General features: G+C 39.9%; 48 protein-coding genes and 2 pseudogenes (1 of these 50 running past the window's edge). 12 read left to right on the top strand and 38 right to left on the bottom strand.

Annotated features, from left to right (window positions below; genetic code table 11):
• Positions 1–2,064 carry the 5' portion of a PQQ-binding-like beta-propeller repeat protein gene (locus ASU02_RS01655; protein ID WP_157684471.1) on the bottom strand. Its footprint begins 36 nt before the window's first position, so 2,064 of the gene's 2,100 nt are visible here — the first part of the coding sequence; the start codon lies at positions 2,062–2,064; its stop codon lies beyond the left edge, outside the window.
• 232 nt (positions 2,065–2,296) lie between these two features.
• Here ASU02_RS01655 and ASU02_RS01650 point away from each other — a divergent pair, with 232 nt between their 5' ends.
• A complete protein-coding gene (locus ASU02_RS01650) occupies positions 2,297–4,852 on the top strand; it encodes an Ig-like domain-containing protein (RefSeq protein ID WP_057760288.1) in 2,556 nt (851 codons plus the stop codon).
• 385 nt (positions 4,853–5,237) lie between these two features.
• Here ASU02_RS01650 and ASU02_RS01645 read toward each other — a convergent pair whose 3' ends face one another.
• Positions 5,238–7,526: a hypothetical protein gene (locus tag ASU02_RS01645; protein WP_057760286.1), complete on the bottom strand. Its 2,289-nt coding sequence runs from the start codon at positions 7,524–7,526 to the stop codon at positions 5,238–5,240.
• A 589-nt stretch (positions 7,527–8,115) separates the two neighbouring features.
• Here ASU02_RS01645 and ASU02_RS01640 point away from each other — a divergent pair.
• Genes ASU02_RS01640 through ASU02_RS01630 form a run of 3 tightly spaced genes read left to right on the top strand, consistent with a single transcriptional unit; the run spans position 8,116 to position 10,130 of the window.
• A complete protein-coding gene (locus ASU02_RS01640; RefSeq protein WP_057760284.1) occupies positions 8,116–9,096 on the top strand; it encodes an Ig-like domain-containing protein in 981 nt (326 codons plus the stop codon).
• The gene (locus ASU02_RS01635; RefSeq protein WP_057760282.1) at positions 9,097–9,855 is read left to right on the top strand and encodes an Ig-like domain-containing protein; all 759 of its coding nucleotides are present in this window, start codon (positions 9,097–9,099) and stop codon (positions 9,853–9,855) included. It abuts the gene before it with no gap.
• Positions 9,855–10,130, top strand: a complete 276-nt coding sequence (locus ASU02_RS01630; RefSeq protein ID WP_057760280.1) for a hypothetical protein — start codon at positions 9,855–9,857, stop codon at positions 10,128–10,130. The genes ASU02_RS01635 and ASU02_RS01630 overlap by 1 nt, the downstream gene beginning before the upstream one ends.
• 245 nt (positions 10,131–10,375) lie before the next feature.
• On the opposite strand, the gene ASU02_RS26195 is transcribed toward ASU02_RS01630, so the two are convergent.
• Together ASU02_RS26195 and ASU02_RS01620 are read right to left on the bottom strand one after the other, a co-directional pair.
• A complete protein-coding gene (locus ASU02_RS26195) occupies positions 10,376–12,364 on the bottom strand; it encodes a coiled-coil domain-containing protein (protein WP_157684470.1) in 1,989 nt (662 codons plus the stop codon).
• Positions 12,365–12,630: 266 nt separating this feature from the next.
• The gene (locus ASU02_RS01620) at positions 12,631–14,007 is read right to left on the bottom strand and encodes a S41 family peptidase (protein ID WP_057760276.1); all 1,377 of its coding nucleotides are present in this window, start codon (positions 14,005–14,007) and stop codon (positions 12,631–12,633) included.
• A gap of 533 nt (positions 14,008–14,540) precedes the next feature.
• On the opposite strand from ASU02_RS01620, the gene ASU02_RS01615 reads away from it, so the two are divergent.
• A complete protein-coding gene (locus ASU02_RS01615; RefSeq protein WP_057760274.1) occupies positions 14,541–15,695 on the top strand; it encodes a L,D-transpeptidase family protein in 1,155 nt (384 codons plus the stop codon).
• 63 nt (positions 15,696–15,758) lie between these two features.
• Here ASU02_RS01615 and ASU02_RS01610 read toward each other — a convergent pair whose 3' ends face one another.
• From ASU02_RS01610 to ASU02_RS01565, 11 genes and pseudogenes are all read right to left on the bottom strand, one after another.
• Positions 15,759–16,511: an NUDIX hydrolase gene (locus tag ASU02_RS01610; RefSeq protein WP_057760272.1), complete on the bottom strand. Its 753-nt coding sequence runs from the start codon at positions 16,509–16,511 to the stop codon at positions 15,759–15,761.
• A gap of 48 nt (positions 16,512–16,559) precedes the next feature.
• Positions 16,560–16,868, bottom strand: coding sequence for a hypothetical protein (locus tag ASU02_RS01605; RefSeq protein ID WP_057760270.1), 309 nt, complete (start codon positions 16,866–16,868; stop codon positions 16,560–16,562).
• A 95-nt stretch (positions 16,869–16,963) separates the two neighbouring features.
• Positions 16,964–17,917 (bottom strand): SMI1/KNR4 family protein, encoded by a 954-nt coding sequence (locus ASU02_RS01600; RefSeq protein WP_057760269.1) that lies wholly within the window; start codon positions 17,915–17,917, stop codon positions 16,964–16,966.
• A gap of 87 nt (positions 17,918–18,004) precedes the next feature.
• A complete protein-coding gene (locus ASU02_RS01595) occupies positions 18,005–18,952 on the bottom strand; it encodes a hypothetical protein (RefSeq protein ID WP_057760267.1) in 948 nt (315 codons plus the stop codon).
• 47 nt (positions 18,953–18,999) lie between these two features.
• A complete protein-coding gene (locus ASU02_RS26605) occupies positions 19,000–19,146 on the bottom strand; it encodes a hypothetical protein (RefSeq protein ID WP_165571478.1) in 147 nt (48 codons plus the stop codon).
• 164 nt (positions 19,147–19,310) lie between these two features.
• Positions 19,311–19,886 (bottom strand): cupin domain-containing protein, encoded by a 576-nt coding sequence (locus ASU02_RS01590; protein ID WP_057760264.1) that lies wholly within the window; start codon positions 19,884–19,886, stop codon positions 19,311–19,313.
• 75 nt (positions 19,887–19,961) lie between these two features.
• Positions 19,962–20,036, bottom strand: a pseudogene (locus ASU02_RS25600) (DUF1963 domain-containing protein); the annotation flags it as partial.
• A gap of 928 nt (positions 20,037–20,964) precedes the next feature.
• The gene (locus ASU02_RS27160; RefSeq protein WP_057760260.1) at positions 20,965–22,323 is read right to left on the bottom strand and encodes a M28 family peptidase; all 1,359 of its coding nucleotides are present in this window, start codon (positions 22,321–22,323) and stop codon (positions 20,965–20,967) included.
• Positions 22,324–22,750: 427 nt separating this feature from the next.
• Entirely contained in the window at positions 22,751–23,203 is a 453-nt protein-coding gene (locus ASU02_RS01575) for a DinB family protein (protein WP_232426117.1), read from the bottom strand.
• Between the two features lie 194 nt (positions 23,204–23,397).
• Entirely contained in the window at positions 23,398–24,144 is a 747-nt protein-coding gene (locus tag ASU02_RS01570) for an effector binding domain-containing protein (RefSeq protein WP_057760256.1), read from the bottom strand.
• A gap of 67 nt (positions 24,145–24,211) precedes the next feature.
• On the bottom strand, positions 24,212–25,126 hold the full coding sequence (locus ASU02_RS01565; RefSeq protein ID WP_057760254.1) for a helix-turn-helix transcriptional regulator: 915 nt from the start codon (positions 25,124–25,126) through the stop codon (positions 24,212–24,214).
• A 922-nt stretch (positions 25,127–26,048) separates the two neighbouring features.
• On the opposite strand from ASU02_RS01565, the gene ASU02_RS01560 reads away from it, so the two are divergent.
• Both ASU02_RS01560 and ASU02_RS01555 read left to right on the top strand, forming a co-directional pair.
• Positions 26,049–27,665, top strand: a complete 1,617-nt coding sequence (locus ASU02_RS01560; RefSeq protein ID WP_057760252.1) for an SWIM zinc finger family protein — start codon at positions 26,049–26,051, stop codon at positions 27,663–27,665.
• Entirely contained in the window at positions 27,658–30,477 is a 2,820-nt protein-coding gene (locus tag ASU02_RS01555) for a DEAD/DEAH box helicase (RefSeq protein ID WP_057760457.1), read from the top strand. Before ASU02_RS01560 ends, ASU02_RS01555 begins: the two co-directional genes overlap by 8 nt.
• A gap of 602 nt (positions 30,478–31,079) precedes the next feature.
• Here ASU02_RS01555 and ASU02_RS01545 read toward each other — a convergent pair.
• Both ASU02_RS01545 and ssb read right to left on the bottom strand, forming a co-directional pair.
• Positions 31,080–31,259: a hypothetical protein gene (locus ASU02_RS01545; RefSeq protein WP_057760248.1), complete on the bottom strand. Its 180-nt coding sequence runs from the start codon at positions 31,257–31,259 to the stop codon at positions 31,080–31,082.
• 5 nt (positions 31,260–31,264) lie between these two features.
• Positions 31,265–31,624 carry a single-stranded DNA-binding protein gene (ssb, locus tag ASU02_RS01540; protein ID WP_057760246.1) on the bottom strand — a complete coding sequence of 120 codons (360 nt, stop codon included), beginning with the start codon at positions 31,622–31,624 and terminating at the stop codon, positions 31,265–31,267.
• Positions 31,625–31,912: 288 nt separating this feature from the next.
• Between ssb and ASU02_RS01535 the strand changes: the two genes are divergently transcribed.
• Complete coding sequence (locus tag ASU02_RS01535) at positions 31,913–32,347, top strand: YwpF family protein (RefSeq protein WP_057760244.1); 435 nt, start codon at positions 31,913–31,915, stop codon at positions 32,345–32,347.
• Between the two features lie 40 nt (positions 32,348–32,387).
• Here ASU02_RS01535 and ASU02_RS01530 read toward each other — a convergent pair whose 3' ends face one another.
• The 7 genes from ASU02_RS01530 to spoIIID all read right to left on the bottom strand — a co-directional run bounded on the left by ASU02_RS01530 (position 32,388) and on the right by spoIIID (position 37,318).
• On the bottom strand, positions 32,388–32,702 hold the full coding sequence (locus tag ASU02_RS01530; RefSeq protein ID WP_057760242.1) for a hypothetical protein: 315 nt from the start codon (positions 32,700–32,702) through the stop codon (positions 32,388–32,390).
• Between the two features lie 160 nt (positions 32,703–32,862).
• On the bottom strand, positions 32,863–33,285 hold the full coding sequence (gene fabZ / locus ASU02_RS01525; RefSeq protein WP_057760239.1) for a 3-hydroxyacyl-ACP dehydratase FabZ: 423 nt from the start codon (positions 33,283–33,285) through the stop codon (positions 32,863–32,865).
• 140 nt (positions 33,286–33,425) lie between these two features.
• A complete protein-coding gene (locus tag ASU02_RS01520; RefSeq protein ID WP_057760237.1) occupies positions 33,426–33,698 on the bottom strand; it encodes a DNA-directed RNA polymerase subunit beta in 273 nt (90 codons plus the stop codon).
• 13 nt (positions 33,699–33,711) lie between these two features.
• A complete protein-coding gene (locus ASU02_RS01515) occupies positions 33,712–34,554 on the bottom strand; it encodes a flagellar hook-basal body protein (RefSeq protein WP_057760235.1) in 843 nt (280 codons plus the stop codon).
• Between the two features lie 18 nt (positions 34,555–34,572).
• The gene (locus ASU02_RS01510; RefSeq protein ID WP_057760233.1) at positions 34,573–35,397 is read right to left on the bottom strand and encodes a flagellar hook-basal body protein; all 825 of its coding nucleotides are present in this window, start codon (positions 35,395–35,397) and stop codon (positions 34,573–34,575) included.
• Positions 35,398–35,641: 244 nt separating this feature from the next.
• Entirely contained in the window at positions 35,642–36,643 is a 1,002-nt protein-coding gene (gene mreB / locus ASU02_RS01505; RefSeq protein WP_053478575.1) for a rod shape-determining protein, read from the bottom strand.
• A 402-nt stretch (positions 36,644–37,045) separates the two neighbouring features.
• Positions 37,046–37,318 (bottom strand): sporulation transcriptional regulator SpoIIID, encoded by a 273-nt coding sequence (gene spoIIID, locus ASU02_RS01495; protein WP_057760455.1) that lies wholly within the window; start codon positions 37,316–37,318, stop codon positions 37,046–37,048.
• A 627-nt stretch (positions 37,319–37,945) separates the two neighbouring features.
• Between spoIIID and ASU02_RS01490 the strand changes: the two genes are divergently transcribed.
• Positions 37,946–39,649 (top strand): methyl-accepting chemotaxis protein, encoded by a 1,704-nt coding sequence (locus tag ASU02_RS01490; RefSeq protein ID WP_057760228.1) that lies wholly within the window; start codon positions 37,946–37,948, stop codon positions 39,647–39,649.
• Positions 39,650–39,681: 32 nt separating this feature from the next.
• Here ASU02_RS01490 and ASU02_RS01485 read toward each other — a convergent pair whose 3' ends face one another.
• Positions 39,682–40,620, bottom strand: coding sequence for a M23 family metallopeptidase (locus tag ASU02_RS01485; protein WP_057760226.1), 939 nt, complete (start codon positions 40,618–40,620; stop codon positions 39,682–39,684).
• A 141-nt stretch (positions 40,621–40,761) separates the two neighbouring features.
• Here ASU02_RS01485 and ASU02_RS01480 point away from each other — a divergent pair, with 141 nt between their 5' ends.
• Positions 40,762–41,181 (top strand): VanZ family protein, encoded by a 420-nt coding sequence (locus tag ASU02_RS01480; RefSeq protein WP_057760224.1) that lies wholly within the window; start codon positions 40,762–40,764, stop codon positions 41,179–41,181.
• Between the two features lie 54 nt (positions 41,182–41,235).
• Here ASU02_RS01480 and spoIID read toward each other — a convergent pair whose 3' ends face one another.
• The 4 genes from spoIID to ASU02_RS01450 form a co-directional block, all read right to left on the bottom strand.
• Positions 41,236–42,273, bottom strand: a complete 1,038-nt coding sequence (gene spoIID / locus ASU02_RS01475) for a stage II sporulation protein D (protein ID WP_057760222.1) — start codon at positions 42,271–42,273, stop codon at positions 41,236–41,238.
• A gap of 801 nt (positions 42,274–43,074) precedes the next feature.
• The gene (gene murA / locus ASU02_RS01460) at positions 43,075–44,388 is read right to left on the bottom strand and encodes a UDP-N-acetylglucosamine 1-carboxyvinyltransferase (protein WP_057760216.1); all 1,314 of its coding nucleotides are present in this window, start codon (positions 44,386–44,388) and stop codon (positions 43,075–43,077) included.
• Between the two features lie 33 nt (positions 44,389–44,421).
• Positions 44,422–45,162, bottom strand: a complete 741-nt coding sequence (locus ASU02_RS01455; protein WP_232426112.1) for a YwmB family TATA-box binding protein — start codon at positions 45,160–45,162, stop codon at positions 44,422–44,424.
• 343 nt (positions 45,163–45,505) lie between these two features.
• Positions 45,506–45,751: a DUF1146 family protein gene (locus ASU02_RS01450; RefSeq protein ID WP_053478567.1), complete on the bottom strand. Its 246-nt coding sequence runs from the start codon at positions 45,749–45,751 to the stop codon at positions 45,506–45,508.
• A gap of 419 nt (positions 45,752–46,170) precedes the next feature.
• Here ASU02_RS01450 and ASU02_RS01445 point away from each other — a divergent pair, with 419 nt between their 5' ends.
• Together ASU02_RS01445 and ASU02_RS01440 are read left to right on the top strand one after the other, a co-directional pair.
• Entirely contained in the window at positions 46,171–46,809 is a 639-nt protein-coding gene (locus ASU02_RS01445) for a TetR/AcrR family transcriptional regulator (protein ID WP_057760214.1), read from the top strand.
• A gap of 93 nt (positions 46,810–46,902) precedes the next feature.
• The gene (locus ASU02_RS01440; protein ID WP_057760212.1) at positions 46,903–48,165 is read left to right on the top strand and encodes an MFS transporter; all 1,263 of its coding nucleotides are present in this window, start codon (positions 46,903–46,905) and stop codon (positions 48,163–48,165) included.
• A gap of 124 nt (positions 48,166–48,289) precedes the next feature.
• Here ASU02_RS01440 and nuoN read toward each other — a convergent pair whose 3' ends face one another.
• The 9 genes and pseudogenes from nuoN to ASU02_RS01395 form a co-directional block, all read right to left on the bottom strand.
• Positions 48,290–49,807: an NADH-quinone oxidoreductase subunit NuoN gene (gene nuoN, locus ASU02_RS01435; RefSeq protein WP_057760210.1), complete on the bottom strand. Its 1,518-nt coding sequence runs from the start codon at positions 49,805–49,807 to the stop codon at positions 48,290–48,292.
• A gap of 6 nt (positions 49,808–49,813) precedes the next feature.
• Positions 49,814–51,322 (bottom strand): NADH-quinone oxidoreductase subunit M, encoded by a 1,509-nt coding sequence (locus ASU02_RS01430; protein WP_057760208.1) that lies wholly within the window; start codon positions 51,320–51,322, stop codon positions 49,814–49,816.
• Positions 51,319–53,181 (bottom strand): NADH-quinone oxidoreductase subunit L, encoded by a 1,863-nt coding sequence (nuoL, locus tag ASU02_RS01425; RefSeq protein ID WP_057760206.1) that lies wholly within the window; start codon positions 53,179–53,181, stop codon positions 51,319–51,321. Before nuoL ends, ASU02_RS01430 begins: the two co-directional genes overlap by 4 nt.
• A 159-nt stretch (positions 53,182–53,340) precedes the next feature.
• The gene (gene nuoK, locus ASU02_RS01420) at positions 53,341–53,655 is read right to left on the bottom strand and encodes an NADH-quinone oxidoreductase subunit NuoK (protein WP_057760204.1); all 315 of its coding nucleotides are present in this window, start codon (positions 53,653–53,655) and stop codon (positions 53,341–53,343) included.
• Positions 53,652–54,173, bottom strand: coding sequence for an NADH-quinone oxidoreductase subunit J (locus ASU02_RS01415; RefSeq protein WP_057760202.1), 522 nt, complete (start codon positions 54,171–54,173; stop codon positions 53,652–53,654). Before ASU02_RS01415 ends, nuoK begins: the two co-directional genes overlap by 4 nt.
• The gene (gene nuoI, locus ASU02_RS01410) at positions 54,170–54,595 is read right to left on the bottom strand and encodes an NADH-quinone oxidoreductase subunit NuoI (RefSeq protein ID WP_053478559.1); all 426 of its coding nucleotides are present in this window, start codon (positions 54,593–54,595) and stop codon (positions 54,170–54,172) included. Before nuoI ends, ASU02_RS01415 begins: the two co-directional genes overlap by 4 nt.
• 34 nt (positions 54,596–54,629) lie before the next feature.
• Complete coding sequence (gene nuoH, locus ASU02_RS01405; RefSeq protein ID WP_057760200.1) at positions 54,630–55,640, bottom strand: NADH-quinone oxidoreductase subunit NuoH; 1,011 nt, start codon at positions 55,638–55,640, stop codon at positions 54,630–54,632.
• Complete coding sequence (locus tag ASU02_RS01400) at positions 55,640–56,740, bottom strand: NADH-quinone oxidoreductase subunit D (RefSeq protein ID WP_057760197.1); 1,101 nt, start codon at positions 56,738–56,740, stop codon at positions 55,640–55,642. Before ASU02_RS01400 ends, nuoH begins: the two co-directional genes overlap by 1 nt.
• A 3-nt stretch (positions 56,741–56,743) precedes the next feature.
• Positions 56,744–57,671: pseudogene (locus ASU02_RS01395) on the bottom strand (NADH-quinone oxidoreductase subunit C); the annotation flags it as partial.

Below are 57,671 nucleotides of genomic sequence, written 5' to 3'. Positions count from 1 at the left end.
CTTCCACAAATCTGCTTGATTTCTGTAATACAGATTTCCTTCAGCATCCTGAGCAATTTCGTTTGCCCCTTCTTTTACAAGAATTTCAATATCTAAGGTTTTCGGATCTGCTTTAAATAATCTTCCTTCTACTGTTCCATAGATATTTCCGTCAATGCCTTCGATAATCTTCGCGTTACGGAAGCGGCCTGAGATTAAATCTAGAATTTGCTTCGTTTTAATCTCTTTTGTTTCTGGATTATAGGAAACAAGCGTTCCATCAGCCATTGCCCAAATCGTACCACTCTTATCTGCAATAATACTAGTGATCATACTCGCTTCTATCGGCAAGTGAATGTATTCCTTCTCTTCTGGCCAATCTGGACGGAAACGGAAGAATCTTGCGCCACGCTCATTTACTTGATAGTTCGCATGGATCGATGTTCCGCCATAAATATATTCCTTATGATGCAGGAATGACACAAGGCTCTGATTATAGATGTAATTTTCATAGACTTCTTGTTTGTTTTCTTTTAAATCATAGATTGCTAGTGCTCCGCCGCCAATGCTTGTTTCTGGATAAGTTCCTACAAATACTTTACCCAGTTTTGGTACAGCAGTAATGGCAGTAGATCTTTCTTGTCCAAACTCTCCAAGTCGCATAATTTCTCTTGGATTCATTGGACCCCAAGGCTTTGTTAGATCCAATTCAAGTACTCTTGCTCTCGGGTAAGCTCCAATATATAGCTTATCGCCCATAATTGTCATCGACTCAATTTGGCTAATATCTTTATGAAGTGTAGATTGATTCGTCTTAGGATTATAGATGGCTAAGCCGCCAGACATATATCCATTAATAAAGATATTTTCCCGTTTTTCATCTTGAATCATTGTGTATAAAGTAACTGGCTGAGCTGGAAGTTCCATCTTTGTAATCTCACTATAGCCTGTTTCTAAATTATACTTAAAAACGTTCCCCGCATTATCAATAAGACCTACTAACGTCGTTCCAGGATAGTTCGGTTCATTTAATTCAGCAAAATCTAGATTAAGCAATTCTGTTCCTTTGAGTAAAGAAATATTCAGATTTACATGCTCTTTCGTATTTAGATCATACTTGTAAAGACTATTTTCTTTCGAATAATAAATAGACTCTTCTGTTGGAGAAACCAATGAAATGGTTCTCGAGTTTAATTCGATTTCATCCGTCACTTCTAACGTTTCTTTATCAAAGGCTACTAAACGATTGGATGGGTCCATTCGTGCAAAAATCTTACCTCCAATGAATTTGATATCACGAACATATTTATCATCTTTATATTCATTCGGAAGAAATGCTGTTTTCTTCTTTGTTTTTAAGTCGATTTTCACCAAGTCAGCTTTTGAACCAACACCTACGTATAAAACGTCTGCCTCTTGATCATAGGCAATGGACTTAGCAAATTCCTTCTTATATAAAGCCTGTCCAAAATTCTCTAATTCTCCTGTGGAAGAATCGTATTTAAATACAGAACCGCCATATGCTGTTGAACCATAAATAATTCCGTCTACAGCATCAATATCTTGAATCGCTGTATCCTTAGGCAATGTCAGCATATTCCCATGATCATGAAAATCATCCGTATTTGGGTTATAGCTATATACATTGCCATCCGTTGTTCCACCAACCCAAACGGTTCCATCCTCATCCACGTCTAATCCCCAAGCACTTGTCGACTTAGACAGTGTATATGTATGCTTCAATTCATTCGTATTCATATCGACAACTGCCAATGCAGATGGAGTACCATGCATAACAAAATACATATACGAATTTCCAAGTTCATCCGAACCTGCAGCTGCAGTTAAAGCAGATGTCTGAAACACCTGCGGACCAACTAAGCTGATGTTCTTATTGATCTCTTCGATTACTTCTACCTCATCTTCATTAATCTCTGTTTCTGGTGTCTCTTGATCCTCAATATTCTCAATATCCTCTTGCTCTACTGGCGTTCCAGCATCAATCTCCTCCGCAAAAACACTCGGTTGTCCAAGCGATAAGAAAAGCGGGAAAATAGTGACTAACGTTAGTATCTTTCTCTTCATCCAATCTTCTCCCTTCGTTTCCATTATAACAAATATTGCGTGAATAGGTATGTTTTTCCTCCCCTTAAAAAAGTATAAGTAACGCTAATTATCTGACATTGAAGGATAGATGATAAAAATATATTTTTCATACGAAACTACTATACTCAGAAGATGACAGCATCCGTATAATCTCTTACAATAGGAATATGTTGGATTTATTACTACAAATTTCATGTTAGGGGATCGTTATATGAGTAAAAAAAGAACGTTGAAGGTTTTAAGTGCTTCCGCTATCGCTGCTTCTGCCTTCGTTACAGCACCATCCATTGAAGCCGCTTCTGTCAGCCAAGCAGAAAAGCTAGTAAAAACTGCAAAGGATGCGGGGACTGTACTGAAATGGGCTATATCTATTGAGGGAACGGCTGATGGCAAGACTCGTCCGTGGGCTGCTTATAATGCAGCAAAGTCTGCGTATGACAAAGCTTTAAAAGCGGTAAATACTTTACCAGCTGCCCAGAAGAACAGATACTTAGCAGAACTGGATCAAGAGGTAAAATTGCATATTACACGAACGATGTTCTATATCGATGCGATTACCGCTGGTGAGAAAATTAAGGAAAAGCAACAAACTTTAGCTTATCAGCAGGATCTTGATATCATTAATGATCAGACTGAGAGGGCATACCATGAGCTTTCCAATGAGATCCGCAAGCAGGCCATTCTGCTTGATCGTGTATACGGACAAACGACACGCGATCTCATACGCTCTCATTATAAGCAATCAGCTGAAAAGGTTCGGGACGCATCCAAATATCCTGTAACCGTAAAAATGGAGCTCGATTTAGCACAAAAAGCTTTAGCAGATAAGGACTCCGTTAAAGCCAACAAGCATATTCAAGAGGCAAAAAGCTATTTGAAATATATCGACAATACAGTTATTAAAAAATACTTAACAGATCGCTTAAATACTTTAGAAACCTCTTACGTTCCTAAAGTAGTAAACGTTAGTGCAGCAGAGCCCAAACGTATAAGAGTTGAATTTAACAAAGCCATGCTATCTGGCTCCGGAACAAATGGAGCAGAAAATACATCGAATTACTCTGTTTCAGGCAGAACAATTAAAAATGTAACACTTACAAATGACAAAAAGACAGCAGTCATTGAACTATATGATGCGCTTTATACAAGTACGTCCTATACTGTAACTGTAAAGAGGAATATTCAATCAGCGAACTATGAGACATTAAGCACAGCTGATTACACTTCATCTTTCACTTTTTCAGATAAGCAAAAGCCAACCGTCTCAACAATAACTACGCAAGCAAATGGCAATGTGGAAATTAAGTTCTCGGAAATCATTGATTCGGGGTCGTCCCTAAGCATCACTGTTGATGGAAAATCGGTTACAGCAAACTCTGTATATAGTGACACAGATACAGTCATCGTGTCTAAAGCAGAGCTTGATCGAATTGGCCTTCGAAAAGGAAGATCCTATTCTATTGTTATTTCAGGTGCAAAGGATGTAGTTGTCTACACGCCGAATACAATGGACACGTATCGCAGCAACTTCATGTATAATCCAACAGCCGATTCGGTTGCGCCAGGAGTCAGAACTCTACAAGTGAAGGACGAAAAAACAATTACTGTAGAATTTACGGAAACATTAGATGCATTCACTGCTTCTAACCTTGTCATTATGAAAGGCAACACAACCATCAGACCAACGACTGTAAAGGATGTCTCTAACGGGCAAAAAACAAAGTTTGACATTGAGCTTCCTGCAAGTGTTTATGGTACGAACGAAAACTCAGTTTGGTTAAATGTACAAGTCAAAGCATATAAGGATCTTGACAATAATACCGGTTCAACGGTTGATCGATCTGTCAGTCTTACAAAAGATCTAAATCCGCCGCAATTTGTTAGTTCCTTATTTGATGCCAATAAAAATGAAATTCATTTAACTTTTAATAAGCCTTTAAAAGCTGGTACACCTGATGTAAACAATATTACTCTTTATGACTCTAATGATAAATCGATCAAACCTACAGTGAAAACAAATGTAGACAACAAATTGATTATTGATGCCAAAAGTTTACCGGATGGCGTTTACCTTATTACTGTAGCAGAGGGAGCTGTGAAGGATAACACCCTTTCACAAAACAACAATCGCGCCTTTTCGACTTCTGTCACGAAAAAGACTGATTCAGTAAAACCACAAGTAACATTGGTAGAATCAAACGTTAATGGACAATTCAAAGCAATCTTTAGTGAAGCTGTTAATGAACAAACAGCAACATCACCAGCTAACTATACGTATGACGGAAGTACATTACCTGCGAATACAACTTTTACAATGAGCGCCGACAAAAAACTTGTTACAATCACACTGCCTGAAGGAACAATTGCAGCTACTAAAACATTCAACCTTACCGCTAGAAATGTAAAAGATCTTTCTGATAATGTGATGAATGTATACAATTCAAATATTACGCTGAAGGATAATACACAGCCTGTTATGATGACTGCTGTTCGTGACAATAATACTATTAAATTAACATTCTCTGAAAATATCATTCTTCCGGATAGTGGACAATCAAACTTTAGTATCGCTGTTGAGAATCAGCAACTAACAACTGGACAATACACAGTTCGAGTTGGTTCTAATCAGCGGGATATTATTATCACTCCAGGAAGTGATGACTTGTTTGCAACGGGGAAGATAACGATTCAAACAACTAGTTCTGCTTCCATTCGAGATGGGGCGGGTAATTTGATAAAAGCTGGGATAGCAATGGAAATAAATTAGTAGGAAATAGGATAGTTTCATTCCTTTAATAATTGATTGATTTACTCTGCTTCTGTTTTATATTCTAGTATTTTTTGATAGTATCAGACTTTACGATCCATAGTTAATCTACAAAGTTGAAAAAGAGCAACTACATAAGTGATTGCTCTTTTTTCTATTTCTAATAATTGACTATCCCCGTTTAGAATAATAGTAATCACTAAAATTTTCTTCATGGAATTCTAATATAGCACCCATTCATTTAACCAACTTATACCTTCTCACTCACTATATCTTCTTTCTAGTATATAAAACCATATTCTAAAGAATATATTATACTTTTCATACATAAAAAAGCTTGGAAGAGATTTCTCTCTACCAAGCTTTTTTTAATAAGAAAATAATATTATAGACCTGTAACTGTAGTACCACCATTTAATCCTAAACCATGTTGGTTAGTAATACCAGAGAATTTAGTAACTACAAAGCTACCCGCTACGATACCATTTCCGCCAGATGGTTGACCTGCACTTGCTCCAAATGACACTTTAAATTGATTATCTTGTCCAGTAACCTTTTCAATCACTGTACCATTTACACCATCAGTATAAGTTGCAGTCGTTCCATCTCCATCAAGTACTGTGATAGATAGTGGAGAACTTAATTTTACGGTATCACCAGCTGTAACAGTAAATACAACTGATTCCCCAACATCAAGTGTGTTATTTGCCGCTCCTCCAACAGGAGATACATCAGTTGGAACTGCAACTGAAGCTGTAAATGCTCCACCTTTTAACCAAACAGCGCTTCCACCAGTTAGTTGTTGAGAAGGTTGAACACCTGAAGGTAATTGAACAACTTGGTAAGCAGCTAACTCATCTTGTACTAAATTGATTCCAGAGAAACTCCATTTACCAGAACCATCAACAGTAATTGATCCATGACGATCATATACAATAGTTGAAACATCAGTAGGAGTTACATCATTTGCACGATATACCCAAACTGTGTATCCAGGTTGACCTTTTCCAACTAAAGTAAATTGTTGATTTGCAGCAATACGGAATGGACTTGTTTGGCTAGTTGTTGCATCTGGAGTAGTAATTTCAAGATCAGTTAAAGTCTTTTTGAAGATGATGTTAAAATCAGAAACACCAGCTGCTGATACATTATTATTATATGTTGCAATAATTTTATTTCCATTACCTAAAAGATTTGCAAAAGCATCCTGTGTTAAAGGAGTTGCATTATCATAATAAGCATCGTTGGAATCGTAAGAGAACCATAAATTATTCGTACCATCATTAGCAACGAAGTATTTACCTTCTTTGTTAACATATTTCACTTCAACTTGTGTATTTGCAACAGCAGTTGTCGCTTCAGCAACAAAGTAAGTTGTTCCTGTTACAAGATCCTTTTTAGTATCTTGTCTTGTCATTGTAACTTTAGCATCAGCATCTGTAGCTGCAGAAATTCTAATAGTAACTTTTCCATCGTTATTAGGAGTTACTGAAATTTCTGTTGTGCCACTAACTTGATCAGCAGCTGCAATATTTGAACCATTAATTGCAGTTACTTTAACATCAGCATCACTTGTTTTTACTTTAACAGTTCCTCTGAATGGAGAACCATCTGTATTTTTAAATGTTGCAGTGAATAAGCGGCTATCATTTACTTTAACATAACCAGTTGCAGCATTATCAAATACTGAAGAGTTATCTGAACCTACAGTTTTAACAAATGTAAGTTTAGTTTGTTCTCCCTTATAGTAAAGAGTATATGTTTTATTAGCTGCTTGAGCTGTAGTTGTAATAGTTGCAACTTTTTTATCAGCAGATAATTTAACATCTGTTGCTGTTAAACCATTATCAAACGTGAAGTGAGCGATAGAAACTGCATCAACTTCTTTATTGAAGTTTACAGTAATTGTTGTATCGTTAACACGAGATACTGAAACTGGTTGTAATGGAAGAGAAGCTACAACATCATTTACTGATTTTTGTAAAGAAGTTTCCCATTTAAGAACATTAGCATCAAGAATAGCTTGTGCTTCTGCTACTTTTTTACCTGCATCTGCAACTTTACCAGCTTTAACATCAGCTGCAGCTGCTTTAGCAAGCATGTTTACAGTTACATCATTTTTCAATTCTGCAACTAATTTTTCAAGAGCTGGCTTAACTGCGTTACGGATACCGTCACGAGTTGATTGACCATATACACGGTCTAATAGAGCAGATTGCTTACGGTACTCAGCAGTTGCTTTGTGGTAAGCAGTTTCTACTTTCTCAATATCATCAGATTTAACTGCAGCGTTTAAGTTAGCAGTTAATTCTTTAATTTTTTCGCTTGAAGTGATTGCATCGATGTAAGCTTGTGCACGCTTCACTTGAATTTTTGGATCAGTTAAACGAGCTTCGTACTTAAGTTTGTCAGAAGTACTTGCACCTTTAAGAGCTTTCTCTGCAGCAGCGATTGCTTTCTTAGCTGCATTGTATTGATCGTAAGGACGTGTTACATAATCAGCTGAACCCTCAACTGAGATAGCCCATTTTAGGACTGTACCTGCGTTTTGTGCATCTTGCACGATTTGATCAAGATTTACAGCAGCATCAGCTTTGTTAGCTGGTGCTGCAGCAACGAATGCTGAAGCTGCAACAGCTGTTGAAGCTGCGATTTTAATAGCTTTCTTTTTCATAAACTTGTATTCTCCCTTCGTACTATGTAGTGCTTTTTTTATTTGTTAGCAATGAATAAACCAATGGTTGTGTTTTCCTCTATATCCATCACTTACCTAACTAGTAAAAAAGTATATCAAACTATTAACATTAATGCAATAGTTACCAATATATATTTTTATAGGTAAATGGGGATGGAATTCCCAACTTTAGTTTATATTTCTTATGATAATATAAAGCTTGCTAAATTTCTACAATTTTTATCATATTTTTATTAATTCTGTAATATATTTACTGTTATCCAGTGGAATGCACACTTTATCATTCTATTCAGTTAATTCAGGATTATGCCTGTTCAATAAAAATTTGTCTATATTAGAAAATTTTTCATGTACTTTTCGGTATTATTTGGTACACTATCATTAAGAAGGTTTTCTCCCTAATGGATGCTTTCTTTAACTTGTATAGTACAAACGTACTAACCTTCGCTCCAGCGTTCAGGAAAAGCCGCCAAATTTGGCGGCTTTTTCCTATTTAGGGATAGAGAAATGTCGAATTTCGTTGTATAGTAAGACTAAAGAATTATTATCAATGAAGGTGGTTTGTATTATGAAGAAACTGAAGGGGATAGGCGTTGCTTTCATACTGCTCCTTTCCATATTAATGCCTGCTTTGAATCAATCGGTCTCAGCAGCTGCTGCTCCAAGGATTGATCATACAAGTCCTGCAGCTAACGAACAGAATGTTCCGATTGATACGGATATACGCATTTATTTCAACAGTGATATACGCGGGATTTCCTCACAGTATATTAAACTATTTGAGAAGAGCAACGGAACGTATTATGATTTCCCGATAAAAACCGTTAAGAAAGATGGAGAAGCCTTACATATTCTTCCTGAGAAATCACTCGGATTCAACAAAGAATACATGGTTCAGTTCAACGGACCTGCTGTTGATCTACTGAATGGTACATACAATCAGCATCTGTCTTATACGTTCCAAACTAACTATATCGATTTCTATGAACTAATGGTTGTCAATGAAGGCCGATTAATGAATATGCTTGATACATATGCGCCTAGACAAATTAAAGCTTTTGCTCCAAAACGCTATATTAATGAGATTTCTGTAATTCATAAAAAAACAGGTTCCTTAAAAGGGGATCAAGCATCCTTTAACGGCATTACGAATATTGATATTAATACAAAAAGTGAAGACGTCGTAAACGTCCATGTCGATATTATGAAAGATGGTAAGAGTCTTCAAAAGGGATATGCGAGCAAAGTAACTGGCACGAAGGCATCGAAGAACCAATTTACGTTTGACATTGGGTTCTCGAATATTCCTGACTTTTATGATGTAAGAGTGACTGTTTTAAACAATGCCCAGCAAACAATAGATTCGAAGATTATTAAGTTCGCGGCCGAGGATGGCAAAGCGATTACTTCCTTTAAAGAATCCTATAAATATAAGACGGCTGGAAATGGCTATACGTTCCATGAGCTGCTATCGAAAGAAAGCCTGTTTGCTGATTTGCTTGCTGAAAGCATGATGCAGGATATTAAAGTTCAGGTTGAGGACAGGTAAATGAAGAAGCTGGCAATCCTCTTTATGATGGTTGGAATTCTTATCGTTTTCCCTGGGGTGCTGCAAGGGCAAGCTTCTCTTAAAGAGCTTACACTCAGTGAGCGGACCATTCAGGATCCAATGAAGAGCTGGACCATTACCTTTACACAGCCGATTAATAAAGGAACACTTAAGAAGCAAAACTTCCTTATTAAAGATGATAAGAAACGACAGGTAAAAGCTAAACTGAGTCTATCAAAGGATGAAAAAAAGGTTACCATTACACCAGAATCTCCTTATAAAAAAGGGGTTACCTATTACTTATATATTAAAGGAAATGTTAAATCCGGCAGCAATGCATTTTTGAATGAGCATACGGTTTTGCCGTTTAAGATTGGGGCTGTTCCTAAAGAAAGCAAGAATTCGAGTGGGAAGACAACAACAAATGACAAACAGCCTGCCTCTTCTTCAGGAAAAACAGCCAGTTCCGGATCGGACTCAAAATCTAGCTCTAACGCCAGTACGAGCACGAGTTCAAAAACACCTGGGAAGAATCTAGTAAAGGTGCAAACGAAGAAGCACTCGCATTTTGATGAAATCAGCGTGCAGGTGAGCGATTATGTGACAAAGGTGAAGGCTGGCAGCAATGAGTTTGAATATAAAGGCAATAATTTATTCGTGCTCTATCAGCCTGGTCTAAAGTCCGGTGAAAAGATTACCGTTAAAGGGTACAGCATGTCAGGCAAGGTGCTCGAAACGAAGGAGGTCGTCATTCCGTAATGATGAAGAAGGCCCTCCGCAATACAATGATTTTTTCACTAATCATCGCAAACTTAATTATTTGGCCGATGCTTTTTTCTGATCTTGGGGAGGATTCTCGTAAAGAGGCAAGTGTTGAACAAGGGAATTCCTCAGGGAATGTAAAGGGAACTGCTGAAGCAACAGCTACGGAAAATGGAGAAAAAACTTCCATTTCTGAAGAGCAGCTTGAGGAATCATCCTCTGAAAAAAGCACCTCGAAGAATTCTGTGTTTAAAATTCTTAAAATTGAATGAAACTTTTTCCGAGGTCACAACGTCTATTAAGTGGACACTAGCAATTGTTTTTTCCAATGGGCTGGTGCTTACCTAACTGGGCAGCTTAGCTGTCGCTTTATTTTGCCAGTGCTCATTTTTGTGAGTGCTGGCTTTTTTTTGACGTTGAATATGGGCTTATTCCGCTATGTTTTTCCTGTTTCATTGACAAAAGCCCCGATTGCCTATGCAACCGGAGCTTTTGTTATTTTATTGATCGGCTCTTATCACTTTACCTCAACATAGGATTCTTCTATTCTCATATCCATCCTTGTATTCTCAATAGATAGGTTTTTATTTGGTTCCTCTGATTTTAGCATACGCGGTTGAACGGCTCCGCTGTTTAATAGCCTATCTGTTAGGTTGTTGCTGGCTGCATTTACTGGTTTCTTTTCTTCTTGCTGAGGCTGCTGTTCATTTTCTTTGTCAGGCTTTTCTTCTACTGGTTTGTTTTCATCGTCTTTTGTCGGTTTATCCTGTTCAGGTTTTACTGGTTCTTTCGGATTTTCTTCTTTAGAAGGATCTTCTTTGTCTTCTTCAGAGGCTTCCTTGTCCTCTTCAGTCTTTTCTTTTTCCTCTTGACCTGCCTTTGCTTCCTCTTCTTTTTGCTTCATTTCTTTTTCAATTTCGGAAAGGGCCTTGTCGAGGTTGTCCGTTCCTTCGGATGGGTTTTCCCCGATTGCATTATTTAATTCTGCCAATTTATCGAGCAGCTCCTGCTTTTGCTCATCTGTTAGTACCGTTGATTCTGTAATTTGCTTCTTGAGGGCGTCGATGCCATCTTTAGAATTCGGATTTTCTGGCGGCTGTGTTTCATTGACTGTTTCCTCTTTCTCTTGTTGTTCCTGTTGTACTTTCTCCAGTTTTTCTTTTTCGAGCTTTGCCTCTTCTTCTTTTTGCTTCATTTCCTTTTCAATTTCAGCAATGGCTTTCTCGAATTCACCGGTTCCCGCTGATAAGTCCCCATTCTCGATTGCTGAATTCAGTCCTGTTAATTTTTCAAGAAGGGATTGTTTTTGCTCCTCTGTCAGCGTAGTTGATTCAGTGATTTTTTGAATTAATAGGCTAGTTCCTTCCTTTAAGCCTTTCTTTTGCACTTGGATTTGTTCCAGTTGGGTCATTTCTTTCTCAATATCAGCAATCGCTTGATCTAACCCGCTAATATCAGCTGTTAAATCCTTGTTATTAAGTGTGGCATTGATTTCTGCTAATTTTTCCATTAAGTATTGAACTTGTTCAGGTGTTAAGTTCTTTGAATCATTAAGCTTTTGCATGATTCGTGATGCCCCTTCTTTTAGGGCATCCTTTTTCTTTTGGATTTCTTGGAAGACTTTTATTTGCTGGTCGATGGCGGCAATCGTGCTTTCTAGCTCGGTGATTTTTGCTAATAAGTCTGTGTTTTGCTGGCGGAGGGCTTCTATTGCTTTATTAACTTCCTCTATTTTTGCTGATAACTGTTCGATTTGTTCTTCTGTTAAGGTCTTTGCCTCGGCAAATTCCTCGATAAATAATGTTAGTTCTTCTTTAAAGCCTTCGATTTGCAGGAGGATTAATTCGAAAAATTCAGGGTCATATTTGCATTGTTCAATAGCGAGTTTCACGATGCCTTTGATGAATTCTAATGTATCCTCAATTTTCTTTAAGTTCTCCTGTGCCTTCGCTTCCCCTTTTGGGAACTCATTTGCAAGTATGTCTTGCAGCTTTGTCTGCATTTCTTGTATTTCACTAATCAAAACTCCTAAGTCCGTAACCTTTTGGTTATTTTCTGCTATTGTCAGTTGAATGGCGGCAATTTCTCCTCGCAAGCTTTCCTGCTGCGCTTGCAGTCCTTCGATCGTTGTCGTGTCGAATGAAGCTACTGGCGGTGCTTCGACGTCATCTTCTTCAACTTTGATCATTCCGTCGATTTTTTCCGTCATCCCCGTGACATCAATTTCACCTGCTTTTGCTAAAATCTCCTCCATTAATGCGATCGCTTCTTCCTTCCACTCATATGTAAGATCTCGCCGCTTTTCAATCTCTTTTGGGAAAATAAAACAAGCCTGAACCCCGATTTCCTGATCTTGTATAGAGGTAAATGCGCCATATGTAGGGCCTGTCATTCTTGCCGTACCTAATAAAAGAGAGGAAATCGCGACACTTGATGTAAATGTCCGAAACAGTCTTCTTTTTTGCTTCTTGACCTTACTATTATGTCTCATGGATCTTGGTTTCACCAGTATGCCAAACCTCCTTGTAGGTTCTTTATATAGAACGATTTAGGTAAAAAAATAAGTTCGATAACGAGATATAATGAAATTATATTCCCGATTATACACTATAATTATAGAATTTTAAATAGTTTGATAGGATAAATTTCTTAATAAAGAACTTTGGAGGATAACTAGCTAAACATAGCTTTAGGACTTTTTAAGGATAAAGATAATAGTGAATTCCTCTTTTTTACAGCAAAAAAAAGAGCACAAAGCTGTGCCCTTTCCCGTTATTTCACTGTCACCTCAAGATAAATGCCCTTCTGCATTTGCTTGGCATTTTGGCTTGTCCATTTCGGATGGATGAGAAGCATGTACTGTCCTTTTGATTGCAGCTTCGTCTTCGGTGTGATCGTCATTTTATAATCGTTGGCAACTTTCATATCAACAGGGACCTCGCTCCCGCCAAGCTGGATCAGCTGGACATCCTCTGGTTTGAGTGCAGACCAGTTCATTTTCATGTTCATTTCCACAGTAAATGTTTTCGTAACAGGGACGTCCTTAAGCATCGGAAGCTTCTGGTATCCCTTATATTTTGCAATTAATTGGTCTCTGTGAGAGATTGATAATTCTTCCCCTATCGCGGTTTCAATATTTGGGGTTACACCGACTTCATGAACAGGCGTGCCGTTTGGTGAATAAAAACGAGCGGTTGTTAGCTTTAACAGACTGTTGTCACTTAGCGGGAACAGCGTTTGCATCGAGCCCTTTCCAAAGGATGCTTGCCCGTAAATAGTTGCCCCTTTCTGCTCTTTAACTGAAACAGAAACCATTTCTGAAGCACTTGCGCTGTACTCGTTGATTAGAATATGCGTTGGTTCTGTAAACTTTACTTTTTGCGGAATGACTGCGTAAATTTCTGGTTTCTCTGTTTTATAGCGCAGCTGGAACGCGTTTTTTACATTTGGAAAGAGACCGGCAATTTCCTGTGCAGCAGACACATAGCCTCCTCCATTATTCCGAAGGTCGAAAATCCAGCCCTTTGCCCCGCTTAATTTTCCAATCGCGTTTACGATTTCCTTCGTTGATTCTTGGGCGAAGCTGTTTAAGCGAACAAAGCCGATATCGCCTCCGAGCATTTTATACTCGACATTCGGCAGCTTGATTAATTCTCTCGTTATCGTCTTTGTCACAAGGCTATTCGTTTCAACTGAAATATAGTTTAGCGTTACCGTTGTATTTTCTTTCCCGCTAATGAGAGAAATGGCATTTTGGACAGATTTGCCAGCAAGACTAATCCCATTGGCGCTAACAATAATATCCCCAGCTTGAATGCCCGCTCGATCCGCAGGTCCGCCCTGAATAACGGATAGAACCTTTATTCCTTTGATATCCTCTTCCAGCACAATCCCTACACCTACAAGCTGCTGCTCAATTCCATTGGAGAAATCAGCAAACTCCTCAGCTGTCATATAGGCAGAATAAGGATCTAGATGCTTTGTAATTTCCTGTGCAGTCGGTTTCGCCAGCACAGAATCTGGTACTTCCTCTATGTAATAATCCTTTATGAGTGCACGAATCTCATCTAGCGGCTCAGCCGCAGAAACAGCTGCTGCATTCGATAGAAGCAGGAAAACTAGTAAAAAACTAAAATACTTTTTCAACATCTAAAACAGGCACCTCCCAAAGTTAGTCGAATCACGCGGTGACAGGCACCGTTAGCTATATTTTAGACTACTTTTTATCAGATTCATAGATTTTTTGGCGGACTGGAGGACGGAAACCTTATTCCAGTAAATAACAGAAATGAGAAGCCAATCTATCGCTCCTCCATTCCCTCTTTATCTTTGTAAAAAATGAATGGCCGGTCTGATGACTGGAACAATCCTATATGTACGAAGGAATAATTATTACCTGCTTGGCTGTGAGCAAATGCACATTTTTAGGAGTTAACCAGTTTACTATATTTGGAACATTTATAAAACTAGTGAACCTGTCCTTTTGTCCTGCTGGGTAAAAGGTTGCAGAAAAAAAGAGGTTCATTTTAGCTATAGCTTCGCGAGATTGTGTCCATATCTTGGTTCTATAGGTGTGATTTGTTATTTCAGTGGTCCTATTTTTATTATTTTTGCTTTATTTTTCTTTGCAACAAGCTATAATTTGGTAGATTTTGCAGAATTATAGTGTGAGGGGAAGAAACATGTCGAGTAAGAAGGATCTTCAGCAAATGCAGCTCTCTCGGTCTAAGCGAATTAGGGCCAGCAGACAAAGGAAAAGGCGCTTTACTTTTATTTTTATCATGCTTTTATTATTGATAGGTCTTTTCGCTGCAGTACCAGCTATTCAATCAAGCACAATGGCTGATCAAGTGAAAACAAAAGAGAAGCTTGCAAATCAAGAGCAAGTTTTAGCTTCATCACAGCAAACGCCGCCCAAAAAATCATCAGAATTAGAGCAGGAATTAAAAACTGACATACGGGTGGATGCGATACAGACAAAAGCAGAGAAGCAATGCACTTGTCAGAATGAAGGAAAGAAGAAAGAAGACATTCAAGTAATCAAACGTGAAGTGAAGAAAAAAGAAGATATTCGTGTGATCGAACATGAAGTGAAGAAAAATGAGACCCTTTTTAGTATTACCATGCTCTATTTTTCAAGCAGTCAGTTCCAGAATGAGATTTCTTCTTATAACGGGATTAAAAATCCGGAAAAAGAGATTCGTATAGGGATGAAGCTTGCCATTCCGAATCCCCAGTTTATGTTTACTCATAAGGTGAGTAAAGGCGAAACATTTGCCAGCATTTCAAGGAAATATTATGGAAGCGCTTCCCAGCGTCTGTCATTAGCTAGTTATAATGGAATCAAAAATCCGGATCAGTTGAAATATGGGACAACGCTGCAAATCCCTAGTCCTTCCACATTACAAAAGATCGCTTCCTTATCGGCTAAAGAGGACAAAAAGAAAGAAAAAGCCGTATACAGCATCATCATTACGAAAAAAACAAATAAGCTTGTTGTTTATCAGGACAAGAAAGTGATTAAAACGTTTTCAGTAGCAACTGGGAAAAACTCATCACTCACGCCTGAAGGAACGTTTAAAATTGTTAACAAAATTGATGAACCATGGTATAGCCCCAAGGGAATTCCTGGGGGCGATCCAAAGAATCCTTTTGGCAGCCATTGGCTTGGTCTCGATGTGTCAGGAACAAAGGGAACAAAGTATGGCATACACGGAACGAATGATCCATCCTCCATTGGAGGCTACGTCAGCTTAGGATGCATTCGTTTAAAAAATACGGACGTCAAATGGCTATATAACAATATTCCACTGCAAACGACAGTTACCATTAAATAATCCTAGTCTCAGTTAATCATAGATAGAGAGAGCCGATTAGGATCGGCTCTCTTTTCTGGGTCCCTATTTTTCTGCATACTTTAAGAGCACCTCTGCTAAATAGTCGACCATAGGAGCTCGCTCGTTTTGGAGAAATGCTTCTACAGCCTCTTTTTCTAACGGAACGAGCAGGAACTCATCAAACTCAGGCTGCTGTCCATTTTCAATTAAATACTGGTTATAGTTTAAAAAGTGCTCATGGAGCTCCTCTGCGGTAATGTCTAACGATAATTCATACATAACCGCCCAAAAGTCATGTGAGCCTTTATGCTTGATGAATTTCGGAAGGAAGGAACGAGTGCGGGGGGAGTGAATGTCCAGCCCCATCTCTTCTTTTAGTTCTCTACTCATATTTTCTTCTATATCAAATATAGAATCTCTTAAATCAGATTCCTCCAGTCCGCCGCCTGTGAATTGCAGGCGCCCAGGGGTAGAGGTCATTTGATTCATTCTGCCAAAAGCGATATGGTTGTCTTTTGTGATGACTGATGTGCAGGAATAGATGACTTTACAAGGGTGGTCACACGTTGGATGGTGCATTGTATATAGATAATGTTTGTAGTCGGTCTTCGCAACGGTGATTTCTAGTTTCTCGGGTGTTTGTCTAATATCTGTAATAGTGAAGGCTTCTCCATTCCTTAGTGCAGGATTTTTGCTTATTTGTTCATTCCAAAAGCGATCATGGCTGTTGCCGATGTCTTCGGGCAACTTGATTGGATTTGGGCTTAATCTAACTATTATGCTTGGTGGTGCCTTGTCGATGATGAGTGGCTGCATGGGGGACCTCCTATCTATTCAAGTTATTTTTCGCCTCAAAATCAAACCTTAATAAAATAGATCTATGTTTTGTATAACTTTTTCAATGGGAAGTTTTCGCTTTTTTAACACTTGTTTATCACGTAATTTAACTAGAAAATCAATAAATTCCGATTTTGCTGGAAGACCTGATATTACATAAGAACATTTATTATTTGCTGCTTTCTCATGAACATACTTTTCTAATGCATGAATGACAGTTGCTTCATGTTTTTCCTCTAATGAGGTCCACCTTTTTAAATCATCCCATGAAAAGTTTGATTTTAAAAATAATTCGTCCCAGCCTTCTGTCACAGGAAATTTCACATGATTCTCCATCCAGGAAATCACATCCTTCGAATGAAAATGACCAAGATGGGAAAGTGCTTCATACCCCGATATTTTTTTATTACATTCCTGTTCAAGAAAATTAATTACGAGGGGCAACCCTTTATCTTACTTACACACATTGAGGTTAGGTACGAACGTAATCTAGTATCCATATAATCTGGCTTCGCTTCCCATATGCTGCTAACCCATGTTTCAGCGTTTTGCCCTAGAACCCGTCCGAACATCTCACATAGTAACTTCTGATCTTTAAATGCTCCTTCTTTATGCAATTCATTTAAAAGGAACTGAAATAACTCATTTCTATTAAATTTCTGGAGTAAAGTGATGGTTTCCTCATCTAACTTCCCTCGATAAACAACAAATGCTGTTAGCTGTTTCATATTATTTTTCACATCTTCTAAGGTTGTTTCTGAAAATGTTTCAAACCACTGCTTCCACCTAACGGCTGCTTGACTTGCGGTGTCCACTCCAGATTCGCTTAGAAAATATTCAAACTGCCACTTTTCACTGCCAATACACCCAAGTTCAGTAATTCTAAGTAAATAATTGATAAATGAATCGGCAACATAAGTAATCGTGTCTTCCTCATGATCCCAATAAATAACTGGTTTTTCCACCCTGTCAACAGACATATCAAATGCATAAATATCTCCATTTCCAGCGTGCGAAAACTCTAATTTCCCCCTAAGTGTACTCCCATAATCTTCACCATCCTCCATTCCTTCATCAGCTAACCTAGTTAAATTCTGAAGGAAGTTGATATTCCAATGGATCTCTCCTGAAAATATTTCCCTAAATTCACTGGGAATCATTGTATCCTCAGAGAATGAGTAATAAAAGGAAAGGGATTTTCCTATGTTTTGTACGATGTATTTATATGAAGGAGGCAATTGACACCCTAGCTCCTTTTCTTTCGCCTCTATCTCCTGCAGTGTTGCCGTCTCGCCAATTTCCATTTGATAGACTTTGCCGTTATTCTTCTCTACTTTTTGTAGTATTTCTTTCCATTTTGAAATAAGAAATTGAATATCCTTCATTTTTTACCCTCGCCCTCCGCAGCTAATTTCTTGATCTATCCTGCATCTTGAAGCTCAATAACTACAACGAAAAACAGCGTTCATTCTTCAAGAATCAACGCCCGCAAAATCCGCAATCAAATTCTTTTTCATTCGTTCTGTGTCTATTGTTTTCCTGCCGCCGCTTCCCATTAAAATACATCTTGGCAATGGCAGGTCAAAAATATGATTCATCACCTCAAGCTTTTCCGGATAGTGTACGATCATTTCCCCCTTTTCCGGATAGTTATGTTTGCTCTGCCACGAAATCAATCCCTTGCAAAAATTATCATTTGCTGGCATTTCGATTCGATTGAAATCATCTTCAGATAATATGTATCTGGCTATCTGGTACAGCCCATGTGCTTCTGTGCAGAAGCATTTATATATTTTTGGACGATCTAATCTTGTCGAATATTTACATACATCACCCAATGCCTCCGTTGCTTTTTCGATATCCTTATTCGATAGCGCCGTTAGATAGGAAACGATTGCTTTTTCCCATAACCCCTTCTTCTGACGCAAAAATTTCTCTCCTGCAGGATAAGCAAGTTCCATCCATTGCTGATTTTTATACCATAATGACATAAGCAAATTACCTGCTACTACATAAAAAGGGTACCCATTCTTGCATAGCCCCAATTCCTCAGGGAAACATTTCTCGACTGCTTCTTTATAATTGCAGGCCATGCTATCCATCACATTCCAGAAGTATAGGCAATGATCATATCCGCCAGCTTTTAAATCTAATAATCTATGTTTGCTGTAATGGTAAATGGCGTTATTCAATAACTCATAATCATTATTCTGAAAAGCTTGAGACAAACCCAATAAATACGGATTTTTTATTAAAGCTACATAGATAGTTATATCAGCATCTTTTCTTCTTTCTTCAATTCTTGTGCCTATCTCAATTTGCTGGTTTAAATACTCTTCCCAATCTGCATATGTATAGATATCATTGGTCTCTGCTGGATTATGATATATTTTCAGATATTTCTTTGCTATCTTCTCCATGAGGTTCCTCTTTTCAAACGATTGTATTGGTTACTTCCTCTCCCAGCTTAAGCAATCAATTTAAAAACAAGCACAATTAGGTAGAGCGGGATTCCGACAATGAGCATCCCGGCAAGAAGATAACAAACACTAGTAAATAAAAACTTAAAAACATCATAGATGGCTCCCGCCAAATCATCAATAAATCTTGCCATTGTAATCCCCCCATTTATTTAATGGTCTGATGCTTATATATTTTAATAACTGTACGCCCTGCTTAATAACTTCAATATAAAAAGCGTAAATCCTTTATGTAATATAAACTTATTCAGCATGCAGCGATACAAAGTATTACTTTGCATCACTGCATCAAAGAGATTTAATGCCCGTGCTCCGCTGCCATTGCATTCGCTTTTGTCCTATGAACTGTACCAAATGGGTGGTTAGGCGGTGCATAGATGGAATAAAGTTTCAGAGGGACATTGCCTGTATTCGTTACATTATGCCAGGTTCCAGCAGGGATCATGATGGCATCATCATCAGAGACCTTTCTTCTAAAATATAAATTATTCTTCCTGTTCCCCATTTGAACAATCCCTTGACCTTGTTCAATTCTTAGAAATTGATCGACCGTTGGATGTATTTCTAAACCGATATCTTCCCCCACTTTTAGGCTCATCAACGTAACTTGCAAATGCCTTCCTGTCCATAAAGCAGTTCGATAATTACGATTTTGCTTGGTTGCCTTATTGATATTTACCACAAATGGTGCTGAACCATAATCCTTTAACTCAATCTGATTCCTTTCCTGTTGTGATTGTAAAGGAAGCCATTGCATCGTATGATTCGCCCCATTCTGAACATTCCAGTAAGCGGGGTACCTTCCATGGTTATCCATTGGCAAGTGAGCATAATAGGGATATGCATTTGGATAAACATTAGGGACATGATACATCTTTCTTCAACCCCTTTCAGATTTATAAAATCATTCTATGCACTCTGTTAGGGGATGTTATGCTAATTTCCTATTTTAATAGCAATCCCAGTTATATATGACATTTGAGAAATTTAATTTGAGTAAATCTTCTTTTCGAATGAAGAAGTGCTGGGTATGTATCCAAGGAGAGGCTGTCTGAGTGAATCCAGCACTTGTATACTAACTTAGATATTCAACTAAAATAAAACACGATGATGTGGTAGGTAAACCTAGACTGGCACTGCATACGTACCACCGCAGATGAGCGCATTCGTCGAGACGTTAGGATGCGGGGATCAAAAGGAGCGATTCGTGATGAGGCTGTTTTTATCTTTTAACAGTTTAGAATCGTTCCTTATTTTACCTTTTTAGGAATATTGGGCTCCTATTTCTTTTTATGCGCCCAGTTTCCCCTTTTTATGGAAATATCGGGGTCCTTTTTCTTTTTACATGCCCACTTTTTCCTTTTTACGGAAGTGTTGGGCACCTATTTCTTTTTATGTGCCCGGTTTTTCCTTTTTACGGAAATGTTGGGCTCCTATTTCTTTTTATGTGCCCGATTTCTCCTTTTTGTGGAAATATCGGGCTCCTTTTTCTTTTTATGTGTCCATTTTTCCCCTTTTATAGAAATAAAGGGATCCAATTTCTTTTTATGTGCCCAGCTATCTTTTCATTGGTAGGAAAAGGGACAGTATACCAGATGGAATGTCCATCAGATACGGGCTTGCACCAAATGGTCCTTTATGGACAATTTCGTTGCCTTTCCTATCTATGGCATATCCCAAGAAAATCTGCTGGTCGAGTCGGATTGAAATAGATCTTATAAAAGGAAAGATAAAAAAATGAAGAGGGTAAAAGGTAAGGAGAGATTGAATTTAGGATTCTACCTATAAAAAGGCATTGCTCCTTAAATTGAATACAATCAATTTATTCGTGGCTTTTTCAGTGCCCTAAAAGTCAAAGGCTTTTGAAGCGATTTTAATTGATTCATTTAATATCCATTGAACAATACAAACAGGTCCATGAGCGGTGACAGACACCGCCCATGGACACTCTATTAATCTACCGCGCGATCTTCAAAATAGTATTTGATGATGCCAGGTGTCTTAGGATCTGTAATATGGTAGACAGATGAGCCTACGATTTTCGCTACTTGAAGAAGCTTTTTCTTGTCAATCTTATCTAGTGTGTCTGTCGGCTTATGGTACCAAGGCTCGACTGGGGAATGAATAAATAAGGCTGATGGGATTCCTAGGTCATGGAATGGCTGATGATCGCTTCGGCCCAGCTGTCCATACGGAAGAACCTCATTAAAAAGATGATAGCTTGATGTTGCCCCTAAGTCAGTCACGAGATTTTTCTTGCCGTCAATTGTATACATAATTAATCCGCCAGCCTCGTTATCTCCTCCGGCATCACGGCCGCCGATCATATCCATTTGGAAGTGCGCAACCATTTTATCAACATCTGCCTTTGGAAGTTTGGATGCATAATAAGAAGAGCCGACTAGCCCTCTTTCCTCCGAACCAAATGTAAGGAAGCGAATTTCTGTATCTGTCTTTTCCTTCGCAAACAGTCTGGCTAATTCAAGGACAGCCGAAACCCCTGATGCATCATCATTCGCGCCTGGTCCACCAGGCACTGAATCATGGTGTGCACCAACCGTTACAATTTGTCCTGTATTTTTCTTCTCTGTTGCAGGTTTTGTTGCGATTACATTGTAGGAGGTCTTCTCAATTTTTTCAATATCGACATCCAGGGTTACCGAAAGCTCTTTTGCTTTCAACTGATCAACCAGCTTAAATCCTTCTGCTTTGGTAATGGCAACCGCCGGAATATTTTGTCCCTCTGCAGCTTGTCCGAATGTATTGCCCTCATCCGAATTATTGTACATCAGGACACCGACTGCCCCTTTTTCAAGGACATTTTTAATCTTATCAACGAAAGCGATATCCCCGCGTTCCGCTAAGACAATCTTCCCTTTAACATCCCCAACTTCCTCAGGTGTTGCCTTCCCAACATACACCAATGGAGCTGTTACTTTTCCGCTCGCACTGCCGCTAAACGCATGAGGAGTTCCGCCTAGATCGGTGTCGCCAATTTTCACCTTTGCATGATTGGTCTTAAAATCATAAATTGGAAATGGCTGAATTTCTGTTTTGTAGCCTAACTTCTTAAATTCTCCTTCTATGTATTTGACCGCTTTGAGCTCCCCTTCTGTTCCTGCTTCCCTAGGCTGCTTAGATAACAATTCAATTGTTTTATACATATTATCCGCGCTGATTTTCTTCAAAAGCTTATTCTCTAATACTACCTCATACTGTGTACTTGGACTGACAATCATTGCCGCACTGGCAGTACCACTGGATAAAACTAAACCCGCTGCTGCAAATAAAGCTACTAATTTACGATTCATCATATTCCTCCTAGTTATTTTTACTGTAACTCTATTATTAATATAATTTAATATTTTGTAAATTTAAATAATTATACAAATCTATCCATTTTTCAGCAGGATGGGCCACTGTTTTCAATGTGAACGGGTTGGTCATTTTAGGTTCCGTTCTATTTTGGGAAGGGAGATTATTATATTGAAATAGAAGTTCCTGCCTATATACCTATCTCGTTTTTCTAAGCGCAATCATTCCTATAGTACAAAATGATTAATTGAGAAGAATACTATTTATATAAATTTTAGCAGGTTGAGAGATTACGCAAATACCAACAGAATCTATCAATTTTCGTCATTATTTATGGGGAAAATTGATTTGTGGGGATGATTAGGGAAGGGATAATAAGAAATGCTGGAGGTCGTGTATATAGACATGCCTCCAGCATTTCTATTAAATTACCTTTTTTATTTGTTCAAAATGATGATTGTCATGCTCGACCATTCCTTGAAAGTATACAGCAAGGGAAAGCGTTGATTGGCCAATCATCAGTTCCTTAGACCAAAGATCGTCATCCATCTCATGTAAAGCAGTTAGAAGTGTCTGCCTAGTTGCCGTAAACCTCTCAATCGTTTCTTCTTTTGTTCGGATTCTGCTTTCAGCTGCTGCTTGATCATTGAGCATTTGAGCATCCGGGCCTTTCGGCAATTCAATATCCTTAAAGAAGTATGGCACTCGATCATTTACAATAAATTCATCCCACGGAATTAGATGGCCAATGACTTCTGCAATTGTCCACTTTCCCTCTTTAATCGGCGTTCGCCATTGTTTCTCTGACAATTGTTCTAATTCCTTTACCCATTGGATGGAATGTTCGTAATGTGATAAGATGTTCTTTTTTTCCATTTGCAAACGGCATACCTCCTTTCTTATTTTTGTCGAAAAATCGATATATCGTAGATTTCGTGGATATATCCGCTACTTTCGTAGATAAAATGGGAAATTCGCAGATAAGTTACTCATTTTCGTAGATATATTCATGTTGTCCACTCCATACGCGCAAAAACTACCAAAATGTCCACGGCTGGTACAAGCGATTATTATTTTATTGCGATATAGATATCAACTTGTGCTTCAAGCGGGTTAGCACATCTTTCATCATATACTTCGAAATCACCTGTATAGGCTCTTGTAAAATCAGATTGCTCAAACCACGCCCAGATTTGCTGCCATGTTTTGATAACAATTTGTGCGACAGGTCCTTTTTCGGTTGTGAAGACCACATATTTGGCAGCAGGCACTGCTTTCGCAACGAGTTCCTCAGGCAATGATGCATCAGCACTTCCTTGCATCCCGATTGTCATACTGTATTCACCATTCACCCCATCAAGGTAGTCAGAATAAAGGCCATATGTAACCGTGCCCGATGGATTTGGAATTTGCTCAAATATTTTTTGCTGATAAAACTTCTCCCACATTTGCGGGATTTTTGCGTCCTGAGTCATTTCATTGGCATTCGATGTTCTAGTCGTCATGCCAATAATGGTAAATGCCTCTTTTTCCATTACGACTGGTTCATTCATCTTACTGCTGCCACTCCATCTTTTTAATGTCGGCAAGAAGTTAGTCAGAATCGTCCGGGCTTCCTCTTCACTTTTTCCATCCTCTTTCATAAAAGGAACACAAAGATCAATCATATCCTCCACCGTCATGTTTGGCTGTTTGAATTCGCCCTCTTCATAACAGTAGACGCAGTATTCCTCGCTTCTACTTCCATTCTTCTCCGACCCAAATTGCGTTTCCTCAATCATCGGCATTCCACAGCTTTGACAAAAAACAGCATTCATATGATTCACACCTTTCAATTGTTTGTACTCACTATATCAAGGGAAACCTGACAGCTGTTTGTCATATTTACATATAGTTTTCCAAAATTTCTTTGGCGCGTTTTGCTACTATTTCCCTTATATGAATGGGTTCCAGTACCTTCACCTTATTGCCGAAGCTAAGAATAAACCCGTATAGCCACTCATCCTCAGGGACGTCAACTTTTATAATTGAAGCTCCGTCTGCAATCGCTTCGATGCCGAACATTTCCTCCATCATCAGCCGATGCTCAGGCTGAAATGCCAGCTTTAGTGCAACCGTATTTTGGGGAGCATTCCATTCTTGGTCCCACGGGCGCTCGGACAAATCTATTTCTCTGCGGACAAACTTATCTTCAGAGCCCTTAATCTCTTTCATCCTTGCAATTTTAAATAGCCGGAAAGCCTCTCTTAATTGACAAAAGCCGTAGACATACCACGATCTCCCTTTTTCAACAAGAGTATGGGGTTCAATCTTACGAACGGATTGTTTTCCACCAGCGTTTCCGTATGTAAAAGTAATACAGGCTGAAGATTCTATTGCCTGTTTGATCATTGTCATTTTTTCCTTCAAAAATGGAGTCGTCCCCCAAGGACTATAATCGATAAAGAGATAATCCGATGTGTTCTTGACCGCTCCTTCAGCAATCCCCGTAATTTTTTCAAGGACAGCTTCCGCATGCGGATCCTGATAAGAGGTAAGCACGCTTTTTAAAGCAATCGAAATAGAGGCTAATTCCCCTTCTGTCAGCACCTGCTTATCCATCCGGTATCCCTCTATTAAACTAATTCCTCCATTCACCCCTTGAAAACTCACGACAGGAATCCCCGCCTGACTGAGCGTGTCCACATCCCGATAAATAGTCCTTACCGAAACGCCAAAAAGCTCCGCAAACTCTTGCGCTGTTACCTTTTTTCGGTTTATTAATATCATCGTCATCGTTAAAAGACGGTCTAGTTTCATGGATTTACTTCCTTTTCAGTTAAAATGCTATGAGAGAAAATTCTATATTGATCTTGGAAAATCCTTTTTTTGGTTGGGGATAAGGAGCTTTCATTGTTTGGTACTGGGTTCCTGTGCATGTTACCGCGATTACCCTTTTTTGTGATGATCTCTCTCCTTTGGTTACCGCTCTCCTCTTTTTCAGCCTTCCTTGGGCATTATAGCACTCCTTTGGTTACCGCTTTCCTCTTTTCCAGCCTTCCTCGGGCATCATAGCCCTTCTTTGGTTACCGCTTTCCTCTTTTTCAGCCTTCCTCGGGCATCATAGCACTCCTTTGGTTACCGCTTTCCTCTTTTTCAGCCTTCCTCGGGCATCATAGCACTCCTTTGGTTACCGCTTTCTTCTTTTTTCACCTTCCTTGGGCATCATAGCCTTCCTTTGGTTACCGCTTTCCTTCTTTTTTACCTTTCACAGGCATCATAGCCCTCCTTTGGTTACCGCTTCCATTCTTTTTTACCTTTCTCGGGCATCATTGCTCTTCTTTGGTTACCGCTTCCCTCTTTTTTCATCTCCCTCGGGCATCATTGCTCTTCTTTGGTTACCTCTTTCTTCTTTTTTTACCTTTCTCGGGCATCATTGCTCTTCTTTGGTTACCGCTTTCCTCTTTTTTCATCTTCCTCGGGCATCATTGCACTCCTTTGGTTACCGCTTCCCTCTTTTACATTCTTCCTCGAACATGGTCGACCTCCTCTGATCCCTCCTCTCCCCTTCCCCCGCCTTCCTCGACCATCATCATCCCTCTTCTCTCATTCATTTTCTCACCAACGATTTACCACTTCTATACACCCGTGCTAACCCTCCCAAGAAATGTTATAATTAAGGAATATGCTTTTGTGCCTGGTGTCACTCGATGACACAGGCAATCGGTGAGGAGGTTTATCTATGGCTGCAATACCTGAGCGTTTCCATGAGCCTTTGCAGTTTGCGGCGAATGAATTAATGGAATTGCTGCGTGCAGAAAATCCAGAGCATGAGCGCCTAGTTCAGAAAGGGCTGATGCTGTTTCGACAGGGGCTTGTTTATCAGCTGCGTTTTGATGGAGATGAAATTACTGCGACGGTGCAGGATGTAACGCCAGCGAAAGTTCAGTTAAACCTTAATTTTATCCAATTAAGTACGTGCTCTTGTCCAGCTGATGAATTTTGCCGCCATCAGATGGCTGTCTTTTTCCAGCTTCTTTCCCATGCGAGAAGTGTTAGCACTTGGGTGGAGGAATGGCGGAAGCCGCTGCGGGAAACGAAAGTGGCTAAACAGCTGGGTATTCAGAAAGCAAAGGATCTATTGCAGACGGCTGGACGGCAAAAGCCCAACTACGACAGGTGGATTGCGGCATTTGATGAAAGCTTTCAAACGATTTTGGAAGCGAACGGCGAGCCTAAGCCATATGTGATTACCGAGCTTTACAAGGTATACACCCGAAGAATGAAAGCAAATGCCCCCTATGAGCAGGAATGGAAGCTCCTTTATTTCCTTGTCGGACATGTTTTTTCTTTTAAAAAGCTGATGGGGTTAAGCATGAAATATGGGCATTCTGCGGAAATGATTCATCGCTATTATAAACAGCTTTTCTATGAAATAGCAGATGATGTAGTCGAGGTTATTAACTCCCTTTCTGTTCATTCCTTGCCTTTTGCTTTTGATGAATTTATTGAGAAGCTTAAGGAGGATTCCACCGGGCTGATTACGGCTGATTTCCCGCTTGAATTTGAGCGGATTCATTTGTATCGCACGTTATGGACGAAGTTTTTCAAGAAAAAGGAATGGTGTCAGGAGGAACTTAAGAAGCTAATGGCTATGGAGGAAAAAAGTCATGCGCTGCTTATCGGGGTTATTCATCTTCATTTTCTGCAAAAAGAGGATGAAATCATCCTGGAGCAATTGGCTCTTCCGGATAAATGGATGACGCCCTTTATCACTTATTGGATTGAGCTGCTCTCTGCACAAAAGGACTGGAAACGGGTCGCTCCTTTTATTGAGCTATATATAAAAAAATTAAGGGATTACCTTTCTGGATCCAAGGACTATTATGAAAAAATGAGTTATACAAAGCACACAATCAAGACAATCAAACCATATTGCTCGGAAGCGAATCGGCACGATCTCTATGAAAAATCCTTAATTGAGATGCTGCCATACAGCTATAACGAATATGAGTATCTCCTTTTTGACAATGAGGCATTTGAGCGCTGGACCGATCTACAGGCCTATATGGGCCTTGATATCGAAAGGCTGGCAAGTGATCGGCTCAAAGAACTGGAAAAGCAGCAGCCGCACTTGCTTTTGCCGCTCTACCATCAATCGGTACAAGATCATATTGCACAAAAAGGCAGAGATAATTACCGCCAAGCGGTAAGGAAGATGAAAAAGCTTCGCACCTTGTACAAAAAGTTAAAGCGGCAGGATGACTGGGTGTACTACTTGGAAGCACTGCTTGAAAAAACAAAACGACTCCGCGCCTTTCAAGAAGAATGTAAAAGGGGTAAGCTGATTGATGCTTAAAACTAGACATATAACCATTACCGTACGGAATATCAACACAGATCTTTATTATCTCTCTGCCACAAATGAAGAGGGTGAGTTTCTAGCACCCGATGCTTGGATTCGGCTTCTCTTTCATCATCATGAAGAAAGCTTCTATGGAACGATTTTTGATGAGAAGGAAATAGTTGATGGAAAAGAGCTTCCTATTAACGGCTGGCAGCTTGTCACCTTGTTTGCCCGGGAGCAGTTCAATCAATTGATTGAGTGGGACTGGGATGATATGGCGCAAATTTGCTTAGCTGCAGCTTTGCCGATGTATGAAGCCATCACCGAGAAAGAATGGATTCCTGATTTTGCTTCTTGGGAACATGACGAGTTTCGCTGGCAATTGCCTGATCGGGTGATAAATGAATTTGCCTCCTCCTTCTGGGAGCAAATCATTGAGGAAACACCCGTTAGAGACTTTATCCAGAATTGGTACCACCATTCATTGGATGCCTATCTGGAACGAAAAAGCGATACAAAGGCTTTATTCGGTGAAAAACTAAAGGCTCTTCGCAATGATCAGCTCTCCCCTCGTGATCTTGCTGCCTATTTTGACGAGGAAAGCTGGCAGGAATGGATTGGCCTTAAGGAAAGCGATGTTCCTTTTACCATTGGGCTCAAGTTAGAAGAGCCTGCAGAAATATATGACCAATGGGACCTAAGCATTTTCCTTCGCGGAAAAAAACAGCCTGATTTGCTTGTGGATCGGAATGATTATGCCAACTATCCGCGCGGCTGGAAGAAACATGAGGAAGCGATTGAAAAAGAACTGCAGCGCTGGATCAGCGTATTCCCTTGGCTTGCCGATGAAACAGGAGTTGCCAGCAGGCTAACGGAAGAGGAAGCATGGACCTTTTTAACAGAGGCGAGTGAAACCCTGCTCTCTCTTGGTGTTGAAATCTTATTGCCATCTTGGTGGCAGGCGATGAAAAATGCCAGCCTGAAAGTAAAGGCACGGGTAAAAGGCCAATCGAACCATCGTCCTTCCTTCGTTGGCCTACAAGCCATGCTTGATTATGATTGGCGCATTTCCATGAACGGGATAGACTTATCTGAGGATGAATTCAACAGCATGGTTGAAGAAAAGCGTCGGCTCGTCTATATTCGCGGGCGCTGGATCAAGCTTGATCCCCATTTTGTCCGGCAAATTCAGGATTTAATGAAAAAGGCAGAAAAGGAAGGCCTGCATGTACGCGATTTAATCGAACAGGAACTCCTTCAGGATGAAGCAGCCGAAGCGGATGAACTGGAAAACCCGCAAGCCTTTGCGAAAATTCAAATCGAACTGAATCGTCAATGGAAGCAGATGGTGAAGCAGCTTCGCGATATTAAGGACATTCCACTCGAGGAAGCACCCGCTGATTTCCAAGGCGAACTCCGTCCCTATCAAAAGCTTGGCATGAGCTGGCTCTTCTTTTTACGCAAGTACGGGTTTGGTGCATGTTTGGCAGATGATATGGGTCTTGGGAAAACGATTCAGCTGATCAGTTATCTTTTAAAGGTAAAAGAAACGGAAAAGGACAACGGTCCAGCACTGATTATTTGCCCGACTTCGGTATTAGGCAACTGGCAGAAGGAATTTGAACATTTTGCGCCAAATTTAAATGTTTACCTTCATTATGGCGGAAATCGCCTAAAAGAAGAGTCATTTTGCGAAAAGGCAATGGCAGCAGATGTCGTTCTCACTTCCTATGGGCTGACCCATCTAGACGTGGAGGATTTCGAACGCATTGAATGGAGCACGATTAGCATCGATGAAGCACAGAACATCAAGAACGCCCAGACAAAGCAATCAAGAGCTGTTCGCAAGCTAAAAGGCAAACACCATATTGCCCTGACCGGCACACCGATGGAAAATCGCCTGTCTGAGCTTTGGTCCATCTTCGACTTTACAAACCACGGCTACCTTGGCAGCCTTGGCCAGTTCCAGAAGCGCTTCGTTCTGCCAATTGAAAAGGACGATGATGTGGAGAAGGTGCAGCAGCTTCAGGCCTTCATTCGCCCCTTCCTGCTTCGCCGGACGAAAAAGGATGAAGAGGTTGCGCTTAATCTGCCAGATAAGCTTGAGCAGAAGGAATATTGTCCATTAACCCCTGAGCAAGCCTCCTTGTATGAGCAGCTTGTGAAGGATACCTTTGATCGAATCGAGCAGCTATCCGCCTTTGAGCGCAGAGGGCTTGTTCTGCAAATGCTGAGCCGTTTGAAGCAGCTTTGCAACCACCCTGCCCTCTACTTAAAAGAGGAAAGACCCGCGAACATGATCTCACGCTCAGCGAAGCTTGAGAAGCTGAGTGAACTGTTGGATTCTGTCCTTGAACAAGGAGAAAGCTGTCTCATTTTTACGCAGTATATTGAGATGGGCAACATTATCCGCCGAATGGTGAAGAAGAAATTCGGAGTAGATGTTCCGTTTTTGAATGGCAGTGTGCAGAAAAACGAACGCGATCGGATGATTGCCCAGTTCCAGGAGCACCAATTTCCGATCTTCCTTTTATCATTGAAGGCAGGCGGCACGGGTCTTAATTTAACTGCAGCTAACCATGTCATCCACTATGACCGCTGGTGGAATCCTGCCGTTGAAAATCAAGCAACAGATCGGGCTTACCGCATCGGGCAAAAGCGCTTCGTTCATGTGCACAAGATGATCTGCACAGGTACACTCGAGGAAAAAATTGATGCCATGCTTGAGAAAAAACAATCCTTGAACGATCAAATCATCCAAAGTGAAAGCTGGATTACCGAGCTTTCCACAGATGAACTGCGAGATCTTGTTTATTTATCATAAAGTTTGAGCCACTAAACATTGTTTTAGTGGCTCTTTTAATGGCGGTAGGAAATTAGGAGTGTTGGTTACCGTGAAAGTGAAAATCTCGGCTTTTCGGTCACTAATGTGGGGTTTTCATTACCATGAAGGAGTAAATTTCGGCTTTGCGGTCACCAATGTGGGCTTTTCGTTACCGGGAAAGAGTATATCTCGACTTCGCGGTCACCAATGTGGGCTTTTCGTTACCGTGAAAGAGTATATCTCGACTTCGCGGTCACCAATAAAGGATTTTCGTTACCATGAAAGTGAAAATTTCGGCTTTGCGGTAACTAATAAAGGATTTTCGTTACCATGAAAGTAAAAATCTCGGCTTTGCGGTCACCAATACGGGGTTTTCGTTACCGTGAAGCTAAAAAAATTAGAGTAGCGGTAACCAATCTTTGATGCTCAACGAAAGAAAAAAATCAACAAAGACGGTCCCCCACCTCACCTCCCTATTAAATGAAAAAATCCGGCACATTTGTGCCGGGAAGGAATGAGGAAATACGAGGATTTGAATTGAATTTTTATATAGAGGGCAATGGGAATAGAGTATTACGGTGAAAATATTTGAGAAGTTTAGTTTAGTTAGTAAATGCAGCATGAATCTCCTTAATGGGTTCTGATTTGTCATCCTGTAAAACCGATTCGCGCACAATCTCTTCCAGCTGTTCGACGCGGTTAGTTAAATCAATGACTCTTTTATTTGATTTTCCAAGCATTTTAATAAGTGCTTCCACTAAGCATTCGATTTCCTTTTCCAAAGACGCTACCCCTCCCTCACTGCTGGCGCATACGTTTCATCCGGCTTCTTTTGATCAAGAAACTTGACACTGTCTGCCCACACTTCAGTTACGTAGACGCGTTTTCCTGCTTGATTATCATAATGCCTTGTCTGAATTCTGCCGGTAATTCCAATTAGCGAGCCTTTCCGGCAGTATCTTGAGGTGTTCTCTGCCACTTTTCTCCAGAGTGTGCATTGCACGAAATCTGCATCAATTTCTCCTAGCTGATTTCGATACTGACGATTAACAGCAAGGGTCACATTTGTTACGGGGGTTCCTTCCGCTGTCCTTTTTAGCTCAGGATCCTTTGTTAGCCTGCCAACGAGCGTTACTTGATTTATCATCTGCCTATTCTCCTTTCTATAAAGTTAGCCCTATCATAACCATTTTGCTATAAACTCGTAAAAGCCCGAAAATACAATTTTGACTGGGATAAAAATACAGAAACACCCCTTTTAGGTATATATACCCATATTCTAGCATTTATTATCAGTTATAACCTTATTTCGAGTATTTCTGCATATATTTTTCGACATGGATGCGGTTTCCGTTTCCCACTTCAGCTATGTTATAATTTGGGTATGAGTTCGTTGAGGTGTCCGTATAAACGAGTCTGAAACAGGAGGAAGAGGATGAAAACATTTAAACTGATCTCGCTGCAGATAGTCGAGGATGACCAATTGGTAGATATTGAGCTTGATGATGGGTTAATCATTAGTCAAGAAAATGATCAAAGCACCTGGCTGATTGAGGCATATATCAACATTTCATATGATGACTATTTTCAGAAGCTTGCCAAACAGGATGAGGATTTGATCGTTCAAGTCGTTATTACGAAAAAAGAAAACAGCCCAGCTGCCTTTCAAACGAAAATTGTTACAATCAAACACATCGAGGATCATATAAGCATTCTTCTAAAAGGACAATTAAAGAAAACAAATTATGATTATGCAGAAATTGTTTTGAAGAAATTAATTGCCCAAGGTCTTTCAGGGGAACAGCTTTTAAATGAATTTAATCAAATGATGCATAGCAAGCCAAAATTGACACTTTCTAAAGAGAAATAAATTATATATAAAAAGGACAGGTATCCCCTGTCCCTTTTTATTATCTGTCTTTGTTATCCTTATCATTTCGATCTAAATTATCTTCAATTACATCTTCGCCAGCATCATTATTATCTTGCATGATGTCCCCATCATTATCTGTGTTAACGTCGTTATTATCATTGTTTAAGCCATTGTCATTATTTAAATCTGTATCCGTACCGTTCCCATTATTCACACCATTGTTGTCATTGACTCCTGGCTCATTGATATTGTTGTCCTCTGGAGGCGGCTCTTGGTCATTGTTCGCGCAACCAGTTAGCAGCATTGCCGTAAGCAGGGACCCTCCAATAATGCTTAATAACTTTTTATTCATGAGAAAAACTCCTTCCTTACATGTTTTTTGGTGACCTCTTTTATAGTGGTCTTCTGTTAATGTTCCCAAAATACGCAGCAACTTGCATAAAAAAATAAAGCCAAGCCCTTGATGGGCTGGCTTTATATCATGGTATATTCTGGTTTTCCCTTAGGCTCAATTATTTCAAAGCAAACGTAATTTCCGCTTCACAGACAAGTTCTCCATCAACCGTAGCGACAGCCTTGCCTTTCCCAACCGGCCCTTTTACACGAATGATTTCGACTTCTAAGCGCAGCTGATCACCAGGCACAACTTGTCTTTTAAATCGGCATTTATCAATCCCGCCAAAGAAGGCAAGACGGCCGCGATTTTCCTCTTTAATTAGCATTGCAACAGCACCAACCTGTGCTAACGCTTCAACAATAAGGACACCTGGCATAACAGGATACTCTGGAAAGTGCCCATTGAAAAACTCCTCATTTGCTGTCACATTTTTGATTCCAATCGCCTTCTGGCCTTCCTCTACCTCAAGAATTTTATCAATTAGCAAAAATGGGTAACGATGGGGAATGATTTCTTTAATTTGCGTTATATCCAACATATTAGTACCTCCTACTAGTAATAGGTTATATCTTATGTTCATTTTACTAAAAAAAACCGCATATGTATAGACTGGAGGGCCTTCGCTGGGATGATTCACATAAAAAAAGAGAGGCATAGCGCCTCCCATCTAGCTTTCCGTTATTCTTTTTCAATTAAATCAACAATATGCGTCCATGTTGATTTCTTAAAAATATCCTTTGCTTCCCCATTCCCAATCACACCGTATCCAACGGCTGCACCAGCAATGAGACTTAGGAAAATTAAAGCCGCAACAATGATAATCCGCAGCCAGATCGGTAGGATGCGCACCCGAATACGGCGTCTGCGCACTTTTGCCGGTTGGGGGTTATTCTCTTTTTTAAACTGCTCACGCGTTTTCGCTGCTTCTTGATTATTGTTGTTTATCGACATTGTACTTTCCCCTTTAACGAATTCCGTTCACTAATCCCATCATTTGATCTGCAATTGAAACAGATCTAGACTGGAACTGATAGGCGCGCTGGAGGTTAATTAGATCGGTCATTTCTTTAGACATGTCTACATTTGACTGCTCCAGTGCACGTTGCTGAATTGAGACTTGATTACGCATCGGACCGTTCAGCTCAGTCAAGATTTCATTCACAGGTACATTTAATTCAGCCATATTTTCTGGCAGACCTAGAAGATTACCGCCTTTTTGCTCAAGGAATTGCGGTTTATTCACTTGAACGACACCAAGGTTGAATTCACTCGTCCCGCCATTTTCCATTTTTGCAATTAAACGCCCATTTGTCGTTATTTCGTAATCATTTACTCGTCCATTGATCGTAATCGGATTATTATTTTCATCCAAAACCGGATAGCCATTCCCCGTTACAACCATGGTTTCCGTATCCGACAGCGGCGACAGGTAGAAAGCACCGTCACGCGTATAGCGAATCGCCGAACCGTTTTCACTTTGCTCGAGCACACGGAAATATTGGCCTTCCTTTGTAAATGCCGCATCAAGGGCACGGCCGGTATCTTTGATGCTTCCTTGTGACATGACGATTTTTGATTGAGCAAGCTTTGCCCCAACCCCTTGTCGGATCCCATTTGGCGTCAAACGGTTTCCTTCAGCATTGGCATTATGCTGATTATTAAATTGCTGAAACAAAAGATCGGTAAAGCTTGCCTCTCTGCGCTTATAGCCAGTTGTATCAATGTTTGCCATATTATTGCTGACAATATCCATCTGCTTTTGCAATTGAGAAAGCGTATTCGTCGCTGTAATCATTGTTCTATTCATTGCACGTCCTCCTTTCCCTTAGATTCTGCCGACTTCATTTGCGGCTTTTTCCATGCTTTTATCATATGCCTGCAAGACCTTTTGATTGGCTTCAAATGCACGATAAGCGGTCATCATATCTGTCATTGTTCTGCTGACATCCACATTAGAGCGCTCGATAAAACCCTGCTGCAGCTTAAATTGTGCGTTAGGTTCATTATAAGCATTTGCTAATGCATTTCCATCCTCTGTTTGATACAGCCCGTCTCCGAGCTTGATAAGACGGTTTGCATCTGCTGAAAATCCAATGCCTAGTCTAGCTGTAACGCCGCCCTCACCAGTTAATACTCCATTTTCATTGACTGTAAACTGATCACTTGTTAGCTGGATCGGGTTTCCAGCATCATTTAGTACGCGCAATCCGCTTGCAGTCGTTAGAAAACCTTGGCTATCAACGGTAAAGTTTCCATTTCTTGTGTACTGCGTTTCCCCATTGGGACCTGTCACTGAAAAGAACACAGAGCCATTCTCAGGCATAGAAACATCCAAAAGCGCCATATCTGTTCCAAGTCCTGTTTCCCTTAAATCCCCCTGTTTAAATGCCGGAATCGCCTCCTGCATGTAGACACCTGTGCTAAGAGAACCAATTTGTTTATTAAAAGGGAGATTAAGCCCCTTTTGAGTTGGAATATGAGCACCTTGATCATCCATCCGCTGCAATAGCATTTCAGGAAACGCTCTTAATGATGATTGATCTTCTTTAAAGCCCGGTGTATTAGCATTTGCCATATTATTCGTTAACATTTCCGTTCTTCTTTGCTGCGCAAGCATCCCAGAAGCAACTGTATAAAACCCTCTGAACATGAATGTTCACCTCATTATATTTATCGACTAATTATGTATATTAATCGCCTATTCACAAATCTTTTTTTAGACACTACCTCTATTATAAAAAAAAACCAGAAAATATACATTATATTTTTGCAGGAAAAAGTATGAAATAGAAGATTTATGCAGAAATGCTTAGAAGTAATTCATATTTTTTGCTAGAAAGCTCCCGTTTCCTTCATCGAAAATAGCCTGCCTTAAAAGGCAGGCTATTTCTATATTATCCGAGCTTTCTTCGAGGAAGCTTATCAATGTTATCAAGCATGATACCGGTTCCAATAGCTACACAATCCATTGGGTTCTCAGCAATTAAAACAGGAACCTTTAATTCTTCAGCAAGCAGTGTATCGATGCCATGAAGCAATGCACCGCCTCCTGTTAAGATCACACCGCGGTCAATGATATCTGCTGAAAGTTCAGGTGGTGTGCGTTCTAGGACGCTTTTTGCCGCCTGGACGATAACAGCAACTGACTCTCTTAGTGCAAGTTCAATTTCTTCTGAACGTACAGTAATCGTTCTTGGAAGACCTGAAACCATGTCGCGTCCGCGAATTTCCATTTCTTCGCTTCGTGAACCCGGGAATACTGTTCCAATATTTATTTTAATATTTTCAGCTGTTCTTTCCCCGATTAGAAGCTTGTACTCACGCTTAATATATTGAAGGATTTCACTATCAAAGGTATCGCCAGCCATTTTTATGGATGAAGAAGTAACAATGTCTCCCATTGATAATACAGCTACATCTGTTGTTCCGCCGCCAATGTCAACAACCATATTCCCGCTTGGCTGGAAAATATCCATGCCAGCACCGATTGCTGCTACTTTCGGTTCTTCTTCTAAATAGATTTTTTTGCCGCCGCTTTTTTCAGCAGCTTCTTTGATTGCCTTTTGCTCCACACTCGTAATGTTTGTTGGACAGCAAATTAAAATGCGTGGCTTTGATAGAAAGCCCTTCACATTTAATTTATTAATAAAATGCTTTAACATCGCTTCTGTCACATCAAAGTCTGCAATTACGCCGTCTTTTAATGGACGAATGGCTGCAATATTTCCAGGTGTACGCCCGACCATACGGCGTGCCTCTTCACCAACAGCTAGAACTTTATTATTGTTTCTGTCGATTGCTACAACAGATGGCTCATTCAATACAATGCCACGGCCCTTTACGTGAATAAGCACGTTAGCCGTTCCTAAGTCAATACCAATATCCCTCGCAAACATTCCTACTCTTTCCTCCTTGCACTTTTTGGCCTTCCTCGTCCGCCCTGGCTCATAAGAAAAGCGCAAGGCGTCTGCTTTTTAAAGAAAACCAGCCAAGCACAATCTCTTATGTTTAAGCTATTTTAAGCGAACTTCGCTATTAATTATTACTGCTTCATAGATGCTCATTTGATTATACGAACCAAGTTCTATCCTAATTTTATATTCTACCACACTCATAGTGATTTAAATAATGATTTGTCAAAAATTGTTGGGATTTTTGCAGGTTTTTGTCGGAAGAAGACTCAGCGGATGAATGGATGACTCCATTTATCTGCATCTCTGCAATAATAAAAGCAATTAGCCCACTGCCAATTGCCCTTATCACTGCTATTTTTTTTATGATGATTATATTCATATCTATTACTTGATGGGCTCCTCTTCCAGCTCCTCCTTTTTATACTTCATTTTTGTTGCTTCTCCCCCTCGTAAGTGGCGGATTGATTTATGGTAATCTAGGATTTCTTTAACCTCGACGGCTAATTCGGGATTGATTTCAGGAAGTCTTTCTGTTAGATCTTTATGGACTGTACTTTTGGATACGCCAAACTCCTTCGCGATGACGCGAACCGTTTTTCTCGTCTCCACGATATACTTTCCAATCTTGATAGTTCTCTCTTTGATGTAATCGTGCACACCACTCGCCCTCCCTAAATTGGATGTGAGAAGTGTGAAATGAGACCCGCTTTTCGCCTTGACTGCTACACCATTCCGCACGTTTTCATTCTTATAAATTCAATTCTTCTTTTCCCTCCATGCGGCAGAAAGCAAACACTTTCTGAACTTGCTATGAATAAACATGTCCCGAGCACATACATTATTAATTCGCAAACGAATCCTCACCTCAGACACTCTCTTTGTAAGGTTAGTAACAGTCTATTAGCTTGGTTGCTTATATATGCATCAAAAACATAATAGGGACAAGGTATTCGGATAATTTTTTGAAAATTTGATTAATAAATTGAAATTTCTTTCTTTTTTATACCAGAAAGCCTTTGACGAAAAATAATTATTTCCCAAGAAATTTGTCGGAAAAGGTCAGACCTATTTTATTTGACTTTTCATAAAAAAAATGCTGTCCAATTTAAATATTTCGTATTATGATTAGTTCAAGAAAATTATAGCGATTTTTGTCGAATGATTGGATCATTGGTTAAGCTACATATTTTACCTATGCATAAACGACTAAAAGTTCAATATACGGTATGTATCCGCTAAGGATTTCTAATAAATTACTTTCATCAAGTGAAGGAGAATGCAGGAATGAAATGGTCCATCCGCAAAAAAATCGTTATCATCTTTGGTGCCTTTTTAGTATTAATTGGTGTGATTTGTGCCTCATCATTTGTCACATCATCAAGATTGAACGAAAATGCAAAGGTTATAAATAAAGAGGTTATTCCCGGAATTAGACAAGTTGGCGATATCAACTTTACAACAGAACGCTATTTGTCAACCGCTCAAAAATACTTATTATCGAGTGACCCAGAATATCTCGATAAATTTTCAAAGCAAATGGATGACACTAAAGCTAGCATTGATCAAATGTTCGATGAATACGAAAAACAGAGTTTGAAAAGCGAAGATGCCAAGGCAATCGGCCAAAGTCTTCGAAAAAAATGGGAAACATTCTTAGATGCAACTGCCAAAGCAAAAGAGCTTAAAATCCAAAACCAAACTGAAAATGCCGTATTACAATTTTATGATGCACAAGTCTTGTACGATGCTATGGATAAAGATATAGATCAGCTGATCTTAATGCATGAAAAACAAGCATCAGACATTGAAGATGAAGGCATTCAATTATACAACTCTAACACTATTACCATGTTAATATTAGTGATAATATCTATACTTTTTGTTATTACAATGGTTATATTCATTCTTCGCCTCATCCAAAAGCCAATCGTAAAACTAGCAGAGAAATTCACACTAATGGCAACAGGTGATCTAACTGTTGGAGAGTTAAAGATTAAGAATCGTGATGAAATCGGTGAAATGGCCGGAAGCTTCAATCAAATGCTGGACAAATTAATTAAAATTGTTCATAACATTGACTCAAATGTTGTACTTGTCGCTTCGACGTCAGAAGAATTAGCTGCCAGTGCAGAAGAAACATCGAACTCGCTACAACAGGTAACAGAAGCGATTATGGACATCTCCGAGGGTTCAACTGTTCAATTAGAAAGCACAATCACGAGCCGCAAAGTAATCGAGGAAATAGGCAAAGGAATGAATCAGGCTTCTGAGTCTGTTGCTAATGTGTCCAACCTTGCAGTTGAAACAACGGAAGCAACACATGAAGGAACATCAATCATGGATAACACAATGGATAAGATGATTGATATTCAGCGTTCTTCAGCATCAACTGCGCAAATCGTTAACTCCCTTGAACAAAAATCAAAGGAAATTGAACGAATTGTCACCTTGATTACAGCGATTACGAATCAAACAAACTTGTTAGCATTAAACGCAGCCATTGAAGCAGCACGTGCTGGAGAACATGGAAAAGGGTTTGCCGTCGTGGCTGATGAGGTTCGCAAGCTAGCAGAGCAGTCTAATGGAGCAGCGGGTGAAATCAGCAGCTTGATTGGTGTCATTCGTCAGGAAGTTATGGAGGCAAATCAAGCGATGGAGGAGTCCCTTCAAAATGTGGAAAGCGGCATTGAAATGGCTAAGACTACCCAATCTAGCTTCCAGGAAATTGCCCGAATGGTTAGCGAGGTTTCTGCTCAAACGGAAGAAATTTCTGCTGTAATCGAGCAGGTCAATGCAAGCACACAAAATATGCAGCAAACGATGGATGAGGTCGCCCATTTATCAACCGAGGCTTCAGAACGGTCCCAAAACGTTGCCGCTGCAGCAGAAGAACAAAATGCGACCATGGAGGAAATTTCATCCTCTACGACAGTACTTAGTCAAATGGCCGATGAGCTTAGAATGATCGTCCACCAATTTAAACTATAAAACAAAAAGACCCGCCAGTTGGCGGGTTTTTCTTATGCATCTGCAGATTCTTTTTTATCCTGTTTCGTATCATCTTCTGTTTTGTCTTTTTCGCCTGCATCCTTTTCTTCATCACCAGCATTTTCTTCTGATGATTTATCTTCCTCAAGCGACTTGTCATCTTCTAATGATTGATCATCCTCAAGTGACTTTCCATCTTCTGTTGATGACTCGTCTGAAGCCTTGTCCTCTTCTGCCTTTTCTTCATCAGTTGCTTTCGCCTTGTCTGATGAAGCGTCCTCTTGTAGAGAGCTTAATGGCTTTTGGAAGTAATTATGCGGATTTACAGGAACACCATCTTTGCGAATTTCAAAGTGTACATGAACACCTGATTCTTCATCAAACATGCTTTCTCCTGCTTTTGCAAGAACTTGTCCTTGTTTAACTTGATCGCCAACCTCAACATTCATCTCTGTAACAGACTGATATTGTGTTACAATTCCATTGTCATGTTCAATTTCAATGACATTTCCCAATAGTACATCTTCAGCTACTTTCGTTACGGTACCGCTAAGTGCTGCAATGACATCAAATGTTTCGCCGCTCTCAATCCCAATATCTACACCAGTATTTTGATGGTAACTGTTATTGTAGAATACGAGAGCTGCTTCTTGTTCTTCTGCCTTGCCATTCATATCATAGAAATGTCTTTGAATGACTGGCGAATCTGCCTCTTTTACAGGCATAATGAAGTTTTCCATTTGACGGTTTACTTCAACTGCTGGTTCATTGATATTTTTCCCTGGAACATCAGTCGCATTATAATCAAAGTCATCTTGATTCTTCGCGCTATTGCTGTTCTGGTACCAAAGGACCGCACTTAGAATGATTGCTGCACTTGCAATGTAGATAGCTGGGAATGCCCAACGCTTTTTGAAAAAGCGCTTAAAGCTGGAATTTTGAGAAGATCGTTTCTTTTCTTCCTCTCTCATTATCATCACCTCAGCAATCATTCTGAACAGAATAGAAGAAATATATACACGCGGAGAAAAAAATTTTTTTAGATTATTTTTTGATAAGCGTGAGGAAATTATTCATGAAAGATAAATTATTTTTAAAAGGAGTTTTTTTACATGTGGAAATGGATTTTCAGGGTTCTTCCTATCTTATATATGGGGATTATTTGGACGCTCTCAAGCTTCCCGGCTAATGCAGTAGTTGAGCTTCCCGATCTGTCAATTGACAGATTTATTAAGGAATCCATGCATTTAATCGAATTTGCCATCCTTTATTTATTTTTCGTCTTTGCGATGCATACAACAAAGATTCCTTTTTCCAAAAGGATTAATCTCGTTTGTGCTGTCATTGCCTGCCTGTATGGGGTCACAGACGAGATTCATCAATCATTTGTACCTGCACGATCTGCAACATTGATAGATGTTGTTAAAGATGTAACCGGTGTAGCGATTTGCTGGTATTTCATTGACCGCGCTTCCTTTCATAACCGGTTTTCAAAGATTGCATCATTCCTTCGCTTTCTGAAAAAAGCTTAATAAGAGAGTTATCGCTATTACTATGCGATAACTCTCTTTTGCATGGGGAGCATTTTACTTTTTTGCCAGAACCTTTGTCAGGATATTGTCGGATGCGGTTACTTCTACCCCTTGATAATAATGAGCAATGATGTCTTTATAACTCTTGCCCTCCGCAGCCATCCCATTCGCTCCGTATTGGCTCATTCCGACTCCATGGCCATTCCCCTTAGTGTTAATAATAATTTTGTCTCCTTTGCGCTCCCAGGTGAAGTCTGTAGACTTTAAACCAAGCGTATCTCGTATATCCTTCCCCTTTAAGACTTTGCCATTGATTTCTACCTCGCCTACGCGTTTGCCGGCAGTTCTTTCTGTTACGTTTCCGATTGTGCTGTTATTTGGCAGCTTAACACCAAGCTTTTGCTCGAATTCCGAGACAGTAAATACCTTTTGGCCAACGAATTTAGGGGAATCAAGATCCCATGGACTTTCTACACTTTTTAAATAAGGAAGCGGCATTAGCCATACTTCTTCCGGGTTTTCTGTATAACCATTACTAGTTGAAAAGAAACTCGCATCGATCGGTGAGCCATTATAGGTGATGATTTGTCCGCTCGTTTCGTTTACCGCTTCTCTAATTTTCTTTATCGCCCAGCTATAATCATCTTTGAAAATCCTTCTTAACTCCGCATCATCCTTATATACTTGGTGCTGAATGGTATCGGTTACTAGCGCTCCACCTGGTAGCTCCGTTTTACTTTCTTTCAGCATTTGATTAACAATATATGTTCTGGCAGCCAATGCCTGTGCCTTTAACGCTTCTTTCTCAAACTCTCTCGGCATCTCAGATGCAACGACACCTACAATATATTCTTCAAGAGGAAGTGTGACTGTTTGCTTCTTCTGCATTTGGAAAACAGCTACTTCGACTGCTGGACCAGAAGACGTGACCTTTGTTTCCGCCGGGCTTTCCCCCTTTTTTAGCTGCTCCCCAAGTTTTCCGGTTACTTGATCCTCTGTGAAAGGAAGCACGACCAAGGATGGAATCATAAGTGTGATGACAAACAATAATGCGCCTAGTACGATGAAAAGTTTGAATTTTGGTGTGTTCATGATTTAAGCCTCCATACGAATGTAATCTTAAGACTCCCAATGAGTCCCGTCTCCATTCATTCTTATGGGATTGGACAAGCGATTATGACTAAATTTTTGAAGGATCTGAGGCAGGAATAATAAGGGGATCGGGAAATGCTAGATAACTTTTGGGAAATGCGAGATAAATTTCAGGAAATGCTCGATATTCTTTCTAATATGCTAGATATTTGTTATTTCGGACCTAATACGTTCGAATTACACGATATATCTCGGAAGATGCTTGATAACTTTTGGGAAATGCGAGATAAATTCCAGGAAATACTTGATAAGCCTTCTAATCTTCTTGATATTTTTTTATTTCGGGGACTGATACATTCGAATTGCTCGATATATCTCGGCAGATGCTTGATAACTTTCGGGAAATGCTTGATAAATTTCTGGAAATACTTGATATGCCTTCTAATCTTCTTGATATTTATTATTTCGGACTTGATACGTTTGAATTGCTCGATATATCTCGAAAAATGCTCGATTACTTCCAGGAAATGCTCAATATTCCTTCTTAGATGCTAGATATTTTCTATTTGGGTACTAATCCGTTCGAATTACTCGATATATCTCGGCAGATGCTTGATAACTTCCGGGATATGCTTGATAAATTTCAGGAAATACTCGATAAATTTCAGGAAATACCCGATATACCTCCAATTATGCTAGATTTATTTTCCAAAAAACATCTGCATGACTTCATACAAATAAAAAACGCATGACTCAACTAGTCAGAAGTCTGACAGGTGAATCATGCGTTTTTATTAAAAATTAGGCATTCATATCAGTAATGTATGCTTGTTCTTTTACACTAGTTTCTTCTTGTTCAGAAATACGTTCAATATCTGCACCTAGTCCAGCAAGCTTCTGATGGAAGTTAACATAGCCGCGATCTAAATGCTTTAATTCAGTCACACGAGTCACCCCGTCAGCTACTAATCCAGTTAGAATTAATGCAGCTGCAGCACGAAGATCTGTTGCCGCTACTTCAGCTCCCTGAAGATTAGACGGACCATTCATAATCACTGAGCGACCTTCTATTTTAATATCAGCATTCATGCGGCGGAATTCTTCGACATGCATGAAACGATTTTCAAACACTGTTTCTGTAATGACACTTGTGCCTTTTGCATGAAGCAATAACGCCATCATTTGAGATTGCATATCTGTTGGAAATCCTGGGTGTGGCATTGTTTTAATATCAACAGCTTTTAATTTATCTGGTCCTAAAACACGGATACCTTCTGCTTCTTCGATAAAAATAACGCCCATTTCTTCCATCTTTGCAATTAATGAAGTCGAATGTTCTGGAACTGCTCCTTGTACAAGTACATCTCCTCCTGTTATTGCAGCTGCAACCATAAAGGTTCCTGCTTCAATACGGTCAGGAATGATATTGTGATCTGCGCCGAATAATACATCGACACCTTCAATACGAATTGTGCCTGTTCCAGCACCTCTTACTTTTGCACCCATTTTATTAAGGAAGTTTGCCAGGTCAACAATTTCCGGTTCCTTGGCAACGTTTTCCAAAATGGTTGTTCCTTTTGCAAGGGTAGCAGCCATCATAATATTTTCAGTAGCCCCTACGCTTGGGAAATCAAGATATATTTTCGCTCCGTGCAGGCGTCCACCAGCAGCCTCTGCTTCAATAAAGCCGTTGCCAACCTTTACAGTTGCACCCATTGCTTCAAAGCCCTTTAAATGCTGATCAATCGGGCGAGAACCAATTGCACATCCTCCTGGCAAAGCTACTCGTGCACGGCCATTACGTGCTAATAATGAGCCCATAACTAAAACGGAAGCACGCATTTTGCGTACATATTCAAAAGGCGCTTCAACACTTAACTCTCGGGATGCATTTACAGTAACGGTGTTATCTTTAAACGCAACTTCAGCGTTTAAATAGCGTAATACTTCATTGATCGTATATACATCGGAGAGTGTTGGTACATCACGAATTACGCTTTTCCCATCACTTGCTAATAGTGTTGCGGCGATAACCGGTAAGACAGCATTCTTTGCTCCTTCTACTTTGACAGTACCGCTTAGCCTATTGCCGCCGCGGACGATGATTTTTTCCAAAGTGTATTCCCCTCCGCGTCCATTTTCTCTATATTAATATTCAATCGTTATAATAGGTGTGCCAACTACAATGGTAGTCTTTCCGCCCATTCCTTGATTTCGTATTCCTAGTTGTACATTCATTTCCTTTTCGCCAGCTTCAACAGATTCTGAAAACATTGTCGAATAGGCCGAGCTAGAAATAAAGGCATCTTCCTTTAATGCCTCGACTTCCTTTGCTTTAAAAACAGCTAATAAGTGCTTCATTTCCAATGGCAAAGTCTTATCTATTTTATCATTGAATTCGCCTTTGATACAAGAGAAAGTTGTGGCATTTCCTCGAAATATGTCAGTTATTCTGTCAGCTATTCTTTTTGGTAAATTTTCCTCAATCTTTTGATTCCATCCTTGTCCTTTCACCTCATAAATCACATACGTTTGATATTGGTCTTTTATGGGGGTAGATAGAATTTTTATTGTTTCTGTTTTACTTTCATGTTTTAAGACAGCAACAGCTTCAGAATGACCTTCGCTTGATTGGACCGACCATTCCCAGTTTGGAAATTGCCTCTGAAGCTCATCTTTATATTCCTTTATTTCCGCCTCATCAAGCATTTCCATTTTTTCTCTTGCATGTAAAGACCATTCACTGATTAAAATATTCTCGTCCTGTAAAACGGACGCTATTTTTAATAAGTCAAGCTCCCCATCAGCTACTGTCGTTTTATTCCCAAGATTTACTAACATAAAACCTATAAGTACGACTATTGCAAAAATCTTTTTTGTTTTTTTCAATTGTAACTCCTCCCCTTACTACAATTGTTACCAAGGAGAAGAGGAGCATACGCAGGAAAAGTCGTCACTTTTTGACAAAAGCGATTCAGGTAAACTGGGAAGGATTATTCATTCCATACCAGTCACACATTTCCCATTATTTTTGTTGAAAAAAACTAGTCTCGTTATTATATTCATCAGCGAATAAATTGGGAGTACTTCTGATCATTCAACGTGAAAAATAAGCATAACAAATAGAATTGTACTTAATAATAACCAAAATGAAAACATGTACGAAGGCCTATATTTATGAGTTTCGAGAGAAATCGGCAAGATAGCCCGATTTCTTGATTAGATTCTCTCCTTAATAGACAATTTGCAATATAAGAGGAAGCTGCTGGGACCATAGGAGATAATCAAGGAAGAAATTACTTACAGATGATCCGATAACAATAGATAGTAATATGTATAATACTCTTGCTTGGAATACGCGATTTGGCTTTAAAATTTGGTCAATTCGCAATGCCTGTAAAGCCCACCATGCAAGTGCAATAAACGCTAAATGGGATAGAATGCTAATTAATGCCTGCTGTCCGAATCCAGATATCATACGAACACTCCTTTCAACATGAATATATCTGCATCTGCACCCAGCTTCCATATTAACATATTTTACCGTTTGAAATCCTGTCCCATGTATTAGGCGAACTGCATTCCTATATTGTTACAAAAATCCGGTGTTTTTCATCCTTCATCTATCGACAGGTACTTTCAAATGCGGAGGAATCTCACAGGGTTATTAAACCACACGCAAAAAAAGAGATCGGAATATGTCCAAATCTCTTTCATATTGTCTTATTTTTTGATGTTCGTACATAAATTTCTTCCTGCACTTCATCCACTTTCCGCCTGTGCGCCATATTGCATTTTCAATCTACATCCTTTTTTCATTTATTTAGATGTATTTGACTTATAATTTTCGAAGTGCTACCCTTTATACATACCATTGGTATGTATAAAGGAGGAAACATGGCTAGAAATAAATATCCTGAAAAAACCATTGAACAAATCCTTTCAATTTCGTATCGATTATTTTTAGAAAAGGGTTATGAACAAACAACAATTCAAGATATTATAAATGAATTGGGCATGAGTAAAGGCGCTATTTATCATCACTTCAAATCAAAGGAAGACATCTTGCTTGCAATTGGTGATAAGGGTTTCTATTATCCAAATTCAATTGAAAAGTTCAAAAATCTTAACCATTTAAATGGATTGCAGAAACTAAAAAAGATTATCTGTACTGAATTTGAGAATCTTGAAAAGCAGCAGTTTGATAAAATGGCTATATCTTTAACGGAAAATCCTAAATTCGTAAGTATCTTATTGAATGGTACGCTGAAACATGGTGTTCCAATCTTACAAGAGCTGATCGAAGAAGGAAAAAAAGATGGCTCAATTTCTATTGCGGATAGCAAAAGTGCGAGTGAAGTTATCTTATTATTAAATAACGTTTGGCTAAGTCCAATGATTGGTCAAGGAAATGAAACAGATTTAGAACGTAAAATTTTGTATTTAAAAGAACTTACTGAACTTATGGGTATTCCATTTATAGACGAAGATGTTTTTAATGCAATGAATAATTATCTGAAAAACATATTTAAATAATGAGCTGCCTTTAAGAAGGCAGTATATTATTTAAATAATACATACCGTCGGTTGGTTTGTTTTGTTTATTTTTTACGAAGGGAAGAAATTTTAATGAAGGAACGTACACTATTTCAAAAAGATTTTACGCTTTTGATTATTGGCCAAATTATTTCTTTATTCGGCAATTCTATTCTGCGTTTTTCTCTTTCACTGTATATTTTGGATGAGACTGGTTCAGCTGCAGCGTTTGGAAGTATTCTTGCGGTATCAATGATTCCTACAATTTTATTATCACCTTTTGGCGGCGTGCTAGCAGATCGTGTCAATCGCAGGAATATCATGATATGTTTGGATATAATCACTTCATTCGTTTGTATCTTTTTTCTTACACAATTAGGGAGCAACCAAATTGTCTGCATAGTGGCAGGGGTGATGATTGTTCTCTCCATTATTCAGTCTATGTATCAACCAGCTGTTCAATCAAGTATCCCTGTATTGGTAGATAGCCATCATTTGTTACAAGCAAATGGAGTGGTTGTCCAAGTAAATGCCCTTGCTAATTTCTTAGGACCGATTTTAGGTGGAATGCTGTATGGGTTTTTAGATTTAAAGGTAATCGTTATAGTTAGCGCAATTGCATTCTTTATTTCATCACTCTTAGAAGTATTTATACGGATCCCTTTTATTAAACAAGCATCGAATGGAAAAGTAATAAATACAGTAATTGTGGATTTAAAGCTGGCATTAACATTTATTAGTAAAGATAATCCAGTTTTATTTAAGATTTTACTAGTGGTTGCTTCAATAAATTTATTTTTCTCTTCAATGATTATGATTGGCTTGCCTTATATAATAAAAGTACAGCTTGGTCTAAGTTCACAACTATACGGTTTTGCTGAAAGCTTCTTGGCAATCGGATCGATTGGAGCAGGCCTTACTATTGGATTAGTAGGTAAAAAGTATAGTATTCATAATTCTCATGTTTTCATCATATTAGGAGGGGTAATGCTATTACCCATAGCAATTGTATCAGGTCTACAAATACAGCCAATGATTGCTTATAGTGTTATTTGTATAAGTACTTTTTTATGCCTGGCATCAGTAGGGATTTTCACCATTTTCGCACAAACATTTATCCAAACAGAGACACCAAATGAAATGCTAGGAAAAGTAAGTGCGGTTGTTGCAACAATCGTGATGTGTTCTTATCCAATTGGTCAGTCCTTATATGGTGTGTTGTTTGATCGTTTTTCAGATCAAGTGTTTGTCATTGTATTATTTGCAATCCTTGTCGAGGTTCTTCTAGGTTTTATGACAAAACGATATCTTACTAAGTTACAAGGGAAATCTATGAGTGCAATGAACAAATATTAAAATGAATTATTTCCGTCCTGCAGCCAGATTCATGCAAAAAAAGGGTGAAATCTATACGATTTCACCCTCTTCTTTATATTTTACCCCTTTTTTATAACCCTTTGTTTAGATTGTCTAGCCTAATTTACTGAAAAAAATCGCTGAACTGATTGAAGTTCCCTTGTAAGAAATCAAGCGCAACGTTTGGTGCTACTCCAAATAGAATCGTTGCGAATACACAGACACCGATAACAACGCCCAGTCCTGCCGGAAGCTTGAATTTCACTTCATCGTTGGCTGCTGGTCTAAAGAACATCTGGACCATAACGCCAAAGTAGTAGAAATACGAAACCACTGTTGTTGCGATCATTATGGATACAAGCACATAGTGTGCCGGTTCAACCACAAGTGCACCCATGAAAATATTCAGTTTCCCGATAAACCCAGCCGTTCCTGGAATCCCTGCTAATGACAGGATAAAGACTGCCATTGCAATCGCCAGAATTGGGGCTTTTCGATATAAACCGGCAAATTCTGCAATATCTTCAGAGCCTGTTTTCTGTGTGATCAGCTGGATGATTGCGAATGCACCCAGGTTCATGAACAAGTATGCACCTAGGTAGAACCATAGCGTATCAAACAAAAATGCAGACATAGAAGCTACAACGACAAGCAAATAACCTGCTTGTGCAATACTGGAATAGGCAAACAGACGTTTAATATTTTTCTGCCTTAATGCCACTACATTCCCGATGATCATCGTTGCTGCTGCAAGGAAGGCAATATAATCCTGAACCTTGATAAGAAGCGGCATCGAACCTGGTCCTTCAGTCGGGATGTTATAGAAAATCACCATTAAAATACGGACGATCAAAATAAATCCTGCTGTTTTCGAAACAACACTCAAGAATGCAGTAACAGGTGTTGGTGCTCCCTGATAAACATCTGGCGCCCACATATGGAACGGTGCTGTTGCGACTTTAAAGGAAAGCCCGACGAAGATCATAAAGAATGCAAGCCCTAGAAGGTAAATATGCTGTGAATCAGCTAATGTGATCACATGGCGAGCCATATCAAGCAGATTTGTCGTTCCTGTTAAGCCATATACATAACTCATTCCAAAAATCGTAATGGATGTCGAGATTCCCCCATTCACGACATACTTCATCGCAGACTCATTCGAGCCACTATGTTTCTTTCTAATACCTGCAAGAATATAAGAAGAAATCGATAGAAGCTCCAGCCCGATAAACAATGTTATTAAGTCGCCGCTAGATGACATCATCATCGCACCAAGCAGTGCAGCTAAGAATAAGTAGTAAAACTCTCCTCTATATTCGGTTAACCCTTCCTTTGGCTCATAGCTAATCGCAATAAGGAAGACAAGGGCGGATCCTATTAACAATAGCAGCTTGAACGCGATCGCAAAGGAGTCCAATCGGAATGTATCATAGAGAATCGCTTCCGGGCTATTGCCCATCAGGGTGAGCAATGCAACGAGCGCTCCTAGAATCCCCGCTAAGCCAAGCCAGCCCAGCAGCTTTCGATTCACACTCTTTGCCATAAATAGATCTAATAATGAAAGTAATGTGATTACACCGAGGATGATGAACTCAGGTGTCATGATGCTCCATTTAAATGATAGTAATGTTTCGAGATCCATCCTTCATCACCCTCCAATCCCAAGCATGATAGTTTCCAGTGCAGAAGTGAGCGGTTCAGTTAAAACATTTGGATATACGCCAATTAAGACAATAATCCCGATTAGGACTATTGCAGGCACCCATTCCGCTCCCCTAAGATCTGTAATGCCCGCAAACTCCCGATGAGCTTTGCCATAAGTAATTCCGAGAACCGCACGCAGCAGATAGACAGCTGTTAAAATGATACCAAGCGCACCCACAGCAGCTAATACTGGCATTTCCTTAAATAAACCAAGGAAAGCCATGAATTCACTTACGAAGCCTGACATTCCCGGCATTCCTAACGAAGCCATTGCCCCAGCCAGCAGGAAGCCTGCCGTAATCGGCATCCCCTTCGCCAAGCCGCCAAGGTTCGGAATATTGGATGTTTGCAGTCGCTCATAGAATACACCGACAAGGAAGAATAATAGCGCTGCTATTAATCCATGTGAAACCACTTGGAAAATAGCTCCTTGAATCCCCGCCTCATTTAAAGCGCCCAAACCTATTAAGACAATTCCCATATGGGAAATTGAGGAATAAGCAAGTACCATTTTGAAATCTGTTTGCACAAGTGCAAGGAATGCTCCGTAAAGCAGGTTCACTACTCCAAGAACAGCAATTAATACTGCTAGTTCTTGGAATTGTTCAGGGAAAATGCCCATTCCGAACCGGATAATTCCGTATGCACCAATTTTCAAGAGAATTCCTGCGTGAAGCATAACGACAGATGGAGATGCCTGAACGTGAACACGCACCATCCAGCTATGAAGCGGGAAGATCGGCAGCTTTACCCCAAATGCAATCAGCATCGCGATCAGCAAGCCCATTTTTCCACCGGCAGACATCACAAGATGATCTGTATCCGAAGTAAGAATATACGTTAACGCTTCAATATTAGATGTCCCTGTACGTGCAAAGAGCACCATGATGACAATCAGCAGTACAGCAGAACCTAACCCATTATAAATTAAGAAGCTAAATGCAGCTTTTTCCTTTTCAAAATAGCCCCACTTCCCAATAAGGAAGAATGTCGGAATAAGCGTAATTTCGAAAAAGATAAAGAACAGAATTAAGTTTTCAGCAGCAAATACACCAAGCATGCCCACCTCAAGAAGAAGGAAGAGCATAAAGTAGCCTTTCCACTCTTTTTTAATATACATGGAGGCTATTGCTGCAAGTGTAGAAAGGATGGCTGTTAACACAAGCATAATCAGTGAGAAGCCATCAACACCTAATTCATATTTAATAGAAAACAATTCTCCTAATCTATTGGGATCACCGAATTGAATCCAGTTAACCATTTCGTCCAGCTGATCAAGTGAACTCCCTGACCGATATTGAAAAAATGCCATCAAGGACAGGACAAGTGCTGGAAGAGTTGCAAGGAACCCAACCGTTTTAATAACAGATTCCTTTGCTTTTGGAACAAATAATAAGGCGATTATACCGAGTAAAGGGGAGAAAACTAAGATGGATAAATAAGCAAAGTTCATTTCAAATACCCCCCTGTTACAGCAAATACGACAATTAAGATCGCTAAGCCGACAAATGCGACAGCACCGTATCGTTGGATCTGTCCACTCTGGAATCTTGAGCCTAAGTGACCAAGTCCGGAAACCGCTCCTGATACCCCTTTGACTATGCCCTCAACGATGAATGTTTCAATGAAACGAAGAATCAGGCTGAGTCCTTTCGTTACTTTTAAAACCGTTAATTCATACAATTCATCTATATAATATTTATTATATAGAATCGTATATAGCGTCGAAGCACCAAGCCAATCACGTGAAAGTGAACGTTTGCTGTAGATTAGCCAAGCTAGGAAAATACCTAATAAAGAGACGACGGTTGCAACAATCATGATCCACGACGGACCTTCGATATGCCCGTGCCCAAGAGCAGGATTTCCTTCTGTTAGCCAATCGCCAAGAAATGTCCCAAACCAAGGGGTATTGACATACCCTGCTACAACTGCAAGAATGGCAAGAACCATCATCGGTACAGTCATCACACTTGGCGACTCCTTCACATGCTTCATGTCACTGCGCGATTCACCGGAAAATACCATAAAGAAGAGACGGAACATATAGAATGCAGTGAAGAAGGCAGCAACAACCGCTAGCCAGAATAACACAGTATTGCCATTTGCCCATGCTGCAATTAATATTTCATCCTTACTAAAGAATCCTGAAAATAAAGGGACACCGCTAATTGCTAATGTTCCTATCAAAAATAATGGACCTGTTACACGAAGCTTTTTCCATAAGCCGCCCATTTTCTCAATATCCTGCGTATGCACTGCGTGGATAACGCTGCCCGCAGCAAGGAATAACAAGGCTTTGAAGAAAGCATGTGTCATCAGGTGGAACACACCAGCAACATAGCCGGCAGATCCAAGTGCAAGCATCATGTAGCCTAGCTGGCTGACCGTTGAATACGCAAGCACTCTCTTAATATCCTTCTGAACAAGCCCAATGCTTGCTGCAAAGATCGCAGTAAATGCTCCAATAATCGCAACCGTCAACAGCGCTGTCTCGCTTGCTGAAAAGAGCGGGAACAGGGATGCCACTAAATAAACCCCTGCTGCAACCATCGTTGCGGCGTGAATTAAAGCAGACACCGGCGTTGGACCTTCCATCGCATCCGGCAGCCATGTATGAAGCGGGAATTGACCTGACTTCCCTACAGCACCAATAAAAATCAATATGGCAGTTAATGTAATCATCGTTGAAGAAACCGCTCCAGCTTCAACCGCTGCAAAAATTTCATCATATTCGAAGCTTCCAACCTGCCAGAATAATAGAATCATTCCTATTAGAAGGCCAACATCTCCAATACGTGTCATAATAAACGCCTTTTTGGCGGCCTTCTTCGCTTCTTCTTTATAAAAGTAGAAACCGATTAGCAAGAATGAACCTAAACCAACAAGCTCCCAGAAAATATACGTTTGCAGAAGATTGGGCGAAAGCACTAAGCCCAGCATCGCAAATGTAAATAATCCTAAGTAAGCGTAGTACACATGGAATCGTTCATCACCGTGCATATATCCCTTTGAATACGTATGTACAAGGAAACTCACTAGCGATACGATTACAAGCATTAACGCATTTAATTGATTGACTTCAAAACCCGCTGTTAACTGAACATCCCCTATCGTCAGCCAAACCGACTCTGCCTTATGGGTGGGCGACGAAAATCTTTCGAACAGCACCAATAAGGAGTAGACGAACGATGCAAGCGAGAGCAGGATTCCTATGTATGCACTTGCTTCCTTCAGTCGTTTGCCAAAAAAGATAAGGAACAAAAACGATAAAAGCGGGAAAAGCGGTATGATCCATGCATTCTCCATCAATATCACAATCCCCTTTTTGAACACGTTTATAGTTTTGTATAGTCCTAGAGCTAACGTGTTAGATTACTAGAGGTCAGAGGCTAGATTAGCGGAAATCGGCCTGGGATTTCTATTTTCAGCCTCATTTTGAACTTACTTTATAAAGACATGCTTCATCCTCTAGTGTTTCAATGTGTTCACTTCATCAATATTAACGGTATTCCGATTACGGTATAAGGCAATCAGTATCGCTACCCCAACAGCAACTTCTGCAGCAGCAACAGCCATGACGAAAAGAGCGAAGATTTGTCCTGTTATTGATGGCATCACACCGAATTTGCTAAACGCTACTAAATTAATGTTTGCAGCATTAAGCATTAGTTCAATCGAAATAAGAACAATGATAATATTTTTCTTTGTTAATGCACCATATAAACCGATACAGAATAGAATTAAACCCAGTGCCAAGTAGGCTGAAAGTGGAACTGAACTCATTCCTTCTTCGCCTCCTTCTCCTTATCATTCTTCGACAGCACAATCGCTCCAATTAGCGCAGCCAGCAGCAAGACTGATGTTAATTCAAATGGAATAATATATTTTGAATAAAGCGCGATCCCAATCTGTTCTGTGTTATTCTCATGTAAGGTTGTTGACGCTTCACCAAAATCAAGATTATAAATTCCAATGTAAAAGGCGAATGCAAAACCGAGAATCCCTAAGAAGAGAAGCAGCTTTCGCAGGCGGCCTGTTTTCGGCTCATTCGTATCATCGTGACGGGTTAACATGATTCCAAAGAGCATAATGATTGTAATCGCTCCGGAATAGATGAGTATTTGAACGGCAGCTAGAAATTCAGCTGACAGCAGGACAAAGATCCCCGCAATGCTGACAAAGGTAAAAACGAGTGCAAGGACCATGTGCACGACCTTGGAAAGGTTTAATAAGAGCACGCCGCCGACTACTGCAACTAAAGCGAGTGAAATAAATGCTAAAAATTCACCTGATAACGTCATGCTTTATTCACCTTCCGTATATTCTCGTCATTTTCATCCAGCCATTCGAGATTTTTAAATAGCTCATCCCGGCTATATTCAGCGAGTTCAAAGTTATTTGACATAATGATTGCCTCTGTCGGACAAACCTCCGTACATAGGTCGCAAAGAATACAAATTTCAAAGTTAATATCATACGTATCAATAATTTTTCCCTTTTTATTCGGATCCGGGTGTTTTTTCCCTGTCAGCTGGATGCAATCGGTCGGGCAAATATTCGCACATTGATTACAAACGATGCACTTTTCCGGATAAAACTTTTGAATCCCCCGAAATCGGTCGGGCAATGGGAGTGGCTCATTCGGATATTCATAGGTTGGTTTTTCTTTCGTTAAATTTTTCAGGGTATACTTTAAGCCTTTTGCTAATCCAAATCCAAGCATGTTTTTCACCCCTTGCGGTTAAAGTAAGCTTTGATTAAAACAGTTTTAAAATTTCTTTGATGATGGCTGTCAGGAAAATATTTGCTAATGCAATTGGCAATAAGATCTTCCAGGCAAATTCCATTAATTTATCAGCCCTGATACGCGGGAACGTGCTTCGGAACCAAATTAATAGAAAGACGACAAACATGAACTTAAGTGCAAACCAGACAGCACCTGGAATAAAGTCTAGGAATGAGAATAAAGGTAGCCAGCCTCCTAAAAATAAAACCGTTGTTAATGATGCCATCGCGAACATATACACATATTCAGCAAGCATGAAAAATGCCCAACGGAATCCGGAATATTCGACATGGAACCCGGCTACAAGTTCGTTCTCGGATTCAGGAAGATCGAATGGGACACGGTTTAATTCAGCCACTGAAGCAATGATAAAGACAATGAATGCAATGGGCTGAAGCAGGATATACCATACATTCTCTTGTGCTGCTACAATATCATTTAAGTTTAAGCTGCCAGTTAGGAGAATAATCCCGAGCACTGACATAACGAGCGGAATTTCATAGGAAATCATCTGTGCTGCTGCACGCATTCCTCCGAGCAGGGCATATTTATTGTTGGATGCCCATCCGCCGGTAACCATTCCGATCGTTGTTAATCCTGAAATGGCGATATAGTAAAGCAATCCAATATTTAAATCTGCAAATTGCAATTTATCTGTAAACGGAATCGCTGCGATGACTATAAATGATGGTGCAAATGCGATAACTGGTGCAAGTATAAATAATGGTTTATCTGCAAGCTTAGGAATCGTATCTTCTTTTAGCAGAAGCTTTAAAACGTCGGCAACCGTTTGCAATAATCCCCAGCGGCCACCCACTTGGTTCGGACCTTGACGAAGCTGCATAAATCCCATAACCTTCCGCTCTGCCAGGATTGCATAGGTTACGAATCCCAATATGACTAAAAGTAAAACGGTTGCAAGTAAAAAGAAAATCCCAAAGTTTAAGATCCCCGGCTGGGAATGCAATAAATCTTCAACCATTAGCCATCCACCTCCCCTAGGATGATATCAACCGCTCCTAGAATGGAAATTAAGTTTGCAATTGTTTCCCCCTCTAGTAGCTTAGGGAGAATTTGGAGATTATAGAATGATGGTCGTCTAAATTTCAGGCGATACGGTTCTTTTTTTCCATCACTTGCGATATAACAGCCGATTTCTCCCCGAGGGGACTCAATTCGTACAAAAGCCTCACCCTTAGGCGCCTTAATGATCTTTGGCACCTTCGCTAAGATCTCCCCTTCGGCAGGGAACTGTTCACACGCTTGTTCTAAGATTTTCAATGATTCTACGATTTCATCAAGTCTGCAGTGGTATCGTGCCCATGCATCCCCTGTCTCACGAGTAACCACATTAAAATCAAAGCGATCATAGATGGAATACGGCTCATCTTTACGCAGATCCCATTTGACTCCAGTGCAGCGAAGATTAGCCCCGCTAAGGGAATAGTTAAGCGCATCTTCCTTCGTGTATGTCCCAATTCCTTTTACACGGTTCATAAAGATTTCGTTTCCTGTAACGAGTGTATGATAGCCCTTTAATTGTTCTCGCATATAAGGGACAAACTCTCTTACTTTATCAATCCAGCCTTCTGGTGCATCCCATTTGACCCCGCCAACACGCATGTAGTTAAATGTTAGACGAGCTCCTGACAGTTCATTTAGCATATTGATGATCATTTCCCGTTCACGGAAAGCATATAGAAGCGGGCTCGTTGCTCCAAGGTCTAGCAAGTACGTACCAAACCAGACAAGGTGGCTTGCTACACGGCCAAGTTCCATTGCAATGACACGTAAATACTCGGCTCTCTCAGGTACTTTAATATCCATCATCGTTTCAACCGCATGGCAAATCACATAGTTATTCGTCATGGCTGAAACGTAGTCCATCCGGTCAGTATAAGGGATGATTTGTGTATATTGAAGATTTTCTGCCAGCTTTTCTGTTCCGCGGTGAAGGTAGCCGATGACTGGCTTTGCTTCTACAATGGTTTCTCCATCAATTTTTAAGACGAGACGAAAAACACCGTGCGTACTTGGATGCTGAGGTCCTACGTTCAAAAGCATTTCTTCTGTTCGTAACATTGGTTACACCTCCACATCATACGGTTCATAGTCTTTCCTTAGTGGATGGCCAATCCATTCTTCACCAAGCATAATGCGGTGCAAGTTCGGATGATTGGTAAACGTAATGCCTAGTAAATCATATGCTTCACACTCTGGCCAATTCGCTCCTGCCCAAAGCGGCTGCAATGAATCAATCGTTGGTCCATCACGGTCAATCTTTACTTTTAATGCAACGGATTGACTATTTTTATATGAATATAAATGAACATATACTTCCATATGTGTTTCAAAATCTGTTCCATGCAGCTCTGATAAATAATCAAAGCCTAATTGCTCGTTATATTTTAAAAACTCTGCTATTTTATAATAGCTTTCTGGCTTTGCTACAAGTGTTGGGACATCCTTTGAAAGATTATTAATATAGTAATCTTCTATATGATCTTTTCCAAGATGCTCCTCTATCACTCTAATATATTTATCAAGATATGGCTGATTTGGTGATGGCTTGACTGCTTCTGCAGGTTCAGTCTTTGCCGTTCCACCAACCTTCGCTTTAGCAGCGGCTGCAGCGGCTGCTTTTGCCTTTGCAGCTGCAATGGCTTTTGCTTTTTCATCATCTCCTGCTGCGCCTCCAGCTTTCGCTGATGCAGCAGCTTTTGCTTTGGCCGCTGCGGCTGCTTTTGCCTTCGCGGCAGCAATCGCTTTCGCCTTTTCGTCATCCCCGCCAGATTCACCTGACTGTTTTGCCAATGCGGCGGCTTTTGCTTTGGCGGCTGCGGCGGCCTTTGCTTTCGCGGCGGCAGCTGCTTTTTGCTTCGCGATATCAAGGTCTTCAGCGGAGGCTTCTTCCTTCTCTTCGCCTTGTTCTTTTGCCTTCATTTTGGCTAGTGCGGCGGCCTTTGCTTTTGCAGCAGCTGCTGCTTTTTGCTTCGCGATATCAAGGTCTTCA

Source organism: Cytobacillus praedii (assembly GCF_001439605.1).
In the GTDB taxonomy this organism is placed as follows: Bacteria; Bacillota; Bacilli; order Bacillales; family Cytobacillaceae; genus Cytobacillus; species Cytobacillus praedii.
The sequence above is the reverse complement of the archived record's forward strand: the minus strand, read 5'-3'. Positions and strand labels throughout refer to the sequence as shown.

Coding starts and splice junctions, on each gene's coding strand:
- ASU02_RS01650 (WP_057760288.1), top strand. CDS start 2,297: ATGAGTAAAAAAAGAACGTTGAAGGTTTTAAGTGCTTCCGCTATCGCT.
- ASU02_RS01645 (WP_057760286.1), bottom strand. CDS start 7,526: ATGAAAAAGAAAGCTATTAAAATCGCAGCTTCAACAGCTGTTGCAGCT.
- ASU02_RS01640 (WP_057760284.1), top strand. CDS start 8,116: ATGAAGAAACTGAAGGGGATAGGCGTTGCTTTCATACTGCTCCTTTCC.
- ASU02_RS01635 (WP_057760282.1), top strand. CDS start 9,097: ATGAAGAAGCTGGCAATCCTCTTTATGATGGTTGGAATTCTTATCGTT.
- ASU02_RS01630 (WP_057760280.1), top strand. CDS start 9,855: ATGATGAAGAAGGCCCTCCGCAATACAATGATTTTTTCACTAATCATC.
- ASU02_RS01620 (WP_057760276.1), bottom strand. CDS start 14,007: ATGTTGAAAAAGTATTTTAGTTTTTTACTAGTTTTCCTGCTTCTATCG.
- ASU02_RS01615 (WP_057760274.1), top strand. CDS start 14,541: ATGTCGAGTAAGAAGGATCTTCAGCAAATGCAGCTCTCTCGGTCTAAG.
- ASU02_RS01610 (WP_057760272.1), bottom strand. CDS start 16,511: ATGCAGCCACTCATCATCGACAAGGCACCACCAAGCATAATAGTTAGA.
- ASU02_RS01605 (WP_057760270.1), bottom strand. CDS start 16,868: ATGGAGAATCATGTGAAATTTCCTGTGACAGAAGGCTGGGACGAATTA.
- ASU02_RS01600 (WP_057760269.1), bottom strand. CDS start 17,917: ATGAAGGATATTCAATTTCTTATTTCAAAATGGAAAGAAATACTACAA.
- ASU02_RS01595 (WP_057760267.1), bottom strand. CDS start 18,952: ATGGAGAAGATAGCAAAGAAATATCTGAAAATATATCATAATCCAGCA.
- ASU02_RS26605 (WP_165571478.1), bottom strand. CDS start 19,146: ATGGCAAGATTTATTGATGATTTGGCGGGAGCCATCTATGATGTTTTT.
- ASU02_RS01590 (WP_057760264.1), bottom strand. CDS start 19,886: ATGTATCATGTCCCTAATGTTTATCCAAATGCATATCCCTATTATGCT.
- ASU02_RS27160 (WP_057760260.1), bottom strand. CDS start 22,323: ATGAATCGTAAATTAGTAGCTTTATTTGCAGCAGCGGGTTTAGTTTTA.
- ASU02_RS01575 (WP_232426117.1), bottom strand. CDS start 23,203: ATGGAAAAAAAGAACATCTTATCACATTACGAACATTCCATCCAATGG.
- ASU02_RS01570 (WP_057760256.1), bottom strand. CDS start 24,144: ATGAATGCTGTTTTTTGTCAAAGCTGTGGAATGCCGATGATTGAGGAA.
- ASU02_RS01565 (WP_057760254.1), bottom strand. CDS start 25,126: ATGAAACTAGACCGTCTTTTAACGATGACGATGATATTAATAAACCGA.
- ASU02_RS01560 (WP_057760252.1), top strand. CDS start 26,049: ATGGCTGCAATACCTGAGCGTTTCCATGAGCCTTTGCAGTTTGCGGCG.
- ASU02_RS01555 (WP_057760457.1), top strand. CDS start 27,658: ATGCTTAAAACTAGACATATAACCATTACCGTACGGAATATCAACACA.
- ssb (WP_057760246.1), bottom strand. CDS start 31,624: ATGATAAATCAAGTAACGCTCGTTGGCAGGCTAACAAAGGATCCTGAG.
- ASU02_RS01535 (WP_057760244.1), top strand. CDS start 31,913: ATGAAAACATTTAAACTGATCTCGCTGCAGATAGTCGAGGATGACCAA.
- ASU02_RS01530 (WP_057760242.1), bottom strand. CDS start 32,702: ATGAATAAAAAGTTATTAAGCATTATTGGAGGGTCCCTGCTTACGGCA.
- fabZ (WP_057760239.1), bottom strand. CDS start 33,285: ATGTTGGATATAACGCAAATTAAAGAAATCATTCCCCATCGTTACCCA.
- ASU02_RS01520 (WP_057760237.1), bottom strand. CDS start 33,698: ATGTCGATAAACAACAATAATCAAGAAGCAGCGAAAACGCGTGAGCAG.
- ASU02_RS01515 (WP_057760235.1), bottom strand. CDS start 34,554: ATGAATAGAACAATGATTACAGCGACGAATACGCTTTCTCAATTGCAA.
- ASU02_RS01510 (WP_057760233.1), bottom strand. CDS start 35,397: ATGTTCAGAGGGTTTTATACAGTTGCTTCTGGGATGCTTGCGCAGCAA.
- mreB (WP_053478575.1), bottom strand. CDS start 36,643: ATGTTTGCGAGGGATATTGGTATTGACTTAGGAACGGCTAACGTGCTT.
- ASU02_RS01490 (WP_057760228.1), top strand. CDS start 37,946: ATGAAATGGTCCATCCGCAAAAAAATCGTTATCATCTTTGGTGCCTTT.
- ASU02_RS01485 (WP_057760226.1), bottom strand. CDS start 40,620: ATGAGAGAGGAAGAAAAGAAACGATCTTCTCAAAATTCCAGCTTTAAG.
- ASU02_RS01480 (WP_057760224.1), top strand. CDS start 40,762: ATGTGGAAATGGATTTTCAGGGTTCTTCCTATCTTATATATGGGGATT.
- spoIID (WP_057760222.1), bottom strand. CDS start 42,273: ATGAACACACCAAAATTCAAACTTTTCATCGTACTAGGCGCATTATTG.
- ASU02_RS01450 (WP_053478567.1), bottom strand. CDS start 45,751: ATGATATCTGGATTCGGACAGCAGGCATTAATTAGCATTCTATCCCAT.
- ASU02_RS01445 (WP_057760214.1), top strand. CDS start 46,171: ATGGCTAGAAATAAATATCCTGAAAAAACCATTGAACAAATCCTTTCA.
- ASU02_RS01440 (WP_057760212.1), top strand. CDS start 46,903: ATGAAGGAACGTACACTATTTCAAAAAGATTTTACGCTTTTGATTATT.
- nuoN (WP_057760210.1), bottom strand. CDS start 49,807: ATGGATCTCGAAACATTACTATCATTTAAATGGAGCATCATGACACCT.
- ASU02_RS01430 (WP_057760208.1), bottom strand. CDS start 51,322: ATGAACTTTGCTTATTTATCCATCTTAGTTTTCTCCCCTTTACTCGGT.
- nuoK (WP_057760204.1), bottom strand. CDS start 53,655: ATGAGTTCAGTTCCACTTTCAGCCTACTTGGCACTGGGTTTAATTCTA.
- ASU02_RS01415 (WP_057760202.1), bottom strand. CDS start 54,173: ATGACGTTATCAGGTGAATTTTTAGCATTTATTTCACTCGCTTTAGTT.
- nuoI (WP_053478559.1), bottom strand. CDS start 54,595: ATGCTTGGATTTGGATTAGCAAAAGGCTTAAAGTATACCCTGAAAAAT.
- nuoH (WP_057760200.1), bottom strand. CDS start 55,640: ATGGTTGAAGATTTATTGCATTCCCAGCCGGGGATCTTAAACTTTGGG.
- ASU02_RS01400 (WP_057760197.1), bottom strand. CDS start 56,740: ATGTTACGAACAGAAGAAATGCTTTTGAACGTAGGACCTCAGCATCCA.